The 46,205-nt window shown below is 38.1% G+C and carries 45 protein-coding genes; 13 read left to right on the top strand and 32 right to left on the bottom strand.

Annotation, left to right across the window (positions count from 1 at the left end; all coding sequences use genetic code 11):
• Window positions 1–403: 403 nt before the first annotated feature.
• The 5 genes from KS419_RS18355 to KS419_RS18335 all read right to left on the bottom strand — a co-directional run bounded on the left by KS419_RS18355 (window position 404) and on the right by KS419_RS18335 (window position 4,283).
• The gene (locus KS419_RS18355) at window positions 404–964 is read right to left on the bottom strand and encodes an HXXEE domain-containing protein (protein WP_217067844.1); all 561 of its coding nucleotides are present in this window, start codon (window positions 962–964) and stop codon (window positions 404–406) included.
• A 21-nt stretch (window positions 965–985) separates the two neighbouring features.
• Complete coding sequence (locus KS419_RS18350; RefSeq protein ID WP_217067843.1) at window positions 986–1,435, bottom strand: DUF3997 domain-containing protein; 450 nt, start codon at window positions 1,433–1,435, stop codon at window positions 986–988.
• A gap of 135 nt (window positions 1,436–1,570) precedes the next feature.
• Window positions 1,571–2,107, bottom strand: coding sequence for a histidine phosphatase family protein (locus KS419_RS18345; RefSeq protein ID WP_343215088.1), 537 nt, complete (start codon window positions 2,105–2,107; stop codon window positions 1,571–1,573).
• Between the two features lie 695 nt (window positions 2,108–2,802).
• Entirely contained in the window at window positions 2,803–3,477 is a 675-nt protein-coding gene (locus KS419_RS18340; RefSeq protein WP_217067842.1) for a short-chain dehydrogenase, read from the bottom strand.
• 62 nt (window positions 3,478–3,539) lie between these two features.
• A complete protein-coding gene (locus KS419_RS18335; protein WP_217067841.1) occupies window positions 3,540–4,283 on the bottom strand; it encodes a hypothetical protein in 744 nt (247 codons plus the stop codon).
• Between the two features lie 485 nt (window positions 4,284–4,768).
• Between KS419_RS18335 and KS419_RS18330 the strand changes: the two genes are divergently transcribed.
• Together KS419_RS18330 and KS419_RS18325 are read left to right on the top strand one after the other, a co-directional pair.
• The gene (locus tag KS419_RS18330) at window positions 4,769–5,011 is read left to right on the top strand and encodes a hypothetical protein (protein WP_217067840.1); all 243 of its coding nucleotides are present in this window, start codon (window positions 4,769–4,771) and stop codon (window positions 5,009–5,011) included.
• A 495-nt stretch (window positions 5,012–5,506) separates the two neighbouring features.
• The gene (locus KS419_RS18325; RefSeq protein ID WP_217067839.1) at window positions 5,507–5,821 is read left to right on the top strand and encodes a hypothetical protein; all 315 of its coding nucleotides are present in this window, start codon (window positions 5,507–5,509) and stop codon (window positions 5,819–5,821) included.
• Between the two features lie 215 nt (window positions 5,822–6,036).
• Here KS419_RS18325 and KS419_RS18320 read toward each other — a convergent pair whose 3' ends face one another.
• The 6 genes from KS419_RS18320 to KS419_RS18295 form a co-directional block, all read right to left on the bottom strand.
• Window positions 6,037–7,257: an MFS transporter gene (locus tag KS419_RS18320; protein ID WP_217067838.1), complete on the bottom strand. Its 1,221-nt coding sequence runs from the start codon at window positions 7,255–7,257 to the stop codon at window positions 6,037–6,039.
• 65 nt (window positions 7,258–7,322) lie between these two features.
• Window positions 7,323–8,156, bottom strand: coding sequence for an HAD-IIA family hydrolase (locus KS419_RS18315; RefSeq protein ID WP_217067837.1), 834 nt, complete (start codon window positions 8,154–8,156; stop codon window positions 7,323–7,325).
• A 121-nt stretch (window positions 8,157–8,277) separates the two neighbouring features.
• On the bottom strand, window positions 8,278–9,144 hold the full coding sequence (locus KS419_RS18310; protein ID WP_217067836.1) for an HIT family protein: 867 nt from the start codon (window positions 9,142–9,144) through the stop codon (window positions 8,278–8,280).
• 236 nt (window positions 9,145–9,380) lie between these two features.
• Window positions 9,381–10,715: an ABC transporter substrate-binding protein gene (locus KS419_RS18305; RefSeq protein WP_217067835.1), complete on the bottom strand. Its 1,335-nt coding sequence runs from the start codon at window positions 10,713–10,715 to the stop codon at window positions 9,381–9,383.
• A 30-nt stretch (window positions 10,716–10,745) separates the two neighbouring features.
• On the bottom strand, window positions 10,746–11,579 hold the full coding sequence (locus tag KS419_RS18300; RefSeq protein WP_343215087.1) for a carbohydrate ABC transporter permease: 834 nt from the start codon (window positions 11,577–11,579) through the stop codon (window positions 10,746–10,748).
• Entirely contained in the window at window positions 11,561–12,535 is a 975-nt protein-coding gene (locus KS419_RS18295) for a carbohydrate ABC transporter permease (protein WP_217067834.1), read from the bottom strand. Before KS419_RS18295 ends, KS419_RS18300 begins: the two co-directional genes overlap by 19 nt.
• 185 nt (window positions 12,536–12,720) lie before the next feature.
• Here KS419_RS18295 and KS419_RS18290 point away from each other — a divergent pair, with 185 nt between their 5' ends.
• The 5 genes from KS419_RS18290 (at window position 12,721) to phnE (KS419_RS18270) (ending at window position 17,448) form a co-directional block, all read left to right on the top strand.
• A complete protein-coding gene (locus tag KS419_RS18290; protein ID WP_217067833.1) occupies window positions 12,721–13,629 on the top strand; it encodes a LysR family transcriptional regulator in 909 nt (302 codons plus the stop codon).
• A gap of 357 nt (window positions 13,630–13,986) precedes the next feature.
• On the top strand, window positions 13,987–14,991 hold the full coding sequence (locus tag KS419_RS18285; protein ID WP_217067832.1) for a phosphate/phosphite/phosphonate ABC transporter substrate-binding protein: 1,005 nt from the start codon (window positions 13,987–13,989) through the stop codon (window positions 14,989–14,991).
• Between the two features lie 75 nt (window positions 14,992–15,066).
• Entirely contained in the window at window positions 15,067–15,819 is a 753-nt protein-coding gene (gene phnC / locus KS419_RS18280) for a phosphonate ABC transporter ATP-binding protein (protein WP_217067831.1), read from the top strand.
• A 7-nt stretch (window positions 15,820–15,826) separates the two neighbouring features.
• Window positions 15,827–16,615, top strand: a complete 789-nt coding sequence (phnE, locus tag KS419_RS18275; RefSeq protein WP_217067830.1) for a phosphonate ABC transporter, permease protein PhnE — start codon at window positions 15,827–15,829, stop codon at window positions 16,613–16,615.
• The gene (gene phnE, locus KS419_RS18270) at window positions 16,612–17,448 is read left to right on the top strand and encodes a phosphonate ABC transporter, permease protein PhnE (RefSeq protein WP_217067829.1); all 837 of its coding nucleotides are present in this window, start codon (window positions 16,612–16,614) and stop codon (window positions 17,446–17,448) included. Before phnE (KS419_RS18275) ends, phnE (KS419_RS18270) begins: the two co-directional genes overlap by 4 nt.
• A 53-nt stretch (window positions 17,449–17,501) precedes the next feature.
• Here the strand turns inward: phnE (KS419_RS18270) and KS419_RS18265 are convergent, their stop codons facing one another.
• The 3 genes from KS419_RS18265 to KS419_RS25345 all read right to left on the bottom strand — a co-directional run bounded on the left by KS419_RS18265 (window position 17,502) and on the right by KS419_RS25345 (window position 18,964).
• Window positions 17,502–17,978: a hypothetical protein gene (locus tag KS419_RS18265; protein WP_217067828.1), complete on the bottom strand. Its 477-nt coding sequence runs from the start codon at window positions 17,976–17,978 to the stop codon at window positions 17,502–17,504.
• Window positions 17,979–18,524: 546 nt separating this feature from the next.
• Entirely contained in the window at window positions 18,525–18,740 is a 216-nt protein-coding gene (locus KS419_RS25030) for a LytR family transcriptional regulator (RefSeq protein ID WP_246594248.1), read from the bottom strand.
• A gap of 89 nt (window positions 18,741–18,829) precedes the next feature.
• Window positions 18,830–18,964 carry a hypothetical protein gene (locus tag KS419_RS25345; RefSeq protein WP_281419846.1) on the bottom strand — a complete coding sequence of 45 codons (135 nt, stop codon included), beginning with the start codon at window positions 18,962–18,964 and terminating at the stop codon, window positions 18,830–18,832.
• Window positions 18,965–19,502: 538 nt separating this feature from the next.
• Here KS419_RS25345 and KS419_RS18255 point away from each other — a divergent pair.
• The 3 genes from KS419_RS18255 to KS419_RS18245 all read left to right on the top strand — a co-directional run bounded on the left by KS419_RS18255 (window position 19,503) and on the right by KS419_RS18245 (window position 21,864).
• Complete coding sequence (locus tag KS419_RS18255) at window positions 19,503–19,829, top strand: hypothetical protein (protein WP_217067827.1); 327 nt, start codon at window positions 19,503–19,505, stop codon at window positions 19,827–19,829.
• A gap of 279 nt (window positions 19,830–20,108) precedes the next feature.
• A complete protein-coding gene (locus tag KS419_RS18250; RefSeq protein ID WP_217067826.1) occupies window positions 20,109–21,149 on the top strand; it encodes a S66 family peptidase in 1,041 nt (346 codons plus the stop codon).
• Window positions 21,150–21,279: 130 nt separating this feature from the next.
• On the top strand, window positions 21,280–21,864 hold the full coding sequence (locus KS419_RS18245) for a hypothetical protein (RefSeq protein ID WP_217067825.1): 585 nt from the start codon (window positions 21,280–21,282) through the stop codon (window positions 21,862–21,864).
• Between the two features lie 242 nt (window positions 21,865–22,106).
• Here the strand turns inward: KS419_RS18245 and KS419_RS18240 are convergent, their stop codons facing one another.
• Window positions 22,107–22,478 carry a cbb3-type cytochrome c oxidase subunit I gene (locus KS419_RS18240; RefSeq protein ID WP_217067824.1) on the bottom strand — a complete coding sequence of 124 codons (372 nt, stop codon included), beginning with the start codon at window positions 22,476–22,478 and terminating at the stop codon, window positions 22,107–22,109.
• 117 nt (window positions 22,479–22,595) lie between these two features.
• Window positions 22,596–23,450, bottom strand: coding sequence for an NmrA/HSCARG family protein (locus KS419_RS18235; protein ID WP_217067823.1), 855 nt, complete (start codon window positions 23,448–23,450; stop codon window positions 22,596–22,598).
• A gap of 525 nt (window positions 23,451–23,975) precedes the next feature.
• Between KS419_RS18235 and KS419_RS18230 the strand changes: the two genes are divergently transcribed.
• The gene (locus tag KS419_RS18230) at window positions 23,976–24,176 is read left to right on the top strand and encodes a hypothetical protein (protein WP_217067822.1); all 201 of its coding nucleotides are present in this window, start codon (window positions 23,976–23,978) and stop codon (window positions 24,174–24,176) included.
• A gap of 786 nt (window positions 24,177–24,962) precedes the next feature.
• Here the strand turns inward: KS419_RS18230 and KS419_RS18225 are convergent.
• Both KS419_RS18225 and KS419_RS18220 read right to left on the bottom strand, forming a co-directional pair.
• Entirely contained in the window at window positions 24,963–25,466 is a 504-nt protein-coding gene (locus tag KS419_RS18225) for a hypothetical protein (RefSeq protein WP_217067821.1), read from the bottom strand.
• A gap of 631 nt (window positions 25,467–26,097) precedes the next feature.
• Window positions 26,098–28,593 carry a GLUG motif-containing protein gene (locus KS419_RS18220; protein ID WP_217067820.1) on the bottom strand — a complete coding sequence of 832 codons (2,496 nt, stop codon included), beginning with the start codon at window positions 28,591–28,593 and terminating at the stop codon, window positions 26,098–26,100.
• Window positions 28,594–28,918: 325 nt separating this feature from the next.
• On the opposite strand from KS419_RS18220, the gene KS419_RS25565 reads away from it, so the two are divergent.
• Window positions 28,919–30,715: an immunoglobulin-like domain-containing protein gene (locus tag KS419_RS25565; protein WP_217067819.1), complete on the top strand. Its 1,797-nt coding sequence runs from the start codon at window positions 28,919–28,921 to the stop codon at window positions 30,713–30,715.
• Window positions 30,716–31,585: 870 nt separating this feature from the next.
• Here the strand turns inward: KS419_RS25565 and KS419_RS18210 are convergent.
• The 14 genes from KS419_RS18210 to KS419_RS18150 form a co-directional block, all read right to left on the bottom strand.
• On the bottom strand, window positions 31,586–33,013 hold the full coding sequence (locus KS419_RS18210) for an SIR2 family NAD-dependent protein deacylase (protein WP_217067818.1): 1,428 nt from the start codon (window positions 33,011–33,013) through the stop codon (window positions 31,586–31,588).
• Window positions 33,014–33,266: 253 nt separating this feature from the next.
• Window positions 33,267–33,512, bottom strand: coding sequence for a hypothetical protein (locus KS419_RS18205; protein ID WP_217067817.1), 246 nt, complete (start codon window positions 33,510–33,512; stop codon window positions 33,267–33,269).
• A gap of 201 nt (window positions 33,513–33,713) precedes the next feature.
• Complete coding sequence (locus tag KS419_RS18200; protein WP_217067816.1) at window positions 33,714–34,475, bottom strand: hypothetical protein; 762 nt, start codon at window positions 34,473–34,475, stop codon at window positions 33,714–33,716.
• 82 nt (window positions 34,476–34,557) lie between these two features.
• A complete protein-coding gene (locus tag KS419_RS18195) occupies window positions 34,558–35,847 on the bottom strand; it encodes an ADP-ribosylglycohydrolase family protein (RefSeq protein ID WP_217067815.1) in 1,290 nt (429 codons plus the stop codon).
• A gap of 318 nt (window positions 35,848–36,165) precedes the next feature.
• Window positions 36,166–36,456, bottom strand: a complete 291-nt coding sequence (locus KS419_RS18190) for a hypothetical protein (protein ID WP_217067814.1) — start codon at window positions 36,454–36,456, stop codon at window positions 36,166–36,168.
• Window positions 36,457–36,667: 211 nt separating this feature from the next.
• Window positions 36,668–38,470, bottom strand: a complete 1,803-nt coding sequence (locus KS419_RS18185) for a hypothetical protein (protein ID WP_217067813.1) — start codon at window positions 38,468–38,470, stop codon at window positions 36,668–36,670.
• An 81-nt stretch (window positions 38,471–38,551) separates the two neighbouring features.
• Window positions 38,552–39,742 (bottom strand): hypothetical protein, encoded by a 1,191-nt coding sequence (locus KS419_RS18180; RefSeq protein WP_217067812.1) that lies wholly within the window; start codon window positions 39,740–39,742, stop codon window positions 38,552–38,554.
• Window positions 39,743–39,758: 16 nt separating this feature from the next.
• Complete coding sequence (locus tag KS419_RS25340) at window positions 39,759–39,893, bottom strand: hypothetical protein (RefSeq protein ID WP_281419845.1); 135 nt, start codon at window positions 39,891–39,893, stop codon at window positions 39,759–39,761.
• Between the two features lie 466 nt (window positions 39,894–40,359).
• Complete coding sequence (locus KS419_RS18175) at window positions 40,360–40,515, bottom strand: hypothetical protein (protein WP_217067811.1); 156 nt, start codon at window positions 40,513–40,515, stop codon at window positions 40,360–40,362.
• Window positions 40,516–40,836: 321 nt separating this feature from the next.
• On the bottom strand, window positions 40,837–41,076 hold the full coding sequence (locus KS419_RS18170) for a hypothetical protein (protein ID WP_217067810.1): 240 nt from the start codon (window positions 41,074–41,076) through the stop codon (window positions 40,837–40,839).
• Window positions 41,077–41,204: 128 nt separating this feature from the next.
• Window positions 41,205–41,495 (bottom strand): hypothetical protein, encoded by a 291-nt coding sequence (locus tag KS419_RS18165; protein WP_217067809.1) that lies wholly within the window; start codon window positions 41,493–41,495, stop codon window positions 41,205–41,207.
• A gap of 72 nt (window positions 41,496–41,567) precedes the next feature.
• On the bottom strand, window positions 41,568–42,596 hold the full coding sequence (locus KS419_RS18160) for a hypothetical protein (protein WP_217067808.1): 1,029 nt from the start codon (window positions 42,594–42,596) through the stop codon (window positions 41,568–41,570).
• Between the two features lie 43 nt (window positions 42,597–42,639).
• Window positions 42,640–43,353, bottom strand: coding sequence for a hypothetical protein (locus tag KS419_RS18155; protein WP_217067807.1), 714 nt, complete (start codon window positions 43,351–43,353; stop codon window positions 42,640–42,642).
• A gap of 72 nt (window positions 43,354–43,425) precedes the next feature.
• Window positions 43,426–43,674 (bottom strand): hypothetical protein, encoded by a 249-nt coding sequence (locus tag KS419_RS18150; protein ID WP_217067806.1) that lies wholly within the window; start codon window positions 43,672–43,674, stop codon window positions 43,426–43,428.
• Between the two features lie 305 nt (window positions 43,675–43,979).
• Here KS419_RS18150 and KS419_RS18145 point away from each other — a divergent pair, with 305 nt between their 5' ends.
• Window positions 43,980–45,155, top strand: coding sequence for a WG repeat-containing protein (locus tag KS419_RS18145; protein ID WP_217067805.1), 1,176 nt, complete (start codon window positions 43,980–43,982; stop codon window positions 45,153–45,155).
• Window positions 45,156–46,205 lie beyond the last annotated feature (1,050 nt).

Here is a 46,205-nt window from a genome sequence, read left to right as displayed (position 1 = left end):
AGATTGCGACGGCTACGCTCATTGCTTAGGGACTGTAAAAGTGGAAAAGCACCACTTTTTCAGTTCCCATGCGAGTAGGCGATGGAGCTAGACAATGCCCGAAGGTGCCAAAACTTATACTTTCTTATCTTTTTAAAGATTAAATGTGCCCCCTTTGAACTCAATTGTAGTTCCGAAGTGCCCTGTAGTGTGTAGGCGATGGTCTATACGACATGCTGGAAGGCTCCAAAATCTATAAATTTATTGTTAAACAAAATAGTGGTAATTTGTCCCCCTCCGTTCTTTCTTGTACGCTACTTCTTTTTTTATGTTAGCTAAATAGTCATATTTTTAAGATGATTTGTATATAGGTTCAAGGAACTGTTTTTTCTACCAATCTAATTTTGTCTAGTGGCTTGCTGTGTCAACTTGGATTATTTTGATTGATGTTCGAAATGGGCGAATTTTCTTTGGATGACTCCTTGGATGACTCCCACTTGTTCGCGATAATATGACTCAGTGCAAATAATGGAACAAGCAAGATCATAACAATTGCAGCATACATAAACATAGTAATGGTAAAAACCCCACTTATAGAAAAATGATAAAAAATCCAAATATTATATGGGAGTATTAAGCATACGGTTGTCCATAACCCTGGGGTATAACACCTTAAAAATAAAGACTGTATTGGATGTAGAAAAATATTTAAGGCAAAAAAAAGGTTTAAGCCCCAGAATAAAAAGTAATATTCTGTCGTTATGGTTAGAAAAATTAAGCTAGATGCAATGATTGAAAACACAAATACAGTCATCGCAAACTTTACAGTTGTAACCTTATTTTTTGTGATTACTGCCTGAGCAATGGAAGGAATCCTATTATTGACTCGAGGATAAGTAAACATAAACCATTTTTCGATTGTTATAATCTCCTCTAAATTGTGAAGCATAAAGACAATTAAAAATGACCAGATAAATATCTCCATTTCTCCACTCCTCTTCTAGATCTATTCCTGGCTAAAGCCTCTACTCACGTCTTTTAGAATTATGGCATCGGATATTTTATATTCCTTTCTTTTGTCCGTTAATCTTCCCTCATCTAAGGGACCAGTTAAATCACCAGTTTCTATAGATAATATCCAATACTGATAGTTTTGTTCATCAGGGATTTTATAATTATTTTCTCTGTTTTTGTCTTGCGTTAATTTAACTTGCTTGGCAATGATATAGTTTTCATCCCAACCAACTTCTGTGACTTTAGCAGGAATAATCTCACTTCCCCAACTGTCCTCCCCTGTTTTTAGAGCTATCGTAACTTGATGGGCTGACGTTCTGAGAATGGAATAGTTACCTGGTAATTCCACATCATAATCTGCCATACCAGCACACCCTGTTAATAGGGAGATTCCTGCTATAAACAGGATCATTTTTTTGAAATAACGTTTCTGCTTCTTCAATGTTTCTGCTCCTTTATGGATACTAATTTACTTCCTAGATCAGGGTATCAAATGCATTTTTCCAAAAAAATGAATTAGTCCTAGAGGAGGAATCTGCCCTTAAGATAGCACTTCTTTTTATCATAAGGCAGTTTATTACCTGCACCATATTTTATTTACACCTTTTAAGTTTTCTTTCAGAAATGATAGTTTATATATATCCGGCATCTCCAGTTGTTTCCAGAAATCAAAGCTGTATCTTTTATCAAAGTAATTCATAATAAGAACCATTAAATTACCGTGCGTACCTACAGCAATATTCTTTCCTTCGTAGGTGTTTAATAACTTTAAAGTTGCCTTAACACTTCGTCTTTGAGCAGATACATTTGATTCTCCACCTTCCCAGAAAAAAGTCTCATCCTCCCACACTTTTGTTATCGCCATTTCAAAGTCGCTTACTGGATGTTCCGATAATTTCCGTTCCTTGAAATGCTCATTGATTATAACTTTTTGACCGATCAAGTTTGCCAGTCCTTCAACAGTCTGAACGGCCCTCTTATACGGACTAGAAATGACATAATCAATATGGTGTTCCATAAGCGTCTGAGCCACTTTTTCTGCGTCACTTAAACCTCTTTTTGATAAGGGTCTATGTAATTCATCAGGAGTATATGTAGAATGTGCATGTCTAATAAAGTATATATTTGTTATCAGATTTCATCTCTCATAAATTTTTTTTCGTGGGGTCATATTGTTAGTATCACTTTTTAGATAGTTCGTTATCGATAAATGTATAACTACCGACATCTATTGAATAGGAAAACCTTTCCATTTGTATATATCTTTCTTCCTTTAAATGGGGCTTGTCAATGACATTCTACCATATCTCCTTCATGGTGAAATATTTATTTACATTCCCTCAAATGGCTTTTCTCAGTTGAGATACTAACCCCATATTTCGTAAGATCAGGCCATGTTCATGTAAAACAACTATAACTATAGAGTTGATAATGGCAATCCGGATCCAAACCTGAGTCCTTTTCCTCTTCAACAATCGACAGGTTTCAAACCGTGTTTGTGATTGAATTCGCAATACATGTGTAAAAACCGTCATATTTCCCGGAAAATTATTTTGGAAGATTTAAGATTTGTACGTGGATTTAATATTCTCTTGGGAGCTGCAGAATTAGTCTAGAAAATTTTGGGACGACTAAGAAGGAGACGATAGCTTGTTTGAGGTGGTATGTTAGATTCACATCATCTATACCATGCCTCTCTATTTCCATGTAAAAAGTTCACAAAATAGTCGGGGACCAGGTCCCCGACTATTTTGTGAACTTTCCATTTAGGAAATTACTACCCTTTTTATTCCCTTTTATACCCATGGTCTATGGTCTCTTTTCCCACGGTTCAATGACACCTACAATATGATCCAACTTCCCGTTTCTTATTGTATCAATTACTCCTTGTGATATTTCCTCGTGCGTTAACCACCGAGAATAAGTATTTTCCAATTGAAAACCTAGTTTAATTTGATGATACGTGCAATGATATGGTACCTTCAGATTTTCCTTCAGTTGCGCTAAATTCGTACTACTTCCGAGTACATGATACAAGTTCCAGTTTCTTCTCGACTGCGAAACCACGTGAATGATTGTATGTATCGCTTCTTTAGCGACAGAATGTATCCACACTACAGCTAAAGATATATCACCATTACGGATCATCGATTCTTTTAGCTTCATTTCCAACAATTTATTATCTTTATAATCAATGTAAATAGGAGTAATATTTTCAGGATTGCTAGCCTTTTTGAGTAATACTTCCATTTTCGGTTTATTCCGAGCAATAATAGAAACATGATATCCTTGTTCCACGAGCCACAATGATGTTCGGGCGAGCATCCCTGTTCCACCAACAACTAACACATGAGATTTAGCTGGCTTTTCCTTCCCTTCATCTAATACATTTTTTTGAAAAAATAGTTTGGTTTCCGAATGAGTAAGACTAGCCAAAACAGTTTCTTTAGTTCCCAATTTCACGTCCTTAATTTCGTCATCCATTGGCTACAAATCCTTTCCAACTCCTAAATATTCAACATGAAACAGTAGGTATAGTGGGGCTTTTATCTCCTTTTCAACCTTTTTTGTTGATACTCCTTTTTTTGATGGATTCTTTTCTGTCTCCGCTGCTCTTTGTAGTCCATTATATTTAATGGGACAATAACAGTCTGGATGAATTCCAGTTTTTTAGCTTGTTTCTTGATCGTTTCCTGATGGAAATAATCTTTTATATGTATTAAATTCAGGTTTTTCCCCGATGGTTCTGGCCGCTCACCATCGTTTTCAAAGAAAAGACTATCAAGTTTGTCACATTGATGTCCATACTCAAAAAGTTTGCGATACGCTTCACTCTTTCGCTGAGAAACGATAATCCAATGCTTCTGTTCACTAGAGAAATCAACCAGATAATGTTTTTTCATCTTGCTAGAGCGTTTATCGAGCATATCATATGTTTTGGCGAACTGCTGAAACTCTTCTGGTATTGGTTGCCCTGGCCGTTCCACATCTCTCTCAAAGGAATTCCCCACTTTTTCCACAAATAGTTCTTCCACAAAATCCTTCAGCAATATGTGAACAAGCTTGAAGTGAAGTACAGCCAAGTTCATTTCAGAAAAATCTTGTAAATGGAATTGCTCCCTTAGCTCCTCCTCTGGATCATCGAGCAGAAAAATCGTCAACGGGGTCCCGTCCTCAAGGAAAACGACACGATATCGTTCAAAAATCTCTTTGTTTTTATCATCAATAACAATTTCAAATACATGCCTCTGTTTTTTTCTATTAAAATAATATTTCCTGAAGTAGACCACGCCTAAAAAACTTCTGCCGGAAGAGATGTGTATAAATCCTGCTTCGATTCACCCTGCCTCCCAGGATCAAAATTGATTCTGCCAATGAGACCCCAGTTATAACGTTTTCTCCTTAGATAATCTTGATGTTCCTTGGAATATGTCTTTAACCAACTATTATAAGTGAATTTAAAACGATGATTAGAGAAGGATGTCATCTCTGCCAACTCCTTTCCTATTCTTGTATACTACATTGTATTAGAAACCTCCTGATCTCACCAGCCTTTATGATGAAAGACTATTTATATTATTCTACAGTGGTTCTAATGATTTTTGATGTTGGGAAAAATAGAGTGGAGGGATGAAGCGAGTTTCTCGCTTTAATTAAAAACAGCTTCTTGGTCGTAGTAGGAAAGAAAATCTTGTTTTTCTATGTCGCAGGAATTCGAGTGCTAATCTAGAATTATTATGTATCAAATTCTATAGTAACAAGGGGAGGTATTCTTATGAATGGATTTTATATTTTTCTTATTTCTATTTTTCCATTTCTAACAGCAATCATTATAACATTGGGCGTGTTATGGCACAAAAGACGGTTATTGGAATTAAAGGGCGGCGAAACAGATATTGATGTAATAGCTTTGAATAAGAAAATGGATAACTTGACCTTAAAGATAGAACAATTAGAACATAGTTTGAGAAGTTCTGAAGAAAAAAACGAGAGGAACGACGTGGAAAAATCAATGTGACAGTAGTGACAATTCCATGTCATCCATAAATACCCTTCTTTGATTCGATTATGTTTATTTAGTTCGTGTTAGATTAATGTATTATGTTCGCTTTTACCATCAGGACTGGGCTTTCTAGAAACCTAACAAGGTGACTCCAGAAACTATCGTGGCTGGGAGACAAGTGGTTTCATCAATGAGAAACCCGAATAAAATAATACTGCTGCAATCATTAGTTGGAAATATACTTCGCAATGGTTGTTTATTATTCGGATTTTCAATGAAACTTTACTTGTTGTCCTTTTCGGTTTTCAATGAAACTTTGATTGTGTTCTGGCCTCATGTGATATTTGTTGTCCCATTCGACATGCACCTTGTCCCTCTATCCTTGGAAAAATGACCCCTTTACTCCTTTGTTAAGGTGGGAGTAGTGAAAGTGACGGGTTTATAGGAATTCTGCCACGTATATAATACAAATAATGAAAACTATTAGTACGATAGAAAGGAGTTAACAGATTGAAATCTCATAGTAACAAGAAATCCAAAGCAGAACGTGCGAGAAACCGTGAAATTATTGACCAGTATCACAAAAAGACGACTGAGGATGCCCTTCAGCCACTGTATGAGCATTTTATAGAATGGAAAAATGGAAATTTACCTTACTATAAGCTAACTGAGCATATACATGAATTTCATAAACTAAATCAAAAAATCTGGTCAAGGTTTAATCATTTTTCTTCCAATGACGATATCTTTGTTTTTCAAGCAAAAAAGGAACTGGGACTTTTAACAGAAGAAGAAAAAGAAGAATTCAAACATTGGCTTGACTAGATTATTGTAAGAAAAGCGCAAATGCCTTGGTCACGAGCTTAGGGTAGTGGAGAGCCTTCTAGTGGAAATGCGATGCTGCTCCTAGGTTTCTATCGTACTCGAACGATACCTAAGTGGATTGGAGCAGCGAATCCATTTCTATTGTCCTCTTCCACGCTCTTAGTGAACTTCCCCCTTCACAGAGCCCTCACCACATTTTTTAGAGAATCCAATATTTAAAGTAAAAGTCCCACCAATGCTGTTCCTACTGTGCTTCCTAATACTCTTAGAAAATCCAGGAGGGAAATGGCGATACCTCTCTGAGACATTGAAAATCGATGCTGAATTAAGGTGATGAAAGATATCGTAAGAGTACCAATCCCTAAGCCTATAATACCGGTTCCAATAAACATGAACGACAGATCTAATGTTAATACTTGAGTTATGCCAACGGTTATAAAAACACTTCCTATTAAACAGGCAGATAGGATTCCCAGCCGATATATTATTTTTCCAAAAACAGCAGCACTAATTGCCCAGCTAATAGACATGATACTTACTCCCCATCCAGAAATCGAAGGAGAAATATTTTTCACCTCAGATAAATAGAAAGGGAAAAAGACAATGACGCTAATCATAATGATCCCAACACAAAAAGTACCAAAAAACGCTAAAACAGCTATTGGATCCTTCCATATATATAATGGAATTATGGGATTATTTGCGTGATTTTCTTCCCTTAAAAATATACTAAACACCACAACAAGAAGTATAAGGGATAAAATACTCGGTCCAGAAAAAAAAGTCCAAGTCTCCCCTCCTTTTGTCAGGAACAAAATGAAAGTTGCAATGCCAATACTAAGGTACAGCATTCCCCTAAAATCAACTTCTACTTTTTTTTGTACCCTATTCTCTTCATAAAAGAGAGAGATTCCCAGTAAAGCCAGTATCCCAAAAGGAATATTAATCCAGAAAATCCAACTCCAATGAAAATATTCGATAAGAAAGCCACCTAAAATTGGTCCCATGATGGATGCTAATGCCCAAACAGAAGATACATTTCCCTGTATTTTAGCTCTGTGATCCCCATCGTATACATCTGAAATAATGATCATCGCAACTGGTTGAATGGCCCCTCCTCCAATCCCTTGGATCATTCGCCAAACGACAAGTGTTCCTATACTATCTGAGAATCCAGAAAAAATGGTGCCTATTAAAAAGAATCCTATTCCTACTACCATCATCAATTTACGTCCTATTATGTCAGACAGTTTTCCAAAAAGTGGAATTGCTATAGCTTGTGTCAATAAATAAGCGGTAAAGATTAAATTAACAGAGGAAAGCGCTTCTAAATCGTCGGCTATTTGTGAAGCCGAAGTGGATAAAATCATAACATTTATCGCTGACATAAAAATTGAAATAATAAGACACCAAAGTAAGACTGTACGCTTTATCATATCTATCCTTTCTTTTGAAACTACTATAACGGATTATATTGTTTTGTAATATTGGATATCTTGCACTATTTAGCATATTGATGTTTTTTTCCTGGACCCTGTTTTGCCAAGACACCTACGGCTTCTAATTCTATTAAAAATGTTTTTAAGTTTTCACAAATAAAATCAGGTTGAAATGCCTGTTTCTCTAGAATCCCCTGTTCCTTTTGTTGTGGTGCAAGACCAGTCATTATCCATGCCGTTTGACACTTTGCTTTATAACCTGCATGCATATCAGTTAATAGATTGTCACCAACTACAATCACTTTTTCGTTAGGTAAACCGAGCTTTTTTATAGCATACTCCATTATTATGGAGGATGGTTTCCCTATGATTTTGGGTTTCACCTGGCTGGCAGATTGTATCGCTGCAGCTATGGAGCCCGCGCCTGGACTAAATCCTCCCTCTATTGGAATAAGTAGATCTGGATTAGTTAAAATATAGTCTGCACCTGCAAGCAATCTATTAACACATTTCTCTAATGTTTCATAGGTAAAGGATGGATCTACCCCTTGAATGATAACTTCCGTTTGCTCCAGATTAGATAAGGTGTAGCCTGCTTCTTGAAATGCTTCCTTTAAACGCTCTCCCCCAATAACTGAGATTCTCTTCTTGTCCAGTTTATGTTTAATATATTCTACTGTAGCTAGAGAAGATGTATATATATCTTCTTTCTTTGCGTTAATTCCTAAATCTATTAATTTTCCAGCAATATCTTCTGGATTTCGGTACGAATTATTAGTTACAAACAGATATGGTATTTTTTGAATCTGTATGGATTCGATAAATTCTCTCGCTCCAGGAATAAGTGTGTTACCACTATAAACAGTGCCATCAAGATCAATGATCAAACCATTCATTCTATATATCCTCCTCTAGGTTGAACGGGAATCAATTGCACAACAACAACAAATTAAGAATAAACTCCTCATATTTCAAAATACTTCACAATAAAATGCTAGATTCTATTCTTTATTTCAGTTATAAAAAAGCTTTTATGGCACTCATGATCGTTTTATATTGCTCTCTAGATAGGTGAGAATGCTTTCCTTCATACCAATCAGCCCAAGTTGGATTTCGCCAATTTTCATCACCTGCATACCTAGGGATAATGTGCCAGTGTAAATGTGGTATTTTATTTCCTAAATTATCGATATTCATTTTTTCAGGATGAAAAGCCTTATTTACAGCTTTTAGTGCTGTCATAGCATCTTCATAAAAACGGACATTATCTGCTAGGTTCAATTGATGTAGATCCGTTTTATGGTCATTAAATACCGCATATACATACCCTAACCAGCGTTGATTTGGACTTAAATAAAGTTTGGAAACAGACAATTCAGCAATCAAAAAATCTTTACGTGGATAAAGACACATTGGGCATGTATCCTTTTGTAAAAATGTTGTCCACTGTCCCCAATCCTTTAACGACTTATTTACATCTAAAGGGTAGATTAAGATTGGCGAATGCCAGTTAGCTTCAATCCATTCCCCCGTTTTTAAGGAAACACCTTCTCCAGATAGCTTTTGCAGGAGAACCGGAAAGCCAATATCAACAACGTTATTGCTTGAATCTATGACTTGTCCTTTAATTCTTCGTTTGTCAGGGTCGTAGTACCTCTCTCCTGTATCTCCCTGCACAGAAATGTCACTCACCATCATTTTCACTAACACATCCCCAGACCATTGATGGGCTCTCATTGTTTCTTTAGGTCCCATCCAATGAGAGTAAAGATGAAAGTCATTAATAGATACATCTATATAGGGACTTTGACTTGAGAAAAATGTTATATTTCCCTTATTTTTATATTCCCGAAACGTTTCATACCATGTATCTGCTTGTCTCAACGTTAAGTAACTCCTTTAGCGATTATATTTTGTTTTATTGTATATACATTCACCTGGACAACATCTATGATATATATTTATCAAAAAGTTTACATTTCATTGTAGGAAAGGTAGAAGGAAGGGCATTGCGATGAACAATGCCCTTTATTTCTCCTTTTATTCTTGTAAATTAAATTCGATAATATTAATTCGCCAATCCACAGCGAGCCTGCCGCTTCTTTTTCCTCGAATTTATTTTACTGAATACGACTTCTCATTGTGTTTGCCGCTTCTTGCAATGCCTCTAAAGCGGTAATATCATCAACAAATGTCCTTTCCATTGCATTCGCTATTTCCACTTCAATATTTGCATATCCACTAGGACTTGAATGAACATACGCCATTTGCTTATATCCAGTTAATGCATTTGGAGTTTCCCCATAAAATTTTTGCATCTCCTCAGATTGGAATGCAGATTCCCGATAGGGGATATAACCTGTTGCTGTAGAGAACTCAATCACTTGCTCTGTATCTGTCATAAACTTTAAAAACTCCCATGCAGCATCTTGTCTTTCCTCATCAATCCTACTTACAATTGATAAGTTACCTCCACCTGTTGGTGCAGCATGTTTATCAAATTTTGGTAGAATTGCAGTCCCTAGTTCAAAATCTGTATTCATTTCAATAAATGTAAGTGCACCTGTTGTAGTCATTAAAATTCCTACTTTTTCATCATAAAAGTGTTCGGCGAGTAATTGTCCAGAGTTACTGCCAGATGCAGTTGGTGGTAACATAAGACCAGCCTCTGCCATGTCTGCCCAGAACTGAAGTCCTGCTGCTGATTCAGGAGAATCAAAGACAATTTCTCCACCCTCATTGACTAGTTCTCCCCCGTTACTCCATGCTAAGGAATAAAAGTACCAAGCATCAAGTAGTGCAGTAAATCCAAATCGTTCCTCATCACTACTATCGACAATTGCTTTTGAAATCTCTTCCACATCAACCCAATTCTCTAGAGGGTTTTCACTATCATATCCAAGTTGATCCAATAAATCCTTATTATAATAAAGGATAGGAGTACTTCTATTAAACGGTAATCCGTATTGTCCACCATTTAATAATGTGTCCTTGATTAATCCATTGTCAAAATCATCTATCTGGAAATCATTATCATTCTCTATTACTGTTGTTAAATCTAGTAAAACATCACTCTCTCCAAAAGTATGCCAGTTTCGAGAATTTAACTGTACGATATCCGGTAAATTTCCACCTACGACAGTAGCCTGTAACTTTTCAGCTATCGTATTATAATTATCTTGGAAAATTGCATTGACATAAATGTTATCTTGAGATTCGTTAAATTTTTCTACTTGAGCTACAATTAGTTCCCCTACATCTCCACCATTTCCATACCAAAACTCAAGCTCTAATGGTGAATCATTCGCATTATCTTCTGATACCGAATTGTCATTACTGTCCTTATTACTTGTATTAGATTCTGCAGCTGACGATTCCCCATTCCCTTCTGAACATGCAGTAAACAGCAACAAGGTACTAAGTAAAATAAAAGTTACAATCCAATTGCTTTTCAATTGAAACATCTCCTTATATATATAATTTTATTATTTAGCACCAGGTACACCTTTCATGATGTACTTCTGTGCCATTATAAATAAAATGACAAGAGGCATGATAACCATGGTGGATGCAGCCATTAAAATATGCCATTGTGGTCCTGAACCCCCTTCATCATTCATAAAACTAGAAAGACCGACCTGAACTGTGCGCATATCTTCTGAGTTGGTAACAATCAATGGCCAGAACAAGTCACTGTATTGACTAATAAAGCATAATAAAATGCACGTAATGATTGTGGGCTTTGCTAAAGGGATCATCATATGATAGATAATTTGTAAATGATTTGCCCCTTCCAAAATTGCAGATTCCTCTATTTCTTTTGGAACTTGCAAAAAAGCTTGTCTAATCAGAAAGATGCCAAAAGCACTAGCACAGAAAGGAATAATCAAAGCAAAATACGTATTGTACCAATTTAATCCAGAAATAATGATAAAATTGGGTATAAATATGGCTTGAGCTGGGATCATCATCGTGGATAAAACAATAATAAACAGGACGTTTTTCCCTTTAAAACTCAATCTAGCAAATGCATATGCTGCAAAGATATTAATTACTAGCTGAATAATTGAAACAGTAACGGCTATTAAAAAGCTATTGAAAAAATATCTGCCAAAAGGTGCTCCGTTCCAAGCATCATAAAAGTTGCTGAATTGTAAACCATCAAAAGAAAAAGAAAGAGAACGGACATTTTCCAAGCTTTGAATAGACCCTATTAACATCCATATAAACGGAAAAGCTATTATTAGAGTAATCAGTAGCAAGCCAATGTTAACTGTATATCTGACTAGATGCGAAACTGTCATGAATAATGCACCCACTTTTTTGACCACTTTAGCTGGACAAACGTAATTGTAATTAAACCTAAAAATAAGATAACAGCAATAGCAGAACCATAAGCTGTATCAAAGTATTGAAACCCGTGCTGGTACATATAGTACAAAACCATATTTGTGCTATTGGCTGGGCCTCCATTTGTCATCATGTATATAATGTCATAAGCCTGAAAGGATGTAATAATACCAACAACTACTACAAAAAAGATATTCGGTGAAAGAAGAGGCATCGTAATTCGTAAAAAAACCTGCCTACTAGTTGCGCCATCCATCCGCGCAGCTTCTTTTACTGTATTGGGAACATTCTGTAAACCCGCTAATAATATTAATGTATTGTAACCTATTGTTTTCCAGACACTGATTAATATGATCGAAACCATTGCCCAGCGTGGATCTGTTAACCACGGGATTCTTCCTATGCCAATGTCGACCAGAACAGTATTAAATAAACCATAATACTGATCTAGCAGCCATAAGAATACAATACTCATGGGAACCATCGGAGTTATGTAAGGAACAAATAACAAACTCTTATAAAAACTCCCCCCCTTTCTTTTTTGATCAAATAGCGCTGAAAAAAATAAAGCTAAACATAAAGTTAAAAGTACAGAAAAAAATGTAAAGACCAACGTATTTCTAACAACCTTCCAAAATAATGGATCATTAAATAACCTCTCATACTGTTTAATTCCAACCCAATCGAACTCTACTGTCATTAAATTCCAATTTGTAAAACTCAATAAGAATGTGAGAATCAATGGAAGCAATACAAATATAAATAACAAGGTAATTGCAGGTAAGACAAGCAAATATGGCATAAGTTTATTAAAGTTTTTTCTCATAACTCTACTTTTCATTGCTTTCTTTTCCTCTAATGAATGAGGAATCTTTCGATCTTTATTTGTACGGTTGGGGTTTACCAAGAGATAGTTTTCATCCAAAAAATCACCTCCATTACATTTTTGTTACTTTAATACTATCAATAGAATGTAAATTGAATATTAACTTGGTGAAAACAATTAATTAATAAACAATTGATATACTTTATTTGTTTCATAGAAAAAATCTATATATTTCTCAAAAATATTGTCACTTTTTATTAATTGATGGGAGGAGTATTTAAATAATGAATATAAAACAGATGAAAGTTTTTGTATTGGTTGCAAAGCATCATAATTTGGAAACTGTAGCAAATATCATTGGATGCAAGCAGCCAACTGTCACATTTCATTTAAAGAAACTAGAGGAGTTTGCTGGGGTACCGTTGTTTAAGCATACAAATAAATTTTTTTCTTTAACAGATGCAGGGCAAACATTATTAATCCATGCAAAAGAAATTATTAGACTATCAGAGGGGGCTGTTCAGTCATTAAAAGATTATCAACAATTGAAAAAGGGGAGTGTAATCATAGGATCAAGCTATACTCCGGCCACAAACTTCATACCGAAAATACTTCGTATTTTCTTGGAGAGGTATCCAAATATTGACCCTCAGCTTATTGTCAGTCGCAACTCTCCTGAAATTAATAGTTTAATTAAAGGATTTGAAATAGACATTGGAATCATAACAGATACATACTTCCAGGATGATGAGCTTGTATCGATCCCCATATCGAAGGATGAATTAGGTCTTGTTATGCACCCAGACCATCCTTTTGCATCCATGGAGACTATCACGCCACAACTTTTAATGATTTTAGATACACCCTTTTTACTTCGCGAAACAGGTTCTTCTTCAAGAAATTTAATAGACAAATGGATGATGGAGCATGATGTCAAAGTAACCAAACCTATTGATCTTGGTTCCACAGAGATTATAAAACAGTCTGTTCTGTCTAATGTGGGCATAAGTATATTATCTAATCTTGCTGTAAAGCGGGAAGTGGAGGAGCAACGGCTTATATTTAAACCACTAAATTCTGAAATCCTATCTAGAACAGTTTATCTTGCTTATCATCGGAGCAGATATTTATCACCTATCTTAAAAGACTTCATCTCAGTTTTTCAATTTGTATCCGGTGATAAAAGGGCATAAACTAATAGAAGTCCAGTAGGCAAGCATTCAAAATCTACAAGTTGCTGCCGAACTGCAAAAAATCAAAGTGATTTTGTTTCGTCCTGTATCTTTCAGGACGAAATCCCCTTCCTACTTATTTTCATCACCAATTCGACCTCCTCCAGGAACCAAATTCTCCTTCTACCCTGTTTTCACCACAGCAAAGACCCGGTTAAGGCACCTGTCCCTCCTCTCTTGTCCACCCATTCATATCCTTTAAATTTCCAATATATTATCCACTAAAATATTTACACATAATTAATCTTCCTTTAAAACTCTCCAAGTATATTTATCTATGAAAGGGTCTGGCATAAAAAATTTAATTGGAGGTATAACATGCTTTTGCAATTAAAGAACTTTAAAGTCTCACTTGCATTTCTTTCAGTATTATTATTACTAGTCTTAGCTGCTTGTGGAGATTCAGAAGGTACAGCTCAAGGCGAAGAGAATGATCAACCAGCAGAATCTAATCAATCAGATAACGACGAAGATGCAACGGAAGATCCAGCCGAAGAAGAAGTAGCTGGAAACGATTGGCCAGAAAAAATTAATATGGGAGTTATTCCTGCAGAAGACCAAACATCTGCTTCTGACCGAGTTAATGAATTTGCCGAAGAATTGGCTACCCACTTAGGAATTGAAGTAGATGTATTCCTAGGAACAGATTACAACGCAGTTATTGAAGCCATGCGCACAGAAAACATTGATATTGCTTTCTTTGGCCCTTTTGCCTACGTACTTGCCAGTGAGCGAAGTGGTGCAGAAGTTTTCTCCATTGGGGGAAAAAGCGAAGAGGAAATTTACTATACTAGTGCCATTATTGTACCAAAAGACTCTGATGCAGAATCTATCGCTGACTTAGAAGGAAAGGACTTTTTATTTGTTGACCCTGCATCCACATCCGGACATATCTTTCCTAGAGCAAAAGTAATTGAAGATTTAGGAGTAACAAATGATGAGGTAGAATCCGTATTTGGCAGTGTTACTTTCTCAGGCTCCCACGATGCGTCTATTCTAGCTATTGTTAATGGTGATGCAGACGGCGCAGCCATTGCAACAGATGTCATGGACGCTATGCTTGACCAAGGGGTTATTAACGAAGGTGATTTTAAAATTATTGCTAGCTCTGACCCAATTCCACGTGGACCAGATGCCTATCGAAGCAATTTACCTGAAGACTTGAAAGAAGCCATTCGCGAGTTTTACTACTCTTATGAAAACGAAAGATTTTTTGAAGAACGTGGAATTAACGGATTTTATCCAGTGGAAGACAGCGCATTTGACGTGGTTAGACGAACTGCAGAAGCACTAGGTATGAGTCCAGAAGAATTATTAAATTAGATCAAGTCTACATTCGGACAGCAATCGGCGTTGTGCCGGTTGCTGTTATTAAATTTACATTGGGGGTTTCATCAAATGGAAATATTAGAAATACAGAATCTCACCAAAATATATAAAGATGGAACAACAGCTTTAAGAGATATTTCATTTAATGTAAAAAAAGGAGAATTCGCCATTATCATAGGATCCAGTGGGGCAGGCAAAAGTACGATACTTCGATCTATTAACCGATTAGTACAACCAACCAGCGGTTCAATACTTTTTCAAAATAAAGAGATAACTACCTCAAGTAAGGGTGAATTAAGAAAAATACGGCGTGAAATGGGAATGATTTTTCAAGGTTTTCATTTAATTAAACGAGTCAGTGTACTGAAAAATGTTCTCCACGGTCGATTAGGATATATGAACAGTTTTAAAGGAGCCATCGGAGCTTTTTCAAAAGAAGATGAAGAAGCTGCCTGGAGTTTGCTCGAAAGAGTGGGGCTGACAGATCAGGCATATAAACGGGCAGGAGAATTAAGCGGGGGGCAGCAGCAACGTGTAGCAATTGCTAGAGCATTAGCACAAAAGCCGGCATTAATTCTAGCAGATGAACCTATTGCCAGTTTAGACCCCACAACCTCAGAAACAATCATGAATTATTTGTATCAAATCTGTCATGAAGACGGCATCACCTGCATCGTCAACCTCCACCAAGTAGAAGTTGCAAAACGTTATGCAACGAGAATACTTGGTGTGCAGCAAGGAACTATCATTTTTGATGGCTCAGCAACCGAGCTTTCCGATTCAGAAATACAGCATATTTATCAAAAAAAACTAGTGGTGTGATCAAACAATGAAACCATCAATCAATCACATACAAAAACGAAAAAAAATACAAACGATACTCATCATTGGATTGTTTGCCCTATTCCTTAGTTGGTCCTTAATAGACACCGGGTTCAATGTTCCAAAACTATTGAACGGGATAGGTGAAACCTTCCGCTTTATTTTTATCGATATGTTCCCGCCGAATCTCAGCAGTCTTAAAGGTTTCATGGGCCCTGCCTTAGACACTGTTTACATGAGTTTTGTTGCCATGGTCATTTCAGCAATCAGCGCCTTTTTCCTATCATTCATAGCAGCGTATAACCTCACCCCACATCCCACATTACAATATGCTGTTCGGGGACTGGCATCCTTTTTACAATCGATTCCAGCACTTGTCTGGGTGCTCGTATTAGTAGCTGCCTACGGATTAGGACTAATTGCCGGAACCATCGCATTAACCCTTAGTGGAACTGGTCTATTAACACGATCTTTTGCAGAAATACTTGAGGAAATTGATATGGGACCAGTAGAAGCCGTTCAATCTACGGGGGCAAGCTGGATCCAAGTCATTGGACAGGCAGTTGTCCCCCAAGTATTACCAGGAATGGTCGGATGGTCTTTATACAAATTTGACTTAAACATACGGGAAGCCGCCGTAATTGGAATGGTTGGCGGTGGGGGAATCGGCTTCGCCATGCAACGGTCCCTCAGTTTATTTCAGTACAAAGATGCCTTTATGGCCATCTTGCTAATATTCACTTTAATCATCGGAATTGAATATTTAACTAACAAAGTAAGGATGCGACTGTTATGAAGGAAAATATGCCAATAAATAACAACATCATAACTTCACCTTCTAAAACGGAACCTCCGAGAAAAAAAACAAAACGGGACCGCTTCTTAACAGGTATTTTAATATTTGGAGGATTATTTTTCATTTTCAGTTTAATCCAGCTGAACTTAGATTACAGCCGTCTAATTAGTGGGACGTCCAAATTATTTAGCTTTGTGGGACATATGATGCCACCAGATTTTTCCACTTGGGAAAAAGTTATTGGTGCTGGCCTTGAATCATTACAAATCGCTATCGTTGGAACGTCTATCGGTGTTGTTTTAGCCTTATTTTTATCCTTCTTAGCAGCTGAAAATCTCTCTCCACACCGTACGATATCTTGGATGATAAAGGGAATTGCCGCTTTTGTTCGCGCAATACCCGCATTAATATGGGTGCTCATTTTTATTGTTGCCGTAGGTATGGGACCGTTCCCGGGAATTTTAGCATTGGCATTTAATAGCTTAGGAATGCTCGTAAAAGTTTTTGCCCAATCCATTGAAGAAATTGACGATGGCGTACTGGAGGCAATGAGATCAACAGGAGCAAGCTGGATGCAAGTCATCTTTCAAGGTGTCATACCAACTGTATTAACCGCTTATATGTCTTGGTCCATCTTTCGTCTCGAGATCGACTTTCGTTATGCCACCATACTAGGGATGGTCGGAGCTGGCGGAATTGGCTGGGAACTCACTTCTGCAATGCGAATGTATCGACTAGAAGAAGCCTCATTTATCATACTAGTCATCTTCCTCATGGTTTTCACCGTGGAAGTAACAGGAAACCAGCTCAAAAAAATGATTCAAAGAATTTAAAGAAAGACACCAGAGGGCGGTATGTGAACTGTCCCCTGGTGTCCTAAAGTTTGTTAAATCGTTTTATATTGAGTTATCCAAGTGTTAATATCGTCGCAAATTTCTGACAAAGTGAGTTTGTTATTATAGGATTTGGATGTTTCACCATAAATAAACTCATTATATAACCTCATTTTACTTTCTGCACGGTTCGACGACATTTCTCCTTGCACACTATCTATTTGCCTTCTTAAATGAATTTTCTCACCTTCAGGAGAATTATAATAAAGGTTAATATAAATCTTCGTGTGCCTTTCCCATTCATCTTCCTCAAACTCACATTTTCTATAGGGTTTGTATTGTTCACAGTATTTAATAAAATCATGAATACTACCTATTATTTCATTACTATTTTTTAGCCAGTGCAATTCTTCCTGTGCATTTTTGAGTTGAACGTGCAATACTCTTTCATTTTTTGTTAGTTTCAATAGGCCGTTTAATGTGGCTAATTCATAGTTGTTGCCGTCAAACTTATATTCAATGGATGACATCGTTATGCTCCTCTACTCTTATGATGGCTATTAATCTATACTTTTAAGTTTAATTTATCTACTATTGCAAGTATAATTGTATTTTTTGGAATTGCTGTTGAATGGTTCCAGAATTAATCCCAATCCACCTTATTATAAGTGTATTGGACACCGTTCCTTATTTAATATAGGCTCTGTTATATTTTATTGTTGAATTTCGTTTGAAGACGCTCACTTCAATCAACACTATATTGAATAATCAACATCATCCTTAAACATAGCCTTAATAAAAGGCTTTGTTATCGTTCAATGTTGATTTTTGCGAAATTCACTCCCTTTCACCACGGGCACAAGTGCGACATCTGCTCATTCTTCGCAGTGTCTTCTTAGCCGCGGGCGGTTCGGGAGCCTCCTCGGTGTTTCACACCTTGCGGGGTCTCCCCTGAACTCGCTTTTCCCGCAGGAGTGTCGTAAATTTCGCTAAAAATCATCCTGTTAAAAAATCAACATTAGCCTTTAATATAGCCTAATAAAAAAATAAATAAAGGCACAACATATAGTCAAATGCTACACACTGTACCTTCTTTCCCGAATAACTTCCGATTGTCCCCTAGTAGAACCGGCTCTATTTAGTGACCCCATTTCCAGTTGTTCTTTCCTTCTCTGAAGATGGTCCAATAACTCCTTTTCAATAAGAGATAATTTCTCTAAAGAATGAATATCCTGGTTAATATACCGAATAGTTTTTTTTATCGATTTTGGTAACGTATCAAATAGTTTCAAAGTTTTCCCTCACATCTTTGGCATACATACTATTTTAGTAAACTTCCATTACTCCTATGTATCATTCAACCAATCATATGCCAATCTTATTATCTTTCAGTACTAAGTTTTTCTTTTAGTTGCTCTTCAATAAATAATAAGACTTCTTTTGGATCTATTGCAGGCTCCGTTTCGCTGCGATTTTTTATTTCATTCATAATATACTTCAGATCTTCCGTGCTCATTTTCTGCCTCCAATAGACTATTAAATCGTAATCCTAGTAAAGTAAACATAGTAAAGATGTACTATTGATTATACAACTGACAAGATTCGTTATCAAGAACAATATTCGAAACCTAAACAAAACAGTAGTTTTGCGATTAATACCCCTATCTAATCTACTAATTTTTACACATTACATAACATATGGAGCCACACAATTACAATTATATAATAAACTTGTAAAAAAAAGGATGGTTATTTGTGAAAATATAGGAAAAAAATACTATCTACTATCCTACTTTTTATCATTACAAGACACTTCAGACTCCCTAACAAAAAAACTTCACCAATCAATCATCCACCTTTTTTTTTCACTATCCAAATGGATCACCTCAAGAAACGAAATAAAGAACTTAGTTCCTTCTTCCCGTTTCCTAATGAGGCGCGTAATTCTTTACCCAACTCCCTTTTAAATGATAGGACAAATGATGAAAAGGAGTTATAATAAAAAGGTCCAGTTCATGGATACTCACACTATATTTTTCAGAAGGGATACAAACATGGAAAACTTAAAAAAAGCCTTCATTGATAATCACTTTACTGTAACGAACGAGGTAAAAAAAGCTGTGGAATTTACACATAGGCAGACAAAAGAGATCGTCTACTTGTTGCCAAATATAGAAACAACGATTGTGCTTAACCCAGAAACGGTTGAAGGCAATGACGAATTGCTGGAAAAATCTTTAGGTATAAATCATAAATCGACCTTTAAAGCATTCCCAAAACGGAAAAATAACGGGAAAGACCCAATCCATTACGGATATTCGTTCTGTTTTCAATCAACCGAAGAACTAAGTTCTTTCTTAGCAAGCCTCGTAAAAAAATAATCAAGTTAGAAAGGGGAATTGGGGACAGAGACAAGTTACCTTTATCTTTGCCCCAGATCCCATAAATGCAAAAATAACAGGAACGATGCGGTGTACCATGCCGCTACTATACCCCTCCCCTTCTCAATGCCGCATGGAAAATAGATAATATACTCCCTGGATACCTCTTTCGCTTTCCCGAAATGGGATTTTACATAATAAAAAATTCAACTTCAAGACTTCACCCATTTACGTGATGATATACTAGAAATACTATTTTTATCATTCGGAGGGGTTGTTATGAAATATCCTGCAGCGCTTCAAATGGGAGATGTGATTGGTATCACTGCCACATCGACTGGCGTAACCGGGGTTTTTGAGAAAAAACTGGATAATGCCATTAGGCAGATGAGGGAACTTGGTTTTCCAACCATGGAGACGGAGTCCGTACGGCAGGAGAAGAAACTAGTCAGTTCCCATGCAGAACAACGAACGAAGGAATTTATGGAACTTTGGAAGCGCCGAGACGTTAACACCATCATTCCACCTTGGGGCGGTATTTTTCTCATGGAAATCCTCGAGCATTTATCAACAGTTCTGGATGCAGAGAAGAATCCCACTCCCACTCTCCCAAAATGGGTTGTGGGGTTTTCCGACACGAGCACTCTTCTCTTCTACTTGACCGTAACGCACGACTTCGCTTCTGTGCACGGACCTAATATGCTCGATTTTGGGAATGATCCAATTGATCCTTCGGTAAAAAAATTATTGGATGTCCTGAAGCTATCTTCAGGAGAAGCATTCAGCCAAACTAGCTTTGATTTTTATCAGAAACACTGGCTGGAGGTTACAGATACATCATTTCCACCTTTTCATAAAACCGAAAAAGTGGAGTGGAAATCTCTTCGCGGGAAAGGTCCTATCCAGTTTCAGGGAAGATTAATTGGGGGATGCTTAGACACCATTTCCACATTGATTGGGACTCCTTATGCCCCTGTTCAATCCTTCATAGAACGGTACAAAGGGGATGGATTTATCTGGTATTTTGAAAGCTGCGGGATGAATGCAGAGGAGATTTACCGTGCATTATGGCAAATGAAACATTGTGGCTGGTTTGAGCATTGCAACGGCTTTCTTTACGGCAGACCAGAGGGATACCGTGATGAAGAGGATTTTGAACTGACCGACGCACTGGAAAAAACGTTCGCCTCTGCTAACATCCCTGTGATCTATGATGTGGACATTGGACATCTCCCACCACAGATGGTTCTCGTGAATGGGGCGATGGCAGATGTCACTTATGAAGATGGAAAAGGAAAGATTGTTCAGAGACTGATTTGATCCAAAGTCTCTCCCAAAATAAATAGATGAAAGTCTATGAAATAACCCTTAAGTATAATATTCTCTTGTCAAATCATCCGCTATAATGACTTATAGCCTTTAGATGGTTACTATGACGGGAGGAGTAACAGTGAAAAACGGTAAACTAATGCTTATCATTTGTGTGTCTCTTGCCACTCTTATGTTGAGTGGGTGCATTGGGAAGGATGGAATTTCCATCCCACTTGGAGATGGAGAAAGTGTCACAATTGGCGTAGGGGAAAATGGAGACGGTGTTACAATTGGATCAGGAAATGACGGAGAAAGCATTACGATTGGAACAGAGGAAGATGGAATAACATTTGAAACACAGAATGAAGATGGAGAAAGCGGAAGTCTCTCCATAGGTTCATCCACCACAAAATTACCAGAAAGATTCCCTTCAGAAATTCCTTTTCCAAGTGAGTACCAAATCTATAGCTCAATGGAACTTAGCGATGGCGACACAGATTCAATTAGCATCACCTACTTTACCGAATCCGTGACAGTAGATGAATTGTTTGATATGTTTTTGAACTTTACAGATGCACATGGATATGAGAAAAATAGCGAACTGAGAATGGAAGGCATGAATAGTCTAGTCATAAGTAATTCCGATTCAACCATATCATTCAATATATTTTCAGATGAGAGTTCCCCTATCACAGTGGGCATTACCATCGCCCACACAAATTAAACTTACCATAAGAAAACCAACATGATCTACAATCCTTAGACCACTACGGGAAAAACTAATTAATAGAATGTAGTGGACCCGATTATCCCGATGGGAATGTTGTATCTATTCAATAATAGTAAAAAGAGGAGCACCGATTTTTAAAGTGGTCCTCTTTCTATTATTTTCAAAACTATGAATCAAGAATAAATTCTATTACGAAACTTCCCTAGTAGTGCGATGCACATATTGAGCCGCTAGTTTTATGCCTTGACATTTTTAAACACATTGAAGGCAAAAACAAGCACTGCAAGTACGACGACATTACTACCAATGATAATCATAAGTGGCACAATTCCACTAACAACTCCTGAGATGGCTAAAAATATACCTAGCATCATCAACGGCAACCCAATATTGTGCAGCCAAAAATGAATTTTTCCGGACAAACTTTGTTCTGCTTTTGGAAACATCACATACAAGATCCCCGCTAACGTCATGGATGTCCAACCTAATAAATTCACATGCGCGTGAACCGGTGTCAAACTATAGTCACTTGCCATGGACATATGGTAGCCAAGAAGGACCCCAATCACAAAATAAACAACAGAAATTTTTATCAATTTAACTCCCACTATATTTTTCCCCCTTATGATTACATCAGAACTCCTAATGAACTATAACTAGTTTGGTTTGGTTTGATTTGGTTTGGTTTGGTTTGATTGTCAGTCCTTTATTTCACCGCTTTATCCCTATCCTAAACGGTCCTTGTTCTCCTCTAGCCACGTACGAAAATCCTTAAGTTCAGGATGCTTTTCTTTTACCTCTTTCGGTTTGACCGTCCATCCAACTTGATCATTCCATTTGAATTGGCGGGCCATTTCCGCATTCATTATTTTAAGAACCCAGAATGGCATCTTGAAAGAAGGCGCCTTTTCACCTGTTACCTCTTGCCACAACTGGCTCACTTCATCAGCAGTGAGTGCATCACCAGCAATATCGACGATCTCTCCCAAATATTCTTCTGGTTTATCAAATATCTCACCAGCAAAATAACCAATATCATCAACCGCAATCATGTGCAATTTCGTCGTTTTTCCCAACGCCCCTCGCATGACCGGGACCGTCAGTTTCCCTGTCTTCGGAATAGCAAAATTATCCATAAAAAACACGGTGCGTAAAAAAGTTCGTGGGATTTCAAGAGAATTGATATATTTCTCAACTTCCCATTTGGAAGTCCAGTGCTCTAATTCAGGGGCATTGTCACAATTGACTACAGAAGAAAATAACAGATGCTTAACACCACTTTTTTTAGCGGCATCTGCTACATTTTTCCCCTGTCGCACCTCCCCTTCATACCCAATTCCTTTCTCCCAAAAATTCTGTACGGAAAAAACACCATATACACCATCCATAGCCGTTTCCAGTTGATTTATATCTTCCATATCACAAGTTACCACTTCGACACCTTCCTGACGTAACTTTTGCGCCGCCTTCCCATCAGGATTTCGAGTTGTGGCCCGAACATTCCACCCTCTCCCCAGCAGATGCCTCGTAACCGCACCTCCTTGTTGACCTGTTGCTCCCATGACTAAGATCGTTTTCACTGTCTAACCTCTCCCTTCACTATAAATAACAACTAACCGTTACAAATGCTCCCGCTATCCAGCTGTCCATCATGAAACTCCGAAGTGACAACTACACACCGAATTAAATCCACGTACGGAAGCCTCCAGCAGAACTAGTGCTTAACTAGTCACAACGCCCCCTCATTGGATTTCATAGATGCACACCGATAGCATCATTTGGAAAAATAGGACACACCCTTTGACTCAATCCCATTCGCTAGGAATCAATCAGGCTCTCCCCATACCATAGCGGTGCAAGGTACTTGTTCCTATGTAGTATGAAACGGATTTTACAAAATAAGTAAACAATACCCGTTCCAAGTTTCTTACTTTATACCTATGCTTATATTGTATATTCGATAAATATGTCTTGAAAAGGTCATATTAGTCATAAAAACAAGCTTGAAAGTCATAAATTGACTGACAAAATCTTAAGGTGACCTTCTGAGAAAACAAAAACTCCTGTTTCAGACTTTGCATAGGGTGATGGGGGGTGGAGGGTTGGTGGGGTGGGAAGGTGGGTATTTGGATTTTGGGTATTTTGGGTATTTGGGTATTTTGGTATTTTGGTATTTTGGTATTTTGGTATTTTGGTATTTTGGTATTTTGGTTTCGGGTACTTGGGTTTCGGGCATTTGGGTAATAGGACATTTGGGTAATAGGTGTTGGGTATTTTTGGTATTTTACGGCAGTTTAGTAGTTTAGCAGTTTGAGGGATTTGGATTTTTGGGTATTTGGAATTTTGGATTTTGAGAATTAGAGGTTTAGAGATATCTTTTTATTAATTATGGTTTCTTTATTGGGCATTTGCAAGGGAATTGCCGTGTTTTACTGATTTGCTGTTCCTGTTGTTCACTTAAAAAAGGTTTTGTGGACAATAGAACCTGATGGGCAGCTCCTATTGTCCTCTTCGGAAACAGTTGGCGACATTAGGGCGGTACACGGATACTCTTTTGTCGCTTCCTCCTTTAGGATGCGACAATAATTCGTTCCACAGCATCTCTTTTGTCGCTTCCTCCTTTAGGATGCGACATTAGTTCGGTTCACAACATCTCTTTTGTCGCTTCCTCCTTGGGGGATGCGACAATAGGGCGGGGCTCAGCATCTCTTTTGTCGCTTCCTCCTTCAGGATGCGACAATAGTTCGTTCCACAGCATCTCTTTTGTCGCTTCCTCCTTAGAGGATGCGACATTAGATTGCCACACAGCATCTCTTTTGTCGCTTCCTCCTTCAGGATGCGACATTAGATTGCCACACAGCATCTCTTTTGTCGCTTCCTCCTTTAGGATGCGACATTAGATTGCCACACAGCATCTCTTTTGTCGCTTCCTCCTTGAGGATGCGACATTAGTTCGGTACACAGCACCTCTTTTGTCGCTTCCTCCTTTAGGATGCGACAATAATTCGTTCCACAGCATCTCTTTTGTCGCTTCCTCCTTGGGGGATGCGACAATAGGGCGGGGCTCAGCATCTCTTTTGTCGCTTCCTCCTTTAGGATGCGACATTAGTTCGGTTCACGGCATCTCTTTTGTCGCTTCCTCCTTTAGGATGCGACATTAGTTTGGTGCACGGCATCTCTTTTGTCGCTTCCTCCTTTGAGGATGCGACATTAGGGAGGTTCACGGCATCTCTTTTGTCGCTTCCTCCTTCAGGATGCGACATTAGGAAGGTGCACAGCATCTCCTTTGTCGCTTCCTCCTTTAGGATGCGACAATAATTCGGTTCACAGCATCTCTTTTGTCGCTTCCTCCTTAGAGGATGCGACATTAGATTGCCACACAGCATCTCTTTTGTCGCTTCCTCCTTGGAGGAGGCGACAATAATTCGGTTCACGGCCTCTCTTTTGTCGCTTCCTCCTTTAGGATGCGACAATAATTTGTTCCACAGCATCTCTTTTGTCGCTTCCTCCTTGGAGGATGCGACATTAGTTCGGTGCACGGCCTCTCTTTTGTCGCTTCCTCCTTCAGGATGCGATATTAGATTGCCACACAGCATCTCTTTTGTCGCTTCCTCCTTTAGGATGCGACATTAGCTCGGGGCTCAGCATCTCTTTTGTCGCTTCCTCCCTGAGGATGCGACATTAGATTGCCACACAGCATCTCTTTTGTCGCTTCCTCCTTCAGGATGCGACATTAGATCGGGGCTCAGCATCTCTTTTGTCGCTTCCTCCTTTGAGGATGCGACATTAGTTCGGTTCACCGCCTCTCTTTTGTCGCTTCCTCCTTGAGGATGCGACATTAGTTCAGTTCACGGCCTCTCTTTTGTCGCTTCCTCCTTTAGGATGCGACATTAGATTGCCACACCGCTTCTCTTTTGTCGCTTCCTCCTTGAGGATGCGACATTAGTTCAGTTCACGGCCTCTCTTTTGTCGCTTCCTCCTTAGAGGATGCGACATTAGTTCAGTTCACGGCCTCTCTTTTGTCGCTTCCTCCTTTAGGATGGGACATTAGAACCTGTTTTACCATGCCTATTATCCACTTATCACATGTTTAATAAGTAAACAAGATGTTGCTTAGTAGGGTTCCCTCCCTAGAGAAGGCAACGTAAAAGATAAGGGACAAATAAATAAAATAAAATGACGCGCAACTTACTGCACGTCATTTTACTTGGTGTTGTTTATTAATGTCTATTGGCTTGCCAACCTTCTTTTTCTGGCAAAAACATAAAGGAACACTCCTGTAATTAGGAGGAGGAAACCAGCGATCAGATAGTTATAAACATTGGTAGCTGTTGACGGCAGTTTCTCGTCGTCGTCACCTGAGGCAGGTGTTTCCTCTTCCGTCGACTCCTCTTCTGTCTCGTCTGCATCATCTTCTGTAGAATCATCATCCCCAGTGCTTGATTCTCCATCATCGTCAATTGAATCATCACCGTCGTCGCCTTCTCCGTTTCTATCACCTTGATCGCCATTATCTTCGCCATCACCGTTGTCATCGTCTCCATCATCATCTTCAACTTTGGCAAAAATTCCGTATGTGGAGAATGAATCAACCTCTAATGTGAGCGTCCCTGCTGCTTCATCAACTGTTGCATCTTGGGCTACCCACTCCTCATCGTCCTCATTGTAGTAATATATATCCACGTCGTCAGCGTCATACTCATCGCTGTCGTAGCCCATTTGCAGAATATAGAAATCCTGATAGTCAATAATGGCTGGTTCGACAGAATGAATGATAGGATTAAATACATCATCATTGTACATGGTAATAGTAAAATCTATTACATCTCCTGCAGGAAGGTGTTCTTCATGTTCAGGTATCTCCGTATCCTCCAATACGTCAGCAAAGATATCCCCATCTTCATAATATCCATCAGGAACAGTCAAGTAAGTTGATGTTCCCTCGATCCATAACACTTCTCCTGGAAGGAAGAATCCCAACTCCCCCGGAAGGATAAGACGGTTATAATTTGCGACAGTAACATATAAAGTTTCCGATTTTTGTCTATACTCCACGACTATTTGAGCGTCACCATAGTCGTTTGCAACCACTCGATTTGGATTCGCAGGATCAACTGAGAGTACACTGGCGTCGCTAGTAGTAACCACTGCATAGTCAGTGACATCTCTCGTTGCTCCATCCTCATATTCTGCAACTACAGCGGACACGTATACCATTTCCCCAGGCATCATAACAAATGAATCGAATGGGCCTTTATAATAATTATGGCCAATATCCAAGCTTACCACTGGATTCGTAAAACGAAGATATGGATATTCACCATCGTATAATCCCCAAACAGCATTATCCCAATCAGTGAACGTATCTGGGTCTTGTAGTTCAGCTTCTGTTATACCCTCACCAACACCATTGTCTAGATTTGGGTCGTCATTGACTGTGACATTCCAGTAGGAGTTTTCAGTGGTTTCTGAAACAGGGTTCCCTACTAATCCACCTAGATCCATATTGCCCGTTACTTTTCCAAGTGCAAATGAATTAATAATTTCTACGTTATTTGCAGTTCCCATTAATCCACCAGCATGATGATTTGGTCCATCCACATCTCCGGTAGCATAAGTATTAATAATGAGGTTATTCCCATCAGCGGAGGTTGAAGACCCTACTAATCCCCCCACATTAGAACCTGTGGTTGTAACATCTCCAGTTGCAAAGCTTTCCGAAATAACATTCTCATTTTGTATAGAACCTACTAATCCACCTGTTGCATTTCCACCCTGGACATCTCCCGTTGCACTAGATTTTTCCACTGTAACGGTATGTTGTCCCCATCCAAGTAAACCGCCAGCGTACTGATTAGTACTCGTCACATCACCTGAAGCAAATGATTCTACAAAGGTTGCATAATTACTAAAGCCAACTAAACCACCTACACCTCTGTGCCCTGAAACATTTCCGACTGCCGAAGAATTACTTAACACAGCCTCGTTACCACCGAACGAACCTACTAATCCTCCAACACCGTTATGTCCATTAACCGTACTATCGGAAAAGGAATTAGTTATATTACTATTATTCGAACTCCGACCAACGAGACCACCTGTGTAATCTCCATCTTCTGCTCCTACAACAGAGCCGGATGATTTAGAAGAACTGAGATCAGTGTTTCTCATCCACCCTACAAGTCCACCTGTGTTGTTTTCTCCTTCTACAGTCCCCGATATTTCTATATAACTAATTTCAGAATCAGATAAAACACTACCAACTAGGATCCCTACATTATCTTTCCCTATGACGGTAGCATTCGTGATAAGAATGTTTTTAAATACAGCACCACTCGCATCACCAAACAAACCAACGTTATCTTCATCAGGCCGATCGATCGATAGACCACTTATCGTATAAAGATTTCCAGATGGATCCGTTCCACCTACAAAACTTCCTGTAAAACGTGCACCTGACTCACCTATCGGTTCCCACCCGTCATCAGGATATTCATCTGCAATATAATCTTCTAAATCAATATCAGCATTTAGCTTATAGTGAAGATTCAATTCATCACGAATATCATCTAACTGCTCCGGCGTCTCGATCAGAATTGGATTTTCAGGCGTAGTGCCGTCCCCCTCTGCTTGTACAAGACTCCAACTAGACATTCCCCCTGAAAAAATAAGTGTGAAGGCTAGCAGAAAGACTAGAAGTCTATTACTCCAAATCCTTTTCATTTCATTTCCCCTTTCTAAATAAGATTTTGTCTGTCCATTTCCAAGACTACCTTTATGTAATGCAAAACAGACACATTTATACCCTATCAACTGGGAAGTGAATATCATATTATACGAAGGTATAATTTTATGGGGTTAGACGGTACAGTATACAGGTCCCAGGACCCTTCTCTGACCTCATTACAAAAACATACAAAACCAGTAAATTAGGACCGTTTTTGTTCGATATTTTCGACATAAAAAATAAAATATAGACAATTTTCTGATACTTTAGTAAACTAAAGTAGGTTTGATAATATTCACTATAGTGAAAGGGGAATTCCATGTGTCAGGGAGAATTAATGTACGTTCAGCTCGATTTGCAATTGCTTTACTTGTAGTTTTATCAATACTTATCTCAGGGTGTAGTGCAGCTTTTAGAGGATTATTGGCGGAAAATGAAAATTTTTTTTTACAAGAAGTGGACGGTTCAACAACTTTAACTGAAGTAGATGCTTATTCTAATATTTTTGTACCTGTGGACCCTGCATCTACTGTTGGGGGATTTATTGAATCACCTCTAGACGACGATACTATTGTATACTGGGTTCCTGAATATACGCAATCACAGGATGGGGGTACATTTTATGATTTTTACACTGAAAAAGGACGACCATCACAAGTTCCTGTAGATGCAACGTTTACTGATTTGCTTATCGACCCAATGGAGCCTAATCGAGTTCTAGTATCACTTGGAATATTAGACGAAAATAGCGAAAGGGTAGATGGTTATACTCATGTTTTTGTAAGCGAAACAAATCCTAAAAGCAATGTGTTATTTTATGATTTTGATTACGTATTCGGTAGCTTATATGATGAGGAACATGATTACCCTGGGGTAGGTTGGAAAGCAGCCGACTCCACATCGACCATTTTCGGGTATTACAATAAAATGGATCATAGTTTCTTTGATAAGTTCCATAAACTTCAAGTTTATTTTGAAGAAATGATTAATCCCCTGCTCAGTTCGCTTGGAGAAAACACAACTAATCCGCAAGCTGGGGTAACTGAAGTTTTCACATACATAAATGATAATGTATGGGAACAAGGATCTTATTCTCTAGACTTGAAGACTGGTGAAAATTACTTTGCCACAGTTGAAGTTCCTCTTCCTCAACTTACAACAAGCTTAACCAATGAAACAGGAAGTGTTCAGCTAGACTGGCCAGCAGTATTCGGAGAGGTTACAGGATATAAAATCTATCAGGATGGTGAAGAAATCACTGAAGTTGATTCGAACACCACTACTTTTGTTATAGATGGCTTGACGACTGAGGAGACTTATGAATTTACTGTAACTGGTTTATTAGAAAAAGACGATGAAGATACTTATGAACTTTCTGTAATGGGCATGTCAGAAGAAAATGATGAATCTATAGAAACTATTCTTGCTTTATCTCGATCTCAATTTGTAGCGGATGTGGTACCACCAGTAATTACATTAAATGGCCAAAACCCGTTAACACTTGAATTAGGTAGCACTTATGTGGAGCCAGGCTTTACTGCAAATGATGATCTGGATGGAGACCTAACAGACGCGGTTGTCGTATCAGGTTCCGTAAATATCAATGAAATTGGGGAATATTCACTCGTTTATACAGTGACTGATAATGCTGGAAATGAAGGTGATGCCACGAGGGTAGTTAGAGTTGTCGATACAACCGCACCAATCATTACACTTGATGGAGCTAACCCACTTTCGCTTGATGTGGGAAGTCCCTTTGTAGAACCTGGCTACTCCGCCGTAGATAACCTAGACGGTAACCTAACAGATCAAGTGGAAGTGACAGGGGAAGTGGATGTCCATTCACCTGGCGAGTATACCCTTATCTATACCGTGTACGATAGTGAAGGTAACAAAGGAGAAGTCACCCGTACGGTTATCGTCAAAGATAAAAAAATCGAAGTAATTGCAGAACCACCAACAAAAAATAACACAGAAGATAAAGATACAGAATTGGCAAAACTCCCAGACACAGCAACCAATTCGTACAACATGCTAATAGCCGGTATTCTTATTAGCTTATTAGGAGGATTCATGCTATTTTTCAAAAGAAAAAGAGCAGTTCCTCTAGCCGAATAGCCTTAATAGAAATAGGAACAGAAACATTACGGGGACCTAGAAATTAGGTCCCCTTTGATTCGGTTTGGCGACATTAGAACATGATTTGTCTCTCCTTTTGTTACCTTCGGAACGAGGATGCGACACTAGTTCGGGGCTCAGCATCTCTTTTGTCGCTTCCTCCTTAAGGATGCGACATTAATTCGGTACTCAGCTACTCTTTTGTCGCTTCCTCCTTGAGGATGCGACATTAGGGCGGGACACGGCATCTCTTTTGTCGCTTCCTCCTTTAGGATGCGACATTAGATTGCCACTCGGCATCTCTTTTGTCGCTTCCTCCTTGGAGGATGCGACATTAGCTCGCCACACAGCATCTCTTTTGTCGCTTCCTCCCTCAGGATGCGACATTAGGGCGGGACACAGCATCTCTTTTGTCGCTTCCCCCTTGGAGGATGCGACACTAGTTCGGTTCACGGCATCTCTTTTGTCGCATCCTCCTTGGAGGATGCGACACTAGTTCGGCACACAGCATCTCTTCTGTCGCTTCGTTCATAACCAGCTTGCGACACTACAACCTGATTCTCCTCTCCTTTTATCCTACTTGCTCCTATTACCTGACATTCGGGCTTCACATTACTTCTATATACACACTAACCTAAAGTCTTCGTTTATCAGCTCATTAATTTCTCTGTAGTTCGCTCAAATCTAACAAATCCCTCATCAATGAATGACGCTGCTAAAACCCAAACACCATTTCTCAGATCTCAAACTCATAGCCAATAATAGAATTCTTGGAAGATAAGGATTCTATTATTACTATGTTCCAGTTTCAGGCACAATCCACGTAGTAGAAATAACCAGGAGGGACACCTTTGTCTTCTTTTACACCATTCAATGGGTTCCTTTTTGGGATTCCAATGATTTTTCTAACTGCCAAAAGGCGTTTAAAATATCTCCTTCAATAGTCAGATCAAACTGCTCTTCCCTATTTCCTTCTACTTCTCCGTTCAAGTACACTACCTTAGCTTCTTTCTTTTTAAAATATGGCAATTGATTGAATGGGTATACTTGTAGAGAAGTACCAACCACCAATAGTAAATCAGACCCTTCCACGGCTTTTCGTGAAGAATTCAGATCTTTCACAGCATCTTCAAAGAACACCACATTTGGTCTTAGTACCGTACCACATCTACAGGTTGGAGCAGACACCTTGTTTTCCACTTTCTTCAACACATCCGTCAGATTAAAAATGGTGTCACAGCGTGGACAAATGCACTGACGAATATTTCCGTGAAATTCTATGACTCTCTCATTCCCTGTACTTTGATGCAATCCATCTACGTTTTGTGTAATGACAGTAACGTCTTTACCAAATTCTTTTTCTAACTTTTTCAAAAAACGGTGGGCACTGTTTGTCGGAATACCATCCAATGCTGCTAGCAGGCTTTCATGATTCTGAAAAGGCATTACACCAGTTAACGTAGTTTCCAGCAATTTGTATACAGCAGACCAAAATTTTTCCGGGGAATCTTGAAAGGTCCTTTCATTTAATTGCTCTAGGATAGCAGGATTTTTTTCCCACATCCCCATAACAGAGGAACGATAGTCTGGGACACCGCTTAAGGTACTTATACCAGCTCCTGTTAGTACGGTTATTTTTTCAGATTTTTGAATGAGACGTTTAAGTTCTCTTATACTCTCGGAGGATATTTCTTTTTTGTAACGAAATTGGGAACCTACATCTTGAGATAAACTTCTAACCGCGATTTTCAACCCTTTCTTTAATTCGTACTCCGCCCGCTTCGTAAGTGGAGCAAATAACTCTCCAGTGGGGAAATAAGCAGGAATTTTCCAGAAATGGCTATCAAATGACGGCAGTTCGTCCGTTGAGTCAATTAATTTGGAATGAAATACTCCCGTTCTGCTTTTGCTCGCAGTGGCATTTATTGCCCCTTCGTTAAAAATACGGTCGAATGCTTCTTGAAAGGAAACCCCCTCCGTCACTCCTGTTTGAGTATTCTTTATGAAAAATCCAATCCCCGCCATTAAATTCCGGTAACCTGGTACACTAATTGTACCCAATATCTCATAAGGGTTTAACGGTTTTGCAGGCATCCCATAAGCTTCGAAATCAGGGGTTACATCCACGTCACCGAAATCATCACCTGGGATGTATTCACATAAAATGAATTCCCCATGCTCATTACTGTAGTTCATATCAAGGATCTCATAGCTTCCCTCAAACCTTGGGACACGATCTCCTACCTTAATATCCTTTTGATGAAAATCCTCCAACACCATTAATGATTTTTTCTTCATTTCAACCACTCCTTTTCCGGTGTCTGTTTCCCATTACAGTACAGCATTAACTATCTCAGTGTATTGTAGGAACTCAGACAAGTTATTTTTATAATCTTCTCGTTTATTACACCACACACAGATAAATGGACTTTTATCTTTGAAAATCCTGCAACTTACAAAATCCAAGACATTACTATTCACTATTTATGTTAAAGATTAGGGGGAAAGGAATTCCTTGTGTAAAATCAAGGAATTCCAAATTTAATAAAGTTTAGAATTGGAGAATTTGGTATTCATTTGTCAATTTAGGGAAATCATTTTTATGAATGGTTTCAAAATAAGAGAGACTATTAGATTCTACTTTTAATACAAGGAAATTAGGGTGTTTAGTACTTACAACAACAAACTCCAACGGCATGTGGCCATGTTTTTTATTAAAATACTTCCTCCATACCCTCAACCTCATCCCCTCATACACCTTTAACTCCTTTTTATCCACATCTACACTTTTTACCATAAACACCATCCCCTTTTTAAAAATAAAATAAAAACCCAATACCCTTTTCAATTCTTACTTCCGGGTATGGGTTTATTTTATAGGAGAGGCATAAAAGACCTTTTATCTTATCTATAATGTCCCTAATGGCAATTCAGCCCTTTTTCAATAAAAATGACACCAATCATTTATATTTCCATTAAACGCTATTCTTCAAATCCTTCAGTTAAAGTCCCATGCAGGATGTAAACTAGAGTTCAATTCGATTTTTTTCTCTAACTTTTTTAAGCACTCTGCTGGGTCACTTTCCCTCTCCTTTAATATTTCTTCTATTTCCTTTAACCCTTTCTCTTTTGTTTCTTCCTGAAACTCAATATATTTCATACTAGCTAACAAATAATCAATTGCCTCTTCATACTTATTATTTTGTGCATTACGTTGAGCTAAAAACAAATATCCATAATATAGCATACTATTCGAAGAACAATTCAAGTTTTTAATCTCCACCTCATGGATTTTCCCCTTGCACTCCTCCAGCGCTTCACCTTCCCTACCAAGGAGAGAAAGGGCCATCCAGCGGTTAAACCAAACCTGCCCCCGGACACCAAACCCTAATTCCTTATCACTGACGTTTTTCAGGACTTCAATCCCCTTGTTGGCAGAAATTAAACACTGTTCACGATTTTCTGTATAAGTTCCATACCACGTAGATATATCTTTGTATGCCCACACGATACTATCCACATCTAACTTTCCGTCCTCGTCCCTCTCCTCCAAAGCAAGCTCCACTGCGGATTCCAACATAGCGATGGCATCATTAATAAATTCAGGATTGGTTTTGTGAAAATAAAGAACTAAACATCTAGCAAGGTGCGCTCTGCTCCCTGAATAATCGTAATGCTCATATAAAATATGAGGCCTTCTGCTAGGATCATTCTCTTTCAAAAAATCCACATATTTCTGATACAATTCTTCACTAAACATTGTAAAGTACCTCCAATCTAACACTTAAAAATATAAACGATTAGTAATTTACTACTCTATGAATAAAGTAATTATCATTATTTTAGAACGGCTCCATCCTCAATCGCTTGGTTGCTTCTATTCTTTTTTTTCCCCGACAAAATAACTCATACTCTTTTTTTCCACCGAGACATGTGGGATTTTTCATAGGTAACCCTTCAAGGAATTCTTTACTCAAACGTATTTTTGTCCCTTCAGGAACTTCAATCGCAAAACCTTTATGTGGTAAGTGAATTCTCCAGTTATAACCAGTACCAATATATGCATTCTTAAAATAACCTTTAACCCACTCACCTTCCAGAAAAACATCAATGGTGCAGTTAAAATCCATTTTATAAAACTGCTGGTCTTGTTCATTAAAGAAAACTTCGTATTCACATGTGGTACCCTTGAAAGCAACATCAAACTTTTTTTCCTGCAGATCAAAAAGTTTCTCAGCGAAAGACTCAATGAGTTCCCTCTCCACTAGTTTTTCACACCAAACAGAAGGTATCGCATCTATCCCATAATACGCTCCGGCTAACTGACCATAAATGGCCCCCGTCGTATCGGAATCTTCCCCAAGGTTCACCACCATCAACAAACCATCACGGAAATTATCCGTGAGATAAAATGCCCAAAGAGCAGCTTCCAAGGAAGATACCACGTAACCCTTCCCATTTATTTCAGGGGGAACACGATATTTAAAGGAGCCTTCAGCAACATCTTTTATTTTTCCCCTCAACTCCCTCCCGAGCTTTTCTTCTACAAAACTGGTAAATTCCCTTGATAAGAGAGTGTCTTTCGGAGTACCATTCGCCACAGCTGCGATGAGTGCACCGAAATAGTGGCAAGCATCCACCGCCTCCGCTGCCTGATGAGTAGTGCGCGAACTCTCACCGGAAAAATAAATAACTTCCTCCATATCGTGAGACCAAAAAAGGGGGATTGGTGCCAACCTCATAATGGAACCATTGCCAGCACTCCACTGGTCAGATGAACCACTGAAAGGCTCACCAGTATCTAAAAACCGGTGTAAAGCATCACGAACCGTGTTCCCGATATCAAAGCAACTACCACGACTGCTCAAGTAGCCTTCTTTATACCACTTGACATAGCGTTCCATTTGATCTTTTGCATCGAAGTCCTCCTTCTCTATCAGACTCGTGGCTAAACAAAGGGTCATGGAAGTGTCATCCGTCCATTCCCCTGGATTTAAGCCGAATGGTCCTCCCCCTGTCATCTCCTGAACAGGTTCAAACGTCCCAGGTGGACTAAATTCAACTGAAACTCCCACACAGTCTCCCACTGCCAACCCTACTAAACTGCCAACGAATGTATCTTTATTTCTCATCAATATACCTCCTGTCATTGCATTGGTCTCAGACGGTAACCAGTGGATCTTTTACCATTGAGTGATGTACGAAAAGACCTTGTACTCATTTCACCACTGACTAATACATATTTATATTTGCTACATTTTCACTCTGAGTGATGTAATAAGCTAAATTCAATTCAGATGAAATCTACCCTGAAATTAACTATGTTTGTTGGCACTCGTGCCAACTAGCGGTATCCATATTTTCATACTCCATGGTGCAAACATTTCATTAGTATGAATATCTTAAAATAAAGGTGTGGACAGCTTAGATATAAGCCGTCCACTATAAAACTAATTTAATCTATCAATATAAAATTCTTTCATTTTATTTGTTATAAGTTGATCTGATAATTCGTAAGTTTTTCTTAAGCAAGTTGGAAGTTCTTGAAGGAATAGAGATTCAATTTCTTGTCTAGGTAAATTAGTTTCTCTTTGAAGTTCGTTGAGTAGCTGGTTTAAGGCAGGAACATCGCGAAAATATACAGATGTTTGTTCTGGAGATGTCGTTGAACGAATAACAATGTAATTGTTTAATTGGCGATTAGTGGAGTTTAGTAAATAAATAAAATCGGTTAGTCTCATTTAATCACTCTCCTTTATAAGAATACGTTAATGATAACCGACTCTCATAAAAGAGCTTTTATCTAGTCTTATCGTTCAAACCGCTTAACTTTAAGTTAGAGAAAGAGTAATCATTAGGAAAACACCTTCAAGGAGCTTGATTATCGTGGCTCCATGAAGGATACTTCTTCAGTCAAACATCTTCTTTACTTCTCCAAGAAAATAATTTTCATCATACATAATTGTGGATTGAAAAATTAATTGGTTGAATGATATAAGTGTCTGCTGGAAACTCGAAATAATAGACTGACTGCTTAGCGTGGGAAATAGTTAACATTTCTTTATTACCTACGCAGTCGTACATATCCTCTTTGAACATATTAATATATCTTGCCACATTCACATTTTCTTTTTGCAATATTATCCTAGCATCTTCCACTGAAACACTGCCATTAACCATAAGGTGGCGATATAATAATGTTTTCAAAACACTTGTATTTTTCTTACAGTCTTCAATACCACGAACATATGTCACTTCCGGATTCCTCATATCTAATATAAAGGAATGAGGGTTATCATGTAACAAGTCCTCAATATATTTTTCAGATGCCAAATAAGAAATTTCCTCTACTTCTTTACCATTTTTAAATACCGTATAGGCAAACCCGGAACTGAACATATTTTTATACATTCGTACAAATTCAATTTCCTTTCTATACTCAAATTCCTTATCGTGGCTCTCCATTTCTTCAATTATACGGTCTGCCTCAAGCTCGTTTCGTTCATGTACACAACTAATAACGTAAGGGTAAGCTACTTGGAAATAATCATCGAAAGTTGGTGCCAATTTTACTGCATCCTTCAGTTTCTTATAGGCACTTCCCCAATCTTTTTGTTGCAGAAATAATAACCCTAAGTAATAATAACCTTGGTACTTCTCCCGCTCATTTGATAAGTCGATGTATCTGCCAAAATACCTTTCCGCCAACTCAAAGTTACTTTCATGTCCACGAGAACGCTTTAAATTCTTTCCCCCTTGGAAATAAAACGTTGCTAAATTTCGATTATACTCTTTGTCGTTTGGCTTTAAACGGATGAGTTTTTCATATGCTTCTATTTTAGCGTGATGTAGAGACCTGCTGCTTTGGTTACTTTCCGCGTTCTCCATAAAATGAACTTGTTTTTCAATAGAATCGATCAAATGGTCTTTATAAACTTTGTTTTGTGGGAACCAACTATATAATTCTTGATAAATTTCCTCTATTCCAGAATAATAGCCCTTATCAAGCGTGGTTCTAAACTGCTTATAATCCTCCAATTCATTTAATAGAAGGATTTCAGCCTGCTCTTTCAACTTGGACTTTTCTTTACTATACTTAATTAATTCTCTTAGTATATCTAATTTATCCCCCTGTGCGTCTGGATCTTCTACTTCAAGCCTATCTATCTTTACTTCCAACAAAGTCTTGTAAAAATGAGATATATCTCTATTTAATTCAGCCATCTGTTTGAAGTAAGGCTCCAACTCTTCTAATAAAGGAGTTGGTTCATTAGCTAGTTGTTCTGGATGTAAAAGAAGTTGGCTAACCTTTTCATGAATAGACTTGTCCTTGATAACTGTGGATACAATAAGTTGATACATCTTAATTTGGTTGTCTTGATAATTTTCCATTACTAGATGAATAAATCCTCTCTGTAGATAATCAGGAAATTCCCCTAATTCCTTTCGCCTAAGAAAAACATTTAAATAGCGATCATTGATTTCCCCAGATGCCATAGGCAACCTACCATAGTACTCGAGAAGGGAATCCAATGATTCAATTAATTTTTCCTCAGCTTTATTGGGTACTCGATCTGGTTTTTCCATAAATTTATCTAAAACTTCAATTTTCTCCCACTGCACTTCTTCAAGAGATTTCTCATTTTCTCTTTGTAGTTTATTTAATGTTTGGACTAAATGAATGACATTGTCGTATACATATGGATTTTGCTCCACCTCAGTTTTAACATGATGGTATTCTTCCATTCTACTCATATTTCTTACCTGCCTTCCTATATGTTTTTTGGGTTATGTCTTGACTAGACTGTTTATAAAAGCATGTCAAAAAAGAAAATTCTATAAATCTATCAATTTATTCTCTCGAATATATCTTGTTAAATCATGTGCTCCTGTTAACCCAAAGTGCTCATAGCTTAAAAATTTTGCTAAAATAATTGTCGTATTTACACCAACTTTATCTTTAGAAATAATAATTTCTTTTCCACTTGGCTCTAAAATTACACTTTGAAAAATAATTTCTGGATATATTTTTTTAAAAATCTTTTGTTTATAATCTAAACCTCCAAAAGACAAAAGTAATGGTATTTCAAATTTATAAATTAATTCTTTAATTAAGCCTTCTCTCTTTTCAACCCACTCTTTATAGGTCCTAGAAGCATTTTTTTTGAAAGAAAATGCAGCTATATAATCATCCTGTTTAACATTACTATATGGAAGAGGAGTTTTTTCATCATTTCTAGGGAGAGGTCTCCAATCAATTAATGCTGTTTTTATACCCTTTCTATTAGAATAAAGTCCTTCTTCCATTAGGAATTTCCTAACATACATGTTTTTTCTAATATCTCCGGGTTTAAACCATTCTGATATTTCCTCTTGTCCACTCTCTAATGCCAAAATCATCCGCGAGCTCAGGTATAGGAAGGGACTATTAGGCACATCACCTTTTTTTCCTGGTGTCCACTCTCCTGTCTTCCAATAACCCCTCTTCCAAATATCACTTTCTAAAAAATTTACAGTTCCTGACTTGTATTTGTTACAGATCAGGTCAATGTTCTCTTTCGCTGACTTCCCTCCTAATCCGCCTTCTATACCCATAAATGCAATTTTAGTCTCTTTAAAATCACCGTAGCCTACAAATGATAATAAAGATTCAATCTCTTCATCAGTTAAGGTAATTTTTTCTTCTTCGTCATAATTTGACGCAATGACTATTTCTGAGGTCTCATCCTCTACAACACTTTCCTCCATATCTTGAAACTTGTCTTTAGCATCTATTAATATACCTTTATAACATTTATCTATGTCAGCTGGCTCTTTTTCACCCATAGCCAGTAAATATAGATAATCCATATGTTGAAAAACTGCCTCAACAGAATGCTCTCTGAGAAGTACATACTTATCAAGCATTTTTTGACAAAATTCTTTTTTGAAATTTACTATTTCTCCATGTTTTTTTGTGCTTAATATTTTTATGTATTCTTTTAATTCAAAAAAACAAATTGCATTTTTCTTTTTAGTCCAACCCATGTAAAAACCTCCAATATTACATCTTATAATTAATAAAAAACGTTTTTAGTGACTTTAAATCTATTTCATTTTTCATCCCCTGCATAACTACTCCACATACTTTCTCCAAGTTAATATCTCCGTCAATCTCCATCCCTAAAAACCTTCCCAATTCCTCTGCCTCATCTCCATCAGCAACTGTTGGTTATGACTCCTTTGTTGTTATGCCATCCATCCCCAAAACCGACTCTTTCAGGAACTCGGCATTATTTGCTCCTTTCTCTAAAATAAAATCAAAGGTATCCTCTGGTGTATGATGAAATGCCCAATGACCACAAGAAAGAAAAAATTAGGCTTGCCTTTAGTATCAAAAATAAATGGTCCGATAAATGAAGGAATTGGCGCCTCTTCACTTTATACGTCTGAAGGGCCTCTTCCCAATTTTTTATTACAAGATACTATCATGCAGCTTCTGGTGGCTATTTTACAAACCTACCAATACATTTATCTAGCTTACTGAGAATTACAGATTTTTTATGATTACAAATGTTTAGGTTTTATATTAAGCCAGAGTGCTAATGGTAATTCCGTTGGAGACTGTCAGAATAAACTATTACAGACGTACATAGCTATCTTTTTTATTTCTCCTTAAAATACCCAAACGTACACTGCTCACATTTAAAACCGATACTTGCCTTACATGGATGGCATACACGATAGCCGCATGTATCACAAACAAACCAGAGCCAATCAGTTGCATGCTCCGTATTGCAGCTTTGACATGGTATAAACATGTTTATCGCCTCCTTTTCATTTTTTTTGAGGAAAAAGGATAGACCATTTCCAACTCAATGTTTATGGTAGAATTATTAATTTCATGATTTGGTTTAAAATATGCAGGGTATTGATAAGTTTAAGGCGGGTAGTTTCTGAGAAGGTTAGATTCAAATTGTCAATGGGGATAAAGACAACTCACCATTCCATAATATAACAGTTCGTTATAAAAAACTATATTATTTCAGTATAATTAGTGCTTCGGAATGTTTTGTTCAAAGGTTAGGAAGCTGAGCCAAAAGAAAGTACAAGTCCTTTTGGCTCAGCACTACAGAAACGGGTTAGATAAAATCTAATTCAGAGTCACGGAAGGTGATGAGAGACTTTTGTTTCAGTTCCGTTTTTGGATGGAGAAGATGCAATTTTACATTTCCCTCACTAGAATATCCCTCAACATACATTTTGCGATTATCCCTGATGATGTGGTCGCTTCTTCCATTATTTTTTCGCTTTGGACAAATCTTAACTAATTTGACTAGGTCACCTTTTTTAAACTTTCCTCCATTTTCATAAATCATCATTAACTTTCGCCTCCTCAAATGTTGATACATTTATTTAAACACATGAAGATAAATCAGCTTTTATCTTTCAAAAAAAGGGAATAGGATGTTGTGGACAGCTTAGTTTAAAGCTGTCCACTTTAAGAGGACTAGTTTAGTTGATTTATATAAAACTCTTTCATTTTTGCAGAAAGTAGTTGATCAGAGATTTCATACGTTTGACGCATACAAGAAGGTAACTCCTGTAAAAATATAGCTTCCAGCTCTTTTCTTGGCAAATTGGTTTCCCTTTGCAAGTCAGTTAATAGTTTGTTTAAGGCAGGGATATTACGAAAATAAAAGGATGCTTGGTCATGAGATGTATTCGCGCGGAAAACGATGAAGTTGTTTAATTGACGATTCGTACTATTTAACAAATAAATAAAATCTGATAATCTCATCTAATCACTCCTTTTAAGATTGTAAGCTGATCTTCTCATACAATCATAAAAGGAGATTTATATATACAATCGTTAAATAAATTCCCTAAGAAGTTTAAACCCTTCCAACAACTTTTCCTCTGCTTTCTTATTGGCCTCTTCCATGTCCCATGTTTTCCGGTCAACGTATTTAGATTTATCAAACGTAATTACGGAAGTAATATGGGGTTTCATCTCTGTCAGCACCTCTTGATATTGCATCCAAGTACCCCTTCCTTGAAATTGATACGACCCTGTCGCCACGACAGAAATTTGAAACCCACCATATTTCAAACGATTGACTACTAATTTAAACAAACTTATATCTATAACGCTATGAATATCCACAAGTAAAAACAGATTGCGAGAAGTTGTTTCCAAGGCCTCGATTCGTTCCATCAGTTCAGATACTGCAGGAAACAGGATAGGGACATTTTCTTGTTTTTCATCAATAAGACCATCATGAACGACAGAAACACACTCAAACCCCTCGCCCCTGACTCCATCCACAACAAACCCAAACTTGTTAAAGCCTGCGTCCACCTTTTCCAGTACTGCCAAACTATTTTTCCCAATACCAATGACATTTGGTTTACCGACTTCCTCGTTGAACCTCCATGCCCGTTCACGAGAAGGAACTCCCGTTAGCTCTGTGCTACAACTCGGACAGGGAATGTTTAAAGGATCCTTACAAACGTCCACCTTTTCCCCACACCCATTACAAAGACACGGGTGAAGGCTTTCTCCACTCTCTACTTCATAAAACGATAGATAATTTTCATATGTTTCGCAATAAGAACAAACGCCCATCACTGTTTTATATTTCACTTGTAGAGGACCTAAATTCCCCTTCTTCTCTTCCTTACCCCTGGTCTTGTAATCAAGCTTTGCCACTTCTTTTTCCATTACAATCGATGGGTGTACCAAAAGTTCCTCCCACATTCGCTTCGTCCTTGGATGCAACTTCTCTTGTAATTTCTTTTCCACTGCCGCATATGGATTTGGCATTCGTCTTGATCCCCCAAAGGTAGTTAGGTCGTTCCAACCACAGTTTTCACATTCAAGTTTATTTACCTCAAACATCAAATATCCCCCTGATCTTTTTACTGCAGTACCGGATCGAGATTCATATTATTTCCTCCAACCTAACAGCCTTCATGCTGTTTCCATCGCTGTAGATTGGCGTCTGACCATAGGAAGCACTTTTCACGTAGTTCATGAGCTTATAGTAATCCATTGATTGGAATAAATACGGATCGCCTGTGCGCTCATCAGTCACTCGAAAGATATACATCTCATTTATCAGGTAGATCTCTACCATAAACGGTGCAATCCATTTGATTCCTTCTCTCCATCTATTTTCTAAATCATTAAAGCAATATATCTTATAATAATCGTCACCATGCTTATTCTTTTGGTGACTAACTTTCACGAGTTCTTCGTAGTATCGAAGAGCATTTTCTCTAGTGGAGTCAAGTAGCTCATTTTCTATTTGCTTCAATAAAAGGGGATCTGCCTCAGGATATTTCTCCTCAAGTTCCTCCATAAACACAGCAAGGCCTTCCCAAAGCAACTTTTCATCTCTTGCTTTCTTCTGATCTTTCAATAGCTGCTGATTCCGTTTTTGCTTCGTATCTTGAGATAGATAGTTAGGTTCCTTTTTGTGTATTTTAAAGTAATCAAAAAAAATCAGAAACAATGTGCCAAAGAAGTGAAATAATCCTTTAACAAAGATAATAAGTATATTCCATAGAAGAACAATGATTCCTGCGGCAATATAAAAAATACCAATCATAGTGAAAAGGAAAGCGACGGTTATCATAATAAAGAAAAATGCCATAGCGAACGATCAAACCACCTTTCATTTAATCAACGCATGTTTTTCATTAACATTAGAATGCAAGAATCCAATCTATATCTGTTTTTTTAACCTCGCCATCTTTGCTTTTCTCCGTAGAGCGGAGTGATTACAAATACGATTTAATTCTTTCTGGGATTCATGGAACGTTTGAAAGGATTCTACTCCATCGTTAAACCCCATGATGCGAATATCCTTTCTTAGTTCTTCCAACGTATCTCGGTCCAGTTCTTTTACATACTTCCGATATTTGAAAAAATTAAATGGTGCCCTTATAAAGCCAGGTACAAAATCAATGTCCAACACAAATCACTCCTTTGCATTAATTCAAAGAGTTGCATCTACTCTATTGCTCCCATAAATCTAACCTTATCTTTACATGAAGAGCTAAAGTCTTTTTTACCTTCCATATGACAGTTTTTAAATTTTGAATTGCATCATTTAGTAGAACTAGCTTTCTCAGTACAACATTTCTAAACTTATCTAAACACACTTACATAAAAGAGCTTTTATCTTTTCCAGTTATGCTTAGTAAAGAGCTTTATAAAAGAATTGAAGGTGAAGAAGTAATCTTTGTCTTATACTCAATTAACGAAAGGATGAAGCGGATGAAGTCATTAAAAAGAGTGAAGGAAATTATCCCCTGTGAATACGATGCATTAAATTTCTCTTGGGACGGAAAGACGTTTTTAGCAGTAAAAGGGGGACGCTTTGGCTCAGTGGATTTTAAGAACAAAACAGTTATACCCTTTCAATATGACTCTCTTGACGTAGTATGCAACCCAGACTTTTTCATTGCAGCAAAGGGGAGCAACAGAGGCGTCATCAACAGAGAAGAGGAAACAGTCCTCCCTTTCCAATACGAGGATATTCTGTTTTCTTCTGAACAGGTGATCTCTGTAAAAAAAGCTGGTCGCTGGGGTGTCATTGACTTGGAGGAAAAGGAGTTGTTGCCATTTGAATATGACTCTCCCATCTTTTTGAACGATAGCTTAGGTGTCGGGCCAATCAAAAAAGGGGAAAAATGGGGGTTACTGAACAGCGACATGGCAGAAGTTGCCCCATTTATTTACGATGACTTCCGCCCTTTTAGTGAGAATGGTATATCAACCGTAAAAATGGATAATTATTGGGGCGCAATCGACCATAATGGAAACATTGTTACTCCAATTCAATATGAAGCAATTGGATTCATTCTCAACAAGTCTTTTATTTACACAAGGAATAAAGGGAATTGGGGTGTCGTCAACGGACATAACGAAGTTATTATCCCACATCATTTTGAAAAAATAGAATGCTTTCATGATGGATTGGCAAGTTCAAAAAGAAATGGAGTTTGGGGTTTTATCAATAAAAAAGGGGAAGAGGTAATTCCTTTCAATTATGAGGATATTGGATATTCTTTTTTGGAAGGACTATGTCCAGTGAAAAAAGAAGGGAAATGGGGATATATAAGTAAAAAAGGCAAAGAAATCATCCCGTTTGACTTCGAGTGGGCTACCAATTTCCGTGAAGGATTAGCTTGTGTTCAGCGAGATGGGTTTAGGGGATATATTAATAAAGCTGGCAAAGTAATGATTCCTTACCGGTATGAGACAGGCGGTCCGTTTTCAAACGGAATAGCACATGTGAAACGAAATGGGAAGTACGGCATCATATCTAATAAAGAAGAAGTTGTCCTCCCATTCGAATACGATAACATGCTTATTGCCGGTGGAATTGGATTTGTAGTAAAGAATATAGAGGGAAAGTTCAAATATGGCTATGTTGAGCTTTGCACGTAATCAGTTGGTTTCCAAAGCTCGGAGTGATATTGATGAAAAAATAAAAGATAGTGGAGTTCCCAGTAAAAAAAGTTAAATTTTAGATTTATAGGTTTTAATCCGTTTGGAAATGGTTTATTTTTATATCTTAAGCTCATCGCTTCCTCCTTTAGGATGCGACATTAGTTTGGTGCACGGCCTCTCTTTTGTCGCTTCCCCCTTGGAGGATGCGACATTAGGGCGGGACACAGCATCTCTTTTGTCGCTTCCTCCTTGAGGATGCGACATTAGGGCGGGGCTCGCTCACTCTTTTGTCGCTTCCTCCTTGGAGGTTGCGACATTAGATCGGGGCTCAGCTTCTCTTTTGTCGCTTCCTCCTTCAGGATGCGACATTAGATCGGGGCTCAGCTTCTCTTTTGTCGCTTCCTCCTTGGAGGATGCGACATTAGTTCGGTTCACAGCATCTCTTTTGTCGCTTCCTCCTTGAGGATGCGACAATAGCTCGGTACTCAGCATCTCTTTTGTCGCTTCCTCCTTGGAGGATGCGACATTAATTCGGTACTCAGGTGCTCTTTTGTCGCTTCCTCCTTGGAGGATGCGACATTAGGGCGGGGCTCAGCATCTCTTTTGTCGCTTCCTACTGGAGGATGCGACATTAATTCGGTACTCAGCTGCTCTTTTGTCGCTTCCTCCTTGAGGATGCGACATTAGGGCGGGGCTCGGCTCCTCTTTTGTCGCTTCCTCCTTCAGGATGCGACATTAGCTCGGGGCTCAGCATCTCTTTTGTCGCTTCCTCCTTTAGGATGCGACATTAGGGCGGGGCTCAGCGTCTCTTTTGTCGCTTCCTCCTTGGAGGATGCGACATTAGTTCAGTTCACGGCATCTCTTTTGTCGCTTCCTCCTTCAGGATGCGACATTAATTCGGTTCACGGCCTCTCTTTTGTCGCTTCCTCCTTCAGGATGCGACATTAATTCAGTACTCAGCTACTCTTTTGTCGCTTCCTCCTTCAGGATGCGACATTAGTTCGGTACTCAGCATCTCTTTTGTCGCTTCCTCCTTCAGGATGCGAC

It is taken from the genome of Evansella tamaricis (assembly GCF_019042215.1).
GTDB classification, from domain to species: Bacteria; Bacillota; Bacilli; order Bacillales; family Salisediminibacteriaceae; genus Evansella; species Evansella tamaricis.
This window is presented reverse-complemented; position numbering and strand designations above follow the sequence as displayed.

Bases quoted from the DNA above. Each gene is read 5' to 3' on its own strand.
- KS419_RS18355 (WP_217067844.1), bottom strand. From the start codon at position 964: ATGGAGATATTTATCTGGTCATTTTTAATTGTCTTTATGCTTCACAAT.
- KS419_RS18340 (WP_217067842.1), bottom strand. From the start codon at position 3,477: ATGGATGACGAAATTAAGGACGTGAAATTGGGAACTAAAGAAACTGTT.
- KS419_RS18330 (WP_217067840.1), top strand. From the start codon at position 4,769: ATGAATGGATTTTATATTTTTCTTATTTCTATTTTTCCATTTCTAACA.
- KS419_RS18320 (WP_217067838.1), bottom strand. From the start codon at position 7,257: ATGATAAAGCGTACAGTCTTACTTTGGTGTCTTATTATTTCAATTTTT.
- KS419_RS18315 (WP_217067837.1), bottom strand. From the start codon at position 8,156: ATGAATGGTTTGATCATTGATCTTGATGGCACTGTTTATAGTGGTAAC.
- KS419_RS18290 (WP_217067833.1), top strand. From the start codon at position 12,721: ATGAATATAAAACAGATGAAAGTTTTTGTATTGGTTGCAAAGCATCAT.
- KS419_RS18285 (WP_217067832.1), top strand. From the start codon at position 13,987: ATGCTTTTGCAATTAAAGAACTTTAAAGTCTCACTTGCATTTCTTTCA.
- phnC (WP_217067831.1), top strand. From the start codon at position 15,067: ATGGAAATATTAGAAATACAGAATCTCACCAAAATATATAAAGATGGA.
- phnE (WP_217067830.1), top strand. From the start codon at position 15,827: ATGAAACCATCAATCAATCACATACAAAAACGAAAAAAAATACAAACG.
- phnE (WP_217067829.1), top strand. From the start codon at position 16,612: ATGAAGGAAAATATGCCAATAAATAACAACATCATAACTTCACCTTCT.
- KS419_RS18265 (WP_217067828.1), bottom strand. From the start codon at position 17,978: ATGTCATCCATTGAATATAAGTTTGACGGCAACAACTATGAATTAGCC.
- KS419_RS25345 (WP_281419846.1), bottom strand. From the start codon at position 18,964: ATGAGCACGGAAGATCTGAAGTATATTATGAATGAAATAAAAAATCGC.
- KS419_RS18255 (WP_217067827.1), top strand. From the start codon at position 19,503: ATGGAAAACTTAAAAAAAGCCTTCATTGATAATCACTTTACTGTAACG.
- KS419_RS18250 (WP_217067826.1), top strand. From the start codon at position 20,109: ATGAAATATCCTGCAGCGCTTCAAATGGGAGATGTGATTGGTATCACT.
- KS419_RS18225 (WP_217067821.1), bottom strand. From the start codon at position 25,466: ATGCTGTGTGGCAATCTAATATCGCATCCTGAAGGAGGAAGCGACAAA.
- KS419_RS18220 (WP_217067820.1), bottom strand. From the start codon at position 28,593: ATGAAAAGGATTTGGAGTAATAGACTTCTAGTCTTTCTGCTAGCCTTC.
- KS419_RS18210 (WP_217067818.1), bottom strand. From the start codon at position 33,013: ATGAAGAAAAAATCATTAATGGTGTTGGAGGATTTTCATCAAAAGGAT.
- KS419_RS18205 (WP_217067817.1), bottom strand. From the start codon at position 33,512: ATGGTAAAAAGTGTAGATGTGGATAAAAAGGAGTTAAAGGTGTATGAG.
- KS419_RS18200 (WP_217067816.1), bottom strand. From the start codon at position 34,475: ATGTTTAGTGAAGAATTGTATCAGAAATATGTGGATTTTTTGAAAGAG.
- KS419_RS18195 (WP_217067815.1), bottom strand. From the start codon at position 35,847: ATGAGAAATAAAGATACATTCGTTGGCAGTTTAGTAGGGTTGGCAGTG.
- KS419_RS18190 (WP_217067814.1), bottom strand. From the start codon at position 36,456: ATGAGACTAACCGATTTTATTTATTTACTAAACTCCACTAATCGCCAA.
- KS419_RS18185 (WP_217067813.1), bottom strand. From the start codon at position 38,470: ATGAGTAGAATGGAAGAATACCATCATGTTAAAACTGAGGTGGAGCAA.
- KS419_RS18180 (WP_217067812.1), bottom strand. From the start codon at position 39,742: ATGGGTTGGACTAAAAAGAAAAATGCAATTTGTTTTTTTGAATTAAAA.
- KS419_RS18175 (WP_217067811.1), bottom strand. From the start codon at position 40,515: ATGTTTATACCATGTCAAAGCTGCAATACGGAGCATGCAACTGATTGG.
- KS419_RS18170 (WP_217067810.1), bottom strand. From the start codon at position 41,076: ATGATGATTTATGAAAATGGAGGAAAGTTTAAAAAAGGTGACCTAGTC.
- KS419_RS18165 (WP_217067809.1), bottom strand. From the start codon at position 41,495: ATGAGATTATCAGATTTTATTTATTTGTTAAATAGTACGAATCGTCAA.
- KS419_RS18160 (WP_217067808.1), bottom strand. From the start codon at position 42,596: ATGTTTGAGGTAAATAAACTTGAATGTGAAAACTGTGGTTGGAACGAC.
- KS419_RS18155 (WP_217067807.1), bottom strand. From the start codon at position 43,353: ATGGCATTTTTCTTTATTATGATAACCGTCGCTTTCCTTTTCACTATG.
- KS419_RS18145 (WP_217067805.1), top strand. From the start codon at position 43,980: ATGAAGTCATTAAAAAGAGTGAAGGAAATTATCCCCTGTGAATACGAT.